Consider the following 56,336-nt stretch of genomic DNA (forward strand, 5'->3'; position numbering starts at 1 on the left):
TCTCAGCCCAATCCTCCACAGACAACATTCCCTTCTGGTCCTCCTGGCTCGACTAAAGCCAGGCCACCGGACCAGGGGGTCAATTTTCAGTTGCCGCGCCGGGGTCAGATTTCACGTGCCGTCGACACCGCACCCGCACCCGGGAGAGACCGAACTTGCGCAGGTGCCCCCGCGGCCTTCCGTCGATGGCGTCGCGATTCCGCAGCCTGACCGGGCTGGCATCCCGCGGGAGCCGTTGTAACGCAGCGACGGCCGCGGCACGTTCATCGGATGTGCCCCGGCGAACGGCATCTTTGAGTTCTGCCCGCCGCTGCGCGTACCGGGCAGCAGTAAGCTGTCGCTGCTCGTTCTTGGCGATCTTGGACTTCTTGACCATCAGCGCTCCTCGCGGAAGTCGACGTGGCGGCGGATGATCGGGTCGTACTTGCGCAGTACCATCCGCTCCGGGTCGTTACGCCGGCTCTTTCGGGTGATGTACGTGTAGCCTGTGCCAGCCGTCGAGCGCAGCTTGACGATCGGCCGAATATCGGTGCGCGCCATCAGAGTTTCTGCCCCTGCTTGCGAAGTCGCGCAATGACCGCCTCGATCCCGTCACGGTCGATGACCTTGATTCCTTTGGCGCTGACCCGAAGCTTGACCCGGCGGCCCTCCGAAGGCAGGTGATACGTCTTCGTCTGGATGTTCGGATTCCAGCGCCGACGGGTGCGGCGGTGTGAGTGCGACACGTTGTTGCCGAACCCCGGCGATCGGCCGGTCACCTGGCAATGAGCGGACATGTTCCTCCTTACCTCGCATACGCTAATGTTAATGATAATCATTTTCAAGAAGGAGGTCGTGTGCGTACTCCAGTGGTAATGGTCTGCGGTCAGGGTGATACCGACGGCGTTCGCGAGGTTCTGGTCCGCACTGCGGGCACCGCGGTGGTCAAACACGCCTACGACGGCCACGTGGTGGTGCGCACCGTGCGCATAGGAGCCTCGACGTCGGAATGGCCGCTGGAATTGGTCCGCGGTTGCGTCACGTGCACCGTCCGCGAAGACCTCCTCGTCCTACTTCGTCGGCTCCATCGTCGCAGCGACGTGAATCGTATTGTGGTGCAACTGATACCGTGGTTGGAGCCGGAACCGGTGTGCTGGGCGATCGACAACGTCCGTGTACGCGTCGGCCCCGGTTACATCGACGGCCCGGCAGCGCGCGACGTACGCGTCGACGCGGTCGTTACGACTGTCGACGCCGCCGTCTGGCTGAGCCAAGCCATCGGCGACGACGACCTCGAGGACGGACGCACAGTTGCCCAGGTGGTCGTCGGCCAAGCCGAATTCGCCGACGTGTTAGTGCTCACCGAACCGCATTCACAGACCCTGAAAGTGCTGCGCCGGTTGGCACCGCGGGCCCGATTGACAGTTGGGGCCGAGCGCGTCGAGATGGCACTGGCGAACCTCGAATCTGACAGCCGCCGCGGACGCAGCGACAGCCCGCACGATCCATTGCTCGCAGGCCAACCGTCGCTCGATGCCGACGGTGACGTCGGGCTTTTGTTGTTCTCCGCACGCAGGCCCTTCCATCCTCAGCGACTGCACAATGCGCTGGACCTGCTGCTCGACGGTGTGGTGCGCACCCGGGGCCGGCTGTGGCTGGCCAACCGATTCGACGACATCATGTGGCTCGAATCGGCGGGCGGCGGAATGCGTTTCGAGTATGCCGGACGCTGGCTTGCCGCGTTGAGCCCCCGCGAACTGGCATATGCCGATCCACATCGCTGCGCGCTTGCCGCAGCTGACTGGCACGACCGGTTTGGTGATCGCCACGTGTCGATCACCGTGCTGGTGTGCGGAGCGGAACCCGAAGACGTCGTCGACGCACTGCGTGGTGCGCTGCTGACCGACGACGAGTGGTCGAACCCGCACGACTGGCGGAGCTACCCGGACCCCTTCGGCGACTGGCACGAAGATCCGTGCGACGACATGGCCGAGCACATCGGCGAGTTGCGCACACGGCAAGAAGGTGAGGACCGATGAGAGAAGGCATCCATCCCGACTACCACCCGGTGTCGAATGGCACGACGGACGCGTGTACCCGCTCGGCCGGTCAGGTGGAGAAGTTCCGTCGCCGGTACGGGAGTGCCCACACCTAGAGTTGGCGCATGCGCCTCAAGCTGGGCCGGCCGGACCTGAGCGACTACGCGGGCTACCGCGACGCGCCACCGGCCACCGCGGATTCACCGCTGTCGGTGACCTGGGCCGGGGTCACCACGCTGCTGATCGACGACGGCGAGTCGGCGCTGATGACCGACGGGTTCTTCACCCGGCCAGGTCTCGCCGCGGTCGGACTGCGGCGGCTGGCCCCGTCGGCGCCGCGCATCGACGGCTGCCTGGCCCGCCTGGGCGTCGAACGGCTCGAGGCGGTGCTGCCGGTGCACACGCACTACGACCACGTCATGGACAGCGCCGTGGTGGCCGAGCGGACCGGCGCCAAACTGGTCGGCGGCCGCTCGGCGGCCCAGGTGGGGCTCGGGCACCGGCTGCCCGAGGACCGCGTTGTCGTGGCCACTCCCGGACGGGCGATCGAACTGGGCCGCTACGAGGTCACGCTGATCGAGGGGCACCACTGCCCGCCCGACCGGTTCCCCGGCGTCATCACCGCACCCGTGGTGCCGCCGGTCAAAGTGTCGGCGTACCGGTGCGGTGAGGCGTGGTCGACGGTGGTGCACCACCGGCCGTCGGGGCGGCGGCTGTTGATCGTCGGCAGCGCAGGCTTCATGCCCGGTGCGCTGGCCGGCCAGAACGCCGATGTCGTGTACCTGGGCGTCGGGCAACTCGGCCTGCAACCCGAGAGCTATCTCGTCGACTACTGGGCCGAGACCGTCCGCACCGTCGGTGCCCGCCGCGTGGTGCTCGTGCACTGGGACGACTTCTTCCGTCCGCTGCACGCACCGCTGCGCGCGCTGCCGTACGCCGCCGACGATCTCGACGTCTCGATGCGGGTGCTGACGCGATTGGCCGACGCCGACGGGGTCACGATGCACCTGCCGGTGCTCTGGCAACGCGACGACCCGTGGCGCTGACCCTGGCGCTGGCCGCGCTGGCGGTCGTGCTGGTGTTCGCGGTCGTGCGGCCGCACCGGTGGCCCGAAGCGGTGGTCGCGATGCCCGCGGCCGCGCTGCTGATCGGCGCCGACGTCGTCTCGGTCGACGAGGCGCTCGCCGAGGTCGGCCGGCTGCTGCCGGTGGTGGGCTTCCTGGCCGCGGTGCTGGTGCTCGCCCGGCTGTGCGCGGACGAAGGTGTGTTCCGGGCCGCCGGCGAGGTGATGGCCCGCACCGCCCGCGGCAGCCAGAACCGCTTGCTGGCAACGATTTTCGGGATAGCCGCGGCGACGACGGCGATCTTGAGCCTGGATGCGACCGTGGTGCTGCTGACCCCGGTGGTGCTGGCGATGGCGCGGCTGCTGCAGGTGCCCGCCGCCCCGCACGCGTATGCGACGGCCCATCTGGCCAACAGTGCCTCGCTGCTGTTTCCGGTGTCGAACCTGACCAACCTGCTGGCCTTCACCACCGCGGGGCTGTCGTTCCTGCATTTCACCGCGCTGATGTCGCTGCCGTGGCTGGCGGCCATCGCGGTCGAATTCATCGTGCTGCGTTGGGTTTTCCGCCGCGATCTGGCTGCCGCCCCGGTGGTCGAGTCCCGCGCCGAGGTACACACACCGGTGTTCGCGCTGGTGGTGCTCGGCGCGACGCTGGCCGGGTTCGTCATCGCCTCCATGCTCGGCCACTCCCCGGCGTGGGCGGCACTCGGCGGTGTGATCGTGCTGGGCGCGACGTCGTTGGCGCGCCGCCGCAGCACGGTCAGGCATCTGGTCGGCGCCGCCGACATCCCGTTCCTGGTATTCGTGCTGTGCCTGGGCGTGGTGGTGGACGCGGTCATGGTCAACGGCCTCGGCGACGCGATGCAACCGGTGTTGCCGACCGGCGACACGTTGCCCGCACTGCTCGGGATCGCCGCCGTCGCAGCGGTGTTGTCGAACCTGGTCAACAACCTGCCCGCGGTGCTGGTGCTGCTGCCGTTGGTCGCCGCGACCGGGCCCGCCGCGGTGCTGGCCGTGCTGATCGGGGTGAACATCGGCCCGAACCTGACCTACGTCGGGTCGCTGGCCAACCTGCTGTGGCGCGGTGTCGTCCGGCGCGACATGGCCGCGGGGCCCGCGGAGTTCACCCGCATCGGGTTGTGCACCGTGCCCGCCACGCTGGTGCTGTCGGTGGCGGGCCTGTGGGTCACCCTGCAGTTGTTCGGCACCTCATGACGCCGAGCAGACGCAAAGTGACCTGAAAACCCATGAAAGTAGGACACTTTGCGACTGCTCGCGGGGCTGAGTTAGCGGGTGCGGCGCTGGCGCGCGACCTCGGCGAGCACCACACCGGCGGCCACCGACGCATTGAGCGACTCCGTCGGCCCGGCCATCGGGATCGACACCACGGCATCGCACGTCTCACGCACCAGCCGCGACAGCCCCTTACCCTCCGAGCCGACCACCACGACGATCGGGCCGGACCCGTCGAGTTCGTCGACCGTGGTGTCACCGTCGGCGTCCAGACCGACGATCTGCAGACCCGCGTCGGCCCAACTCTTCAGTGCGCGCGTCAGATTCGGGGCCCGGGCGACCGGAACCCGCGCGGCCGCGCCTGCGCTGGTCCGCCAGGCGACCGCGGTCACCGACGCCGAACGGCGCTGCGGGATCAGCACGCCGTGCCCGCCGAACGCCGCGACCGATCGTACGATCGCGCCGAGATTTCGCGGATCGGAGATGTTGTCGAGCGCGACCAGCAGCGCGGGCGACCCGTCGGCGGTGACCGCCGAGAGCAGGTCGTCCGGGTGCGCGTAGGAGTACGGCGGGATCTGCAGCGCCAGGCCCTGGTGCAGACCGTTGGCGGAGAGCCGGTCCAGATCATGGCGCTGCACCTCGAGGATCGAGATGCCCGCATCGGCGGCCAGTTGCACCGATTCGGTGAGCCGCTCGTCGGCCTCGGTGCCCAACACGACGTACAGCGCGGTCGCGGGCACCTTCGCGCGCAGACACTCCAGCACCGGGTTGCGGCCGAGCACGATCTCGGTGTCGTCGGTCTTCTTGCCGCTCTGCCGTCGCGCCTGCGCCTTGTTCGCCCGCTTGGCCGCCGGATGGTTCGGGCGCAGATGGGCCGGCGGTGTCGCGCCGCGACCCTCCAGGCCGCGCCTGCGCACCCCGCCCGACCCGACCGTCGGCCCCTTCTTCGTCCCCGGCTTGCGGACCGCGCCGCGGCGCTTGGAGTTGCCCGCCATCATCTGCCTCCGCCGTCGAGCAATGTCCACTGCGGCCCGTCGGCAGTGTCGGTGACCTCGATGCCTGCGGCTTTGAGACGGTCGCGGATCGCGTCCGCCTCCGCCCAGTCCCGCCGCGCGCGGGCGTCTTCGCGTCGCTTGACCTCCGCGCGTACCAGCACGTCGACCGCGGCCAGGGCCGCCGACGTCTCGTCCTTGGACTCCCACCGCTCGTCGAGCGGGTCGGCGCCCAGGATGCCCATCATCGCGCGGATGGACCTCGCCTGGGTGAGCGCCGCCTCGTGGTCACCGGCGTCGAGTGCGCGGTTGCCCTCGGCGCGCGCGGCGTGCACCTCGGCCAGCGCGATCGGCACCGACAGGTCGTCGTCGAGCGCGGCGGCGAACTTCGGGGTCCACTCCCCGGGCTCCACCGCGCCGACGCGGTTGCGCACCCGGTGCAGGAAGTCCTCGATCCCCGAGTACGCCCTGGCCGCGTCGGCCAGCGCCGTCTCGGAGAACTCGAGCATCGAGCGGTAGTGCGCGCTGCCCAGGTAGTAGCGCAGTTCGGCGGCTCGAACGCGTTGCAGCACAGCGGGAATCGCCAGAACGTTACCCAGCGACTTGCTCATCTTCTCGCCGCCCATCGTCACCCAGCCGTTGTGCAGCCAGTACCGGGCGAACGGATCGCCCGCGGCCTCGGCCTGGGCGATCTCGTTCTCGTGGTGCGGGAAGATCAGGTCCATGCCGCCGGCGTGAATGTCGAACTCGGGCCCCAGGTAGCTCTCGCACATCGCCACGCATTCGGTGTGCCAGCCGGGGCGGCCGCGGCCCCACGGCGTCGGCCACGACGGCTCACCGGGTTTGGCGCCCTTCCACAGCGTGAAGTCGCGCTGGTCGCGTTTACCGGTCGCGACGCCCTCGCCCTGGTGCACGTCGTCGATCTTGTGGCCCGACAGCTTGCCGTATCCGGGTTCGGGGAGCAGGCTGGCCACGCTGAAGTACACGTCCCCGTCGCCGGTGTAGGCGTGACCGCGCTCGATCAGCCGCTCGATCAGCTCGACCATCTGGGTGATGTGCCCGGTGGCCCGCGGCTCCGCGGACGGCGGCATCACCCCGAGCGCGTCGTAGGCGGCCGAGAACGCGCGCTCGTAAGTCGCGGCCCACTCCCACCACGGCCGGCCCGCGTCGGCGGCCTTGTTGAGGATCTTGTCGTCGATGTCGGTGACGTTGCGGATGAACGCGACGTCGAAGCCTTTGGCCAGCAGCCAACGCCGCAACACGTCGAACGCGACGCCGCTGCGTACGTGGCCGATGTGGGGCAGTCCCTGGACCGTGGCGCCGCACAGATAGATCGACACGTGACCGGGGCGCACCGGCACGAAGTCACGGACGGCGCCCGTCATCGTGTCGTAAAGCCGCAGATCGGTCACGGGCGGCCAGCTTACCGGCCTAATCGCCCTCCACCACCAACGCGGTCGCGATCGCGGCCAGGCCCTCACCGCGGCCGGTCAGACCGAGACCGTCGGTGGTGGTCGCACTCACCGACACCGGCGCGTGCAGCAGCTCCGTGAGCACCGCCTGGGCCTCCGCGCGTCGCGGTCCGACCTTGGGGCGGTTGCCGATCACCTGGACCGCGGCGTTGACCACCCGGAAACCGCGTTCGGTGAGCAGATCGTGGACGTGGCGCAACATGGTCGCGCCGCCGGCGTCGCGCCACTGCGGGCGGCCGGTGCCGAAGACCTCGCCGAGGTCACCCAGCCCGGCCGCCGAGAGCAGCGCATCGCAGAGGGCGTGTGCGGCCACGTCGCCATCGGAGTGGCCGGCACAGCCGTCGGCATCGTCGAACAGCAGGCACAGCAACCAACACGGTCGCCCGGCCTGAATGGGATGTACGTCGGTGCCGAGCCCGACTCGCGGCAGGCTCGTCATCTCCGTCAGGAAGCGGCGGCGAGTGCCTCGTCGAGGATGGTCGCGGCCTTCTCGTCATCGGTGTTCTCGGCCAGCGCCAGCTCGCCCACCAGGATCTGCCGCGCCTTGGCCAGCATCCGCTTCTCGCCGGCGGACAGGCCGCGCTCCTGGTCCCGTCGCCACAGGTCACGAACGACCTCGGCGACCTTGTTCACGTCACCGGAAGCGAGCTTCTCGAGATTGGCCTTGTACCGCCGCGACCAGTTGGTCGGCTCCTCGGTATGGGGGGCGCGGAGCACCTGGAAAACCTTGTCCAGGCCCTCCTGTCCGACCACGTCGCGCACCCCGACATACTCCGCGTTCTCGGCGGGCACTCGAACCGTGAGGTCCCCCTGGGCGACCTTCAAGACGAGGTATTCCTTCTGCTCGCCTTTGATGGTTCGGGTTTCGATTGCCTCGATCAACGCAGCACCGTGGTGGGGATATACAACGGTGTCTCCGACCTTGAAAATCATCAGTTTCGAGCCCCTTTCACGACTCCATGTTACCACGGGACGCAGTCGGGGGTGAACCAACTGCGCAGGTCAGGGGCACCACGACCGTTTGCGGGGGGTTGACACACCGGCGGATCCATGCATCGCGGAGGCCCTGGCGAGGTAGCTGTCCTGCGGTGTTGATCATCACTTTCGGGTGCCGCTGTGATAGCTGCCGGGCCCCAGCGGGCGCTTGCGCCGACCTCAGCTACCGCGACCCGGACGCACCTACTACTCTGCATAGTCGAACACCGCGACCGCACCGGTCGCCGCGACGGTCGAGCAGGAGGCACGAGTGGTCCGCTTCAAACTGGTCGCCGGTGGGCTGGCCGCCGCAATCGCGCTCAGCGGGTGCAGCGCCGGACAGGTCTCGCAGACCGCCACCCAGGAGCCCGCGGTCAACGGCACGAGCGCCAACCTCGGCCCCATCGCGCTGCGCAACGTGCATCTGCAGGCTGAGCAGGTCACCGACTTCATCCAGCCCGGCACCGAGGTCGAACTGATCTTCCAGGCCTCCAACGACTCACCCGACACCGGCGACAAGCTGCTCGAGATCACCTCGGACGTCGGCACCGTGACGCTGACCGGGGAAACCACGCTGGCCCCCAGCGGTGCGCTCACCGTCGGCGCCCCGGACGGACAGATCACCCCGCTGGAGAGCGTGGAGGCAGCCGAGGCGGCCGAGGCCAAAGTCGAGCTGACCAAGCCGATCACCAACGGGCTGACCTACGACTTCACGTTCACGTTCGAGAAGGCCGGCGACGCCGTGGTGGCGGTGCCGATCTCGGCGGGTGAGACGCCCCGGCGCGAAGACCCCGCATCGGCCGGCGGACACGGCGGCGGGCACGGCGGCGGGCACTAGCCCAGCCGCGACACGGCCGCTGGTGGCCGGTTTCTGTCGGAGCCAACCGATACCGTCACTTCGTGGCTAAAGGTGGCACCAAAACGCATTCGCAGTACCGCTGTTCGGAATGCCATCACGTCACGCTCAAGTGGGTCGGGCGCTGCCCGGAGTGCGGCACCTGGGGCACGGTCGACGAGGTAGCCGTGCTTTCGGCGGTGGCCGGTTCCGCGTCGCGGCGCACGGTCGCCCCGGCGTCGCCCGCGGTGCCGATCAGTTCCATCGACCCCGGTCGCACCCGGCACTTCCCGACCGCTGTCGCCGAACTGGACCGCGTGCTCGGCGGCGGGCTGGTGCCGGGCTCGGTGACCCTGCTGGCCGGCGATCCCGGGGTCGGCAAGTCGACGCTGCTGCTGGAGGTGGCCCACCGCTGGGCGTGCGCCGGTAAACGCGCGCTGTATCTGTCCGGCGAGGAGTCCGCGGGTCAGATCCGGATGCGCGCCGAACGCACCGGGTGTACGCACGACGACGTCTATCTGGCCGCCGAGTCGGATCTGTCCACCGCGCTCGGGCATATCGACGCGGTGCAGCCGGGTCTGGTGGTGGTCGACTCGGTGCAGACGATGTCGACCACCGAGGCCGACGGCGTCACCGGCGGCGTCACCCAGGTGCGGGCGGTCACCACCGCGCTGACCATGGCGGCGAAGACCTCCGGCGTCGCGATGATCCTCGTCGGCCACGTCACCAAAGACGGCGCCATCGCCGGGCCGCGGTCACTGGAGCATCTCGTCGACGTGGTGCTGCACTTCGAAGGCGACCGCACCTCGTCGCTGCGCATGGTCCGCGGTGTCAAGAACCGGTTCGGCGCCGCCGACGAGGTGGGCTGCTTCCTGTTGCACGACAACGGGATCGAAGGAGTCGCCGACCCCTCAGGCCTGTTCCGCGACCAGCGGCCCAAGCCGGTGCCGGGCACGGCGATCACCGTCACGCTCGACGGTAAGCGGCCGCTGATCGGCGAGGTGCAGGCACTGATCGGGGCGACGGCGAACGGCACCCCGCGGCGGGCGGTCAGCGGAATCGACTCGTCGCGCGCGGCGATGATCACCGCCGTCCTGGACCGGCACGCCGGGCTGGCCGTGTCGTCACGCGACGTATATCTGTCGACGGTCGGCGGCATGCGGATGACCGACCCGTCCACCGATCTGGCGGTCGCCGTAGCGATCGCGTCCTCGGTGATGGACCTGCCGGTGCCCGCCGCGACAGTGGCCATCGGCGAGGTCGGCCTGGCCGGAGATCTGCGCCGGGTGACGGGCATGGACCGGCGGCTCGCCGAGGCGGCGCGGCTGGGATTCACCAGCGCGGTGATCCCACCCGGGGTCAGCTCGGTACCTGCCGGTCTGCGGGCGATCACCGCCGACAACATCTCCTCGGCGTTGCGGGTGCTGCGCAACATCAGCAAAGATCAGCTGCAGTAGACCGCTGACAGGAGGGGGCGCGATGGCCGTGAAGGGCGCCAGATCCGGCCGTACCGTCGTGCCGCTGGCCCGGCCCACGATGCGCGAGACCATCGCCCGGCTGGCGCCGGGGACCGCCCTGCGCGACGGTCTGGAACGCATCCTGCGGGGCCGCACCGGCGCGCTGATCGTGATCGGGTACGACGAGAGCGTCGAGACGATCTGCGACGGCGGATTCTCCCTCGACGTCCGCTACGCGCCGACCCGGCTGCGGGAGCTGTCCAAGATGGACGGCGCGGTGGTGCTGTCCAGCGACGGCAACCACATCCTGCGGGCCAACGTGCAGCTGGTGCCCGACCCGTCGATCCCGACCGAGGAGTCCGGCACCCGGCACCGCTCGGCGGAGCGCGCGGCGATCCAGACCGGCTATCCGGTGATCTCGGTGAGCCATTCGATGAGCATCGTGACCGTCTACGTCGCCGGGGAGCGGCACGTGGTGCCGGACTCGGCGACCATCCTGTCGCGGGCCAACCAGACCATCGACACCCTGGAGCGCTACAAGACCCGCCTCGACGAGGTCAGCAGGCAGCTGTCCACCGCCGAGATCGAGGACTTCGTCACGCTGCGCGACGTGATGACCGTCGTCCAGCGCCTCGAAATGGTGCGCCGCATCAGCCTCGAGATCGATTCGGACGTCGTCGAACTCGGCACCGACGGCCGTCAGCTCAAACTTCAGCTCGAGGAACTCGTCGGCGACAACGACACCGCCCGCGAGCTGATCGTGCGCGACTACCACGCCAACCCGGATCCCCCGTCGGCCGCGCAGGTCAGCGCCACACTGGAGGAACTCGACGGCCTCTCGGACAACGAGCTGCTCGACTTCACTACGCTGGCAAGGGTTTTCGGGTATCCGTCCACCATCGAGGCGCAGGACTCGGCAATGAGCTCGCGGGGATACCGCGCGATGGCGGGGATCCCGCGGCTGCAGTTCGCCCACGTGGATCTGCTGGTGCGCAACTTCGGTTCGCTGCAGGGGCTGCTCGCGGCCAGCGCCGGCGATCTGCAGTCGGTCGACGGCATCGGCTCGATGTGGGCGCGCCACATCCGGGAGGGACTCTCACAGCTGGCCGAGTCGACGATCGCCGACCGGCTGGCCTGACGTCAGCCCGCCGGTGGCGGCGGAGCGCCGTCCACGGGCGGCGGCGTCTGCGGGTTCTCGGCGAGGATGAACGGCACCGCCGCAGACCTCAGGTTGCCCAACTGCACGACCAGGTTGTACGTGCCGGGACCGATCGGCGGGCGCGGCAGCGGGCACCCCGGCGCCGAGCCCATACCGGTCCAGGTCACCTCGGTGGTCACCTGCTCGCCGGGCTGGAACAGTTTGACCAGCGTCTCGTTCGACGGCGCGCAGTCGAGGTTCGACCACAGCCGGGCGTTCTCCAACGAGTACACGTAGGCGGCCAGCACCGCGGCGCCGACGTCACGCTTGCACGCGACCAGACCGATGTTGGTGACGACCATCGTGAACTTGGGCTGCTCGCCGACCACGTACTGCGGCTGGTTCGTGATGCCCTTGACCGCCAGCGTCGAGTCCGGGCAGTCGTCACCCTCGTTGAGCACCGGCGGCGGGATGACTGCCGCCGACGGGGTCGGGGTCGGCGGCGGGGCGTCCTGCGCCGGCGGCATCACCGGGGTTTTCACCTCGGGGTTCTCCCCCGGCAGCGGGGTCGGCGCGGCCTCCGCGGATTCCGACGATTCGGCGTTGGTGTTCTGCGCGTCGCCCGAGCCGGTGTTCTTCACGACCACCAGCACAATCGCCGCGACCACGGCGATCACGAGGACCGCGATGCCCAGCGCTAAAGCCCTACGACGCCAGTAGATCTGCGTCGGCAGCGGGCCATGCGGTTCCAGGTCGAGCACAAGTTCACGATAAGCCCAGGTCACGCCATATCGGGCCAGGCGGCCCGGCGTGTCGTGCTCAGCCTTCGCCGATGTCGCCCAGGTGGTCGCGCAGCACCACCCGGCCGTCGGACAGCTGGTAGGTGACGCCGACGATCGCGAGATCACCCGAAGCGACCCGCTCGGCGACCGTGGTGGAGCGCGCCAGCAGCTGGGTTCCGGTCTCGGTGACGTGCCTGGCCTCGAACTCGTCGACCCGGCTCAACCCGTCCCTGCGGCCGAGCAGGATCGACGGCATCACCCGTTCGACGATGTCGCGCACGTAGCCGCCGGGCACCACGCCGTCGTCGAGCGCCGCCAGCGTGGCCTTGACCGCGCCGCAGCTGTCGTGGCCCAGCACCACGATCAGCGGCACGTCGAGCACCGCGACCGCGTACTCCACCGAGCCCAGCACGGCCGAGTCGATGACGTGGCCGGCGGTGCGCACCACGAACATGTCGCCAAGGCCCTGATCGAAGATCAGCTCGGCGGCCACCCGGCTGTCGCCGCAGCCGAACACCACCGCGGTCGGCTTCTGGGAGGCCGTCAGGCTGGCTCGGTGCTCGACGCCTTGGCTCGGGTGCACAGGCTTGCCGGCAACGAAGCGCTCGTTACCCTCCTTGAGTGCTTTCCATGCGGTCACTGGGCTGGTGTTGGGCATGACCGACATTGTGCCTCAGCTGGTCGACTGGTATGACCGCGAGCAGCGCAATCTGCCCTGGCGGCGCCCCGGCGTGAGTCCCTGGCAGGTGCTGGTCAGCGAATTCATGCTCCAGCAGACGCCGGTGGCGCGTGTCGAGCCGGTGTGGCTGGCGTGGGTGGCGCGCTGGCCGACCCCGTCGGCGACGGCCGCCGCCAGCGCCGCCGACGTGCTGCGCGCCTGGGGAAAGCTGGGGTATCCGCGCCGCGCCAAGCGGCTGCACGAGTGTGCGACGGTGATCGCCACCCGATACGACGACGTGGTGCCGTCCGACGTCGAGACCCTGCTGAGCCTGCCCGGGGTCGGGGCGTACACCGCCAGGGCGGTCGCGTGCTTCGCCTACCGCAGGCGGGTGCCCGTCGTCGACACCAACGTGCGGCGCGTGGTCGCGCGGGTGGTGCACGGCCGTGCCGACGCCGCGCCGTCGTCGTCGCCGCGCGACCTGGCCGACGTCGAGGAACTGCTGCCGGACGAGGCGCTGGCGCCCAAGTTCTCGATCGCGCTGATGGAACTGGGTGCGACGGTGTGCACGGCCCGCACGCCGCGGTGCGAGCTGTGCCCGTTGAGCGTCTGCGCGTGGCGCTCGCGCGGCTTCCCCGCCTCGACCGGGCCGGCCCGCCGCGTGCAGCGCTACGCGGGCACCGACCGCCAGGTGCGGGGACGGCTGCTGGATGTGTTGCGCGGCAACGATTCCCCGGTCACCCGCGCCGAACTCGACGTGGTGTGGTTGTCGGACCCGGCCCAGCGCGACCGGGCGCTGGATTCGCTGCTGACCGACGGCCTCGTCGAGCAGACCGCCGACGGCCGCTTCGCGCTGGCCGGCGAGGGCGACTAGGCCGGCATCATCTCGGTAGTGTCCGGCCCGGTTGCGCCGCAGGCGAACCGGCGCCGGTAGTCGGACGGTGTCACGCCGATGATCCGGCGGAAGTGGTGGCGCAGCAGTGTCGCGGTGCCGAACCCGCTGCGCTCGGCGATGCGGTCCACGTCGAGGTCGGTCTCCTCGAGCAGGGTGCGGGCGTAGAGCACCCGCTGATCGGTCACCCACTGCATCGGCGTGCGCCCGGTCTCCTCGACGAAGCGGCGGGCGAAGGTGCGGGCCGACATGTGCGCCCTGGCCGCCAGGGTGGCGACGGTGTGCGGCTTGTCGAGGTTGCCCAGGATCCAATCGAGATGCGGCGCAAAGCGTTCCGAACATCGGACCGGGATCGGCTGGTCGATGTACTGGCGCTGGCCGCCGTCGCGTTGCGGCGGAACCACCATGCGGCGGGCGATCTTGTTGGTCACTTCGCTGCCGAGTTCGCGCCGGACCAGATGCAGGCACGCGTCGATACCGGCCGCGGTGCCCGCGCTGGTGATCAGGTTGCCGTCGTCGACGAACAGCACGTTGCGGTCCACCTTGGCGGTCGGATACATCCGGGCCAGGTCGTCGGCGTGCATCCAGTGTGTGGTGCACGGCCGACCGTCGAGCAGGCCGGCGGCGCCGGCGACGAACGCGCCCGAGCACACCGTGAGGATGATCGACCCGGAGTCCGCGGCCGCCCGCACCGCGGCCAGTGCCTCCGGCAGGTAATCGGATCCGCCGATCGCGGGGATGGCCACCAGGTCGGCGCCCGCCAGGTCGTCGAGGCCGTGGTCGGGGGTCAGCGTCGCGCCCACCGACGTGCGCAGCGGCCGGCCCGGTTCGGGTCCGCACACCTTGAAGTCGAAGTTCGGCACCCCGTCGGCCGACCGGTCGATGCCGAAGACCTCGCAGATCACGCCGAACTCGAAAATCGCCAGCCCGTCGAGCACCAGCGTCGATACGCTCTTCAATGCCATGGCAGCATCTTATGCCAACGTGGCTTTCCTGCCACTGTTGGCGGGATCTTTGCTTACCAATGATTACTGCCATGACTACTGCACTGATCTTTCTCGCGATCGCGTCCCCGTTCGCGCTGACCGCGGGGCTGGCCTGGGCCGCCCACCGGTCGGGCTCGCTGCGGCTGCGCATCGACCAGTTCCGGATGGCCGCGCCTATGGCGGGCCGGGTGTTCGAGGACGACCGCGACATTGCGCGGGTCGCGCACGACCTCGAGGCCATCCGCACCCGGTTCGAACGCCACCCGGTCTGGCCGTCGTCAGGCGTGCTCGGGGAGCGTCGCTAGAAACTCCTCGACCGCCTGCCGGTAGACCTGTGGCGCGTCGTCGTGGATGAGATGACCCGCGCCGGGCACGTGCACATACGTCGTCCGGTGCCCGGTCGCGTGCATCTCGCGCATCTGCCCGGGCGGGGTCACCGAGTTGCCGGCTTCCAGCAGCAGCGACGGCACCCGCACGTCCTGCCATTCGCGCCAGTAGTCGCGGGTGCCCCATTCCGCGGCGATCTCGATCCACTTCTGCGGCCGGCCGTGCAGCCGCCAGCCGGTCGCCGTGCGGTCGAACGCCTCCAGGAAGTACTGGCCCGCGACCGGTCCGAACTCGTCGTAAACCTGTTGGGCCGAGCCGAATTCGACGGGCAGCGCGTGCACCCAGGGCTCCCACGGGCCGGTGGTGCGGCCGCGGAAGTCCGGGGCCATGTCCTCGACCACCAGCGCGGCCACCAGCTCCGGCCGCGACGCCGCCAGACACCACGAGTGCAGCGCGCCCATCGAATGCCCGATCAGCACGGCGGGCTCCCCGAGCGACGCGACCGCCTCGCCGAGTTCGTCGACGAACCGCCCGGTCCCGATCGGTTGCGGGTCGTCGACGTCGCGGCCGCGGTGCCAGGGCGCGTCGTAGGTGTAGACCCGGCCCAGCGCGCTCAGCCACGGCAGCTGCCGCGACCACGTGCTGCCGCGTCCCATCAGCCCGTGCACCAGAACCAGCGGCCGGCCGGCGCCGCCGCGCCCGGTCAGGTGCGATCGCATGCGAACATCATGCCGATCCGGGGTTCGGTAGCCTGATCCGCATGTCTGTGGTGAAGATCAACGCAATCGAGGTCCCGCCCGACGCCGGCCCGGAGCTGGAGAAACGGTTCGCCAACCGGGCGCATGCCGTCGACAACCAGCCCGGATTCCTCGGCTTCCAGCTGCTGCGCCCCGTCAAGGGTGAGAACCGCTACTTCGTGGTGACGCAGTGGGAGTCCGAAGAGGCGTTCCAGGCGTGGGCGACGGGCCCGGCCATCGAGGCTCACAAGGGTCAGGCGGCCAACCCGGTGGCCACCGGCGCGTCGCTGCTCGAGTTCGAGGTAGTTCTCGACGTTGCAGGCGCCAGTCGCTGAGCGCAGGCGCAACGCTCGGCGCGCGATCGGTTTGACGGTCGTGGCCGCGCTGGTCACGCTGACCGGCTGCGGCGCCGAGACCGCGCGCCCCGCCGACGCCGCCTACGGGGTGCCGATCGAGATCAACACACCGCAGGGACTGCGCGCCAAGCAGACGCTGGACATGCTCAACTCCGACTGGCCGATCGGCCCGGTCGGGGTGGGCACGCTGGCGGCGCCCGACGAGGTCGACGCGGTCACCGCGAAGCTCGACCGGATCTGGTGGGACCGCCCGTTCGCGGTCACCGATGTGCAGATCGGTGCGGCCCAGGCCACGGTTGCGGTGCGCAACAGCTACGGCGTCGACCAGGAGATCGAGTTGCACACCGACGACGGCGGCATGGTCGACGAACTCGATGTCAAGCTGCTGCCGCCGAAGATCGAGAAGTGGTCCGACATCGACGCCGAGATCACGAAATCCGGTGCGCGGTACTCGTATCAGTTCTCCAAGGTTTCGCCGGACAACACGCGCTGCGACGTCGTCGCCGGCACCAACACCGACCTGTCGCTGCCGCTGGCGTCGATCTTCAAGCTCTACGTCCTGCTCGCGGTCGCCGACGCGGTGAAGGCGGGCACGGTGAAGTGGACCGATCCGCTGACCATCACCAAGGAGGCCAAAGCCGTCGGCTCGGCCGGTCTCGAGGAATTGCCGCCGGGGTCCGAAGTACCGGTGAGAACCGCTGCGCAACAGATGATCTCGGCCAGCGACAACATGGCGACCGATCTGCTGATCAAGCGGTTGGGGCCCGGCGCGGTGGAACGCGCACTCGTCGCCGCCGGCCATCACGACCCGGCCAGCATGACGCCGTTCCCGACGATGCACGAGCTGTTCTCGGTCGGCTGGGGCCAGCCGGATCTGCGTGAGCAGTGGCGAAGGGCGGTCGAGCAGGGCAGCCAGCAGGTGCGTGCCCAACTGCTCAAGCAGACCAATGCCCGCCCCTACGAACCGGATCCGAAGCGCACCCACACGCCGGCCTCGAACTACGGCGCCGAGTGGTACGGCAGCGCCGCCGACATCTGCCGCGTGCACCTCGCGCTGCAGCGGGCGGCGGTCGGCGAGGCCGCGCCGGTGCGCGAGATCCTTTCGGCCATACCGGGAATCGATGTGGACCGGTCGAAGTGGTACTACATCGGCGCCAAGGGCGGAAACCTGCCCGGCGACCTGACGTTCAGCTGGTACGCCGTCGACCACACCGGTCAGGCCTGGGTGGTGAGCTTCCAGCTCAACTGGCCGAGCTACCGCAGCCCGACGGCGGCGGGGTGGCTGCTGTCGATCGTGCATCAGGCCTTCGACCTGGTGCCGGTCTGATCAGCGATTGGATCTGACGGTCCACGCGTGCCCGCGGAAGTGCATCACCGTGCGGCTCACCGGCGCAATGTCCATGCGCCAGAACGACTTCGCCGGCGCGTCCAGCACGATGAGAATCGCCGCGCGGATCACGGCCGGGTGGGTGACCGCGACCAGCCTGCCGTGCCGGGCGGACACCGAGTCCAGCCATTCGCGGACCCGCCCGATCAGGTCGACCACCGCTTCACCGCCGTGCGGCGCCCTGGTCGGATCGGTCAACCAGACCGCCAGGTCGGCGGGCAGCACACCGCCCAGCACGTCGCCGCGCCACCGGCCGCAGTCCAGGTCGGCCAGCCGGGTGTCGACCTCGGCCGCCAATCCGAGCAGTTCGGCGGTCTGGCGGGTCCGTTTCTCCGGCCCGCAGTACGCCGCGTCCACGGTCCCGAGCTCGACGGACGCGTCGGCCTGCCGGTGGCCGACCGGGTTGAGTGGCTCGTCGGTGGGGAAGCGTCCGGCCGACATCGCGTCGGTCATCGCATGTGACACGAGTGTCAGCCGGACGACCTCACTCACGCAGGCAGACTCTCCCGCCGGCGCTCGAGCAGCTTGGCCGCCATCGCGCCGAAGGCCAACGCAATCGTCGTGTAGATGACGACCTGGGTGCCCAGCGAGTAGAGCCGGAACTCGTAGAGCACGTCGGCCGGGAAGCCCTCGTAGACGATGGTTCCGGCGTCGTCGACCAGCGGGCCCGGGGTTTCCTGGATGCCGGGCAGCACCAGCATCAGCACCGCGACGGCCACGAGGTAGGCGCCCGCCGCGGCCAGCGTGGCGTTCCACGTCCCGAGCTTGCGCACCAGTTGCCTGCCCAGGTACACCGCGCCGACCAGCAGTGCGGCCGACAGCACGACCATCAGCAGGTACAGCAGCGTGCGCTGACGGATGGTCTCGTCCAGGCTCAGCGCCGGCGGGCTCGCGGGGTACTTGAGCGTTGGCACGATGTACAGGCTGATCAGCATTCCGGCCGCGATGTACACCGACAGCAGCCGCGCCGAGATGTTACCCACCCGGCCGTAGGCCACCGCGAACACGACCGCGAAGATCGCCGCGATCGCGAGGCTGAAGAGCAGCACACCGAGTCCCATGCCGATGTTCATCTGCACGGCGCGGTCGAAGCCGCCGCCGTGGTCGTGGCCGTGTCCGTGGGCGGCGTCGGCGTGGGCCGTCATCGCCTCATGCGCGGCGCCGACACCCTCCTCGTATCCGATCGCGAGGTCGATCTGCGGTTCGACGAAGATCCGGGCGAAGACGAAAGCCAGCACGCCGGCCAAGGCGCCGGCCAGCAGGCCGCGCCAGATGATCTGCTTTTCCATGTTCGGTTATCTCCTGCCGGTCGCTCAGTGGCAGGGGAAGCCGAGGAGGTGGCGGGCGTCGTGCACGAACTCGTGGATCGTGGTGTTGTCGGCGCCGAACACCGACGTCGCGCCCTGGTCGATCCCGATGAAGTACAGCACCAGCAGCGCCAGAAAAGCGGTGCCGGACAACCAGACAGCGGCTCCGGTCGCCGAGACGTCCAACGCGGGGGCAACGCTCTTGCGAGCTCCGGGAGAGGTCATGTCCAATCCTTTCGGGGTTCAGCGCCCCTTTTTCAGATACCTGCGGCGGACGTCGGGTCTGACTATCACAGTGGCGCGACCGTTCTGGAGTCTCACCAGATTCCGCCGCCCGCCGATAACATCGCACATCCTAACCAGCCGGTCCAGCGGAACGGCAGGTACATGGCAAAAAGCGGGCGGCCACCCCTTTCGGGGGACCGCCCGCTCTTGTCGCTCGGTTTACTCGGCGCTCGCGGCTCCGGCGGCTCCGGCCTGAGCCAGGTCCGGCTCCTCGACCTTGGCCGGCTTCTTGGTGCCCTTGAACGTGAAGACGGCGTCCTCACCGGCGCTCTCGCCGTCCCAGCCTTCGACGTCGACCGTGATGAGCTGGCCGGGCCCGATCTCGTCGAACAGGATCTTCTCCGACAGCTGGTCCTCGATCTCACGCTGGATGGTGCGCCGCAGCGGCCGCGCACCGAGCACGGGATCGAACCCGCGCTTGGCCAGCAGCGCCTTGGCCTGATCGGTCAGCTCGATGGCCATGTCCTTGGCCTTGAGCTGCGTGGCGACCCGGCTGACCATCAGGTCCACCATCTGGATGATCTCGTCGCGAGTCAGCTGGTGGAACACGATGATGTCGTCGATGCGGTTGAGGAACTCCGGCCGGAAGTGCTTCTTGAGCTCGTCGTTGACCTTCTGCTTCATCCGCTCGTAGTTGTTCTCGCCGCCACCCTGGGTGAAGCCGAGCCCGACGGCCTTGCTGATGTCGGAGGTGCCGAGGTTCGAGGTGAAGATCAGCACGGTGTTCTTGAAGTCGACCGTGCGACCCTGACCGTCGGTCAGGCGGCCGTCCTCGAGCACCTGCAGGAGGCTGTTGTAGATCTCCTGGTGTGCCTTCTCGATCTCGTCGAACAGCACCACGCTGAACGGCTTGCGGCGCACCTTCTCGGTGAGCTGACCGCCCTCCTCGTAGCCGACGTAACCCGGAGGGGCACCGAACAGCCGCGAGGCGGTGAAGCGGTCGTGGAACTCGCCCATGTCGATCTGGATGAGCGCGTCGTCCTCGCCGAACAGGAAGTTGGCCAGCGCCTTGGACAGCTCGGTCTTACCGACACCGGACGGGCCGGCGAAGATGAACGAGCCGGACGGGCGCTTGGGGTCCTTCAGACCGGCGCGGGTGCGGCGGATCGCCTTGGAGACGGCCTTGACGGCGTCCTCCTGGCCGATGATCCGCTTGTGCAGCTCCTCCTCCATGCGCAGCAGCCGAGTGGTCTCCTCCTCGGTCAGCTTGAACACGGGGATGCCGGTCCAGTTGCCGAGCACCTCGGCGATCTGCTCGTCGTCAACCTCGGCCACGACGTCGAGATCGCCTGAGCGCCACTGCTTCTCACGCTCGGCACGCTGCGCGACGAGCTGCTTCTCCTTGTCGCGCAGGCTCGCGGCCTTCTCGAAGTCCTGCGCGTCGATCGCGGACTCCTTCTCCCGGCGCGCGTCGGCGATCTTCTCGTCGAACTCGCGCAGGTCCGGCGGAGCGGTCATCCGGCGGATGCGCATCCGGGCGCCGGCCTCGTCGATCAGGTCGATCGCCTTGTCCGGCAGGAACCGGTCGTTGATGTAGCGGTCGGCCAGCGTGGCGGCCGCGGCGATGGCGCCGTCGGTGATCGAGACGCGGTGGTGCGCCTCGTAACGGTCGCGCAGACCCTTGAGGATCTCGATGGTGTGCGCGACGGTCGGCTCACCGACCTGCACCGGCTGGAAGCGGCGCTCCAGCGCGGCGTCCTTCTCGATGTACTTGCGGTACTCGTCGAGCGTGGTGGCGCCGATGGTCTGCAGCTCGCCGCGGGCCAGCTTCGGCTTCAGGATGCTCGCGGCGTCGATCGCGCCCTCGGCGGCACCCGCACCGACCAGCGTGTGCAGCTCGTCGATGAACAGGATGATGTCGCCGCGGGTGTTGATCTCCTTGAGCACCTTCTTCAGGCGTTCCTCGAAGTCACCGCGGTAGCGGCTGCCCGCGACCAGCGAGCCGAGGTCCAGCGTGTAGAGCTGCTTGTCCTTCAGCGTCTCGGGCACGTCGCCGTGCACGATGGCCTGCGCGAGGCCTTCGACGACGGCGGTCTTGCCGACGCCGGGCTCGCCGATCAGCACCGGGTTGTTCTTGGTGCGACGGCTCAGCACCTGCATGACCCGTTCGATTTCCTTCTCACGGCCGATGACGGGGTCGAGCTTGCCCTCCATCGCGGCGGCGGTCAGGTTGCGGCCGAACTGGTCGAGCACCAGCGAGGTGGACGGGTTGCCCGCCTCGCCGCCGCGGCCGCCGGTACCGGCCTCCGCGGTCTCCTTGCCCTGGTATCCGCTCAGCAGCTGGATGACCTGCTGGCGCACCCGGGTGAGCTCGGCGCCGAGCTTGACCAGCACCTGCGCCGCGACACCTTCACCCTCGCGGATGAGGCCGAGCAGGATGTGCTCGGTGCCGATGTAGTTGTGGCCCAGCTGCAGCGCTTCGCGCAGCGACAGCTCCAGCACCTTCTTGGCACGCGGCGTGAACGGGATGTGGCCCGACGGCGCCTGCTGGCCCTGGCCGATGATCTCCTCGACCTGGCTGCGCACGCCTTCCAGCGAGATGCCCAGCGACTCCAGCGACTTGGCGGCTACGCCTTCGCCCTCGTGAATAAGTCCCAACAGGATGTGCTCGGTGCCGATGTAGTTGTGGTTGAGCATCCGGGCCTCTTCCTGGGCCAGGACGACGACCCTGCGGGCACGGTCGGTGAATCTCTCAAACATCGGTGGTTACCTGCTCTCCATCAATAGGTCGGCGCCACGCGCGTCCCGATGTGTCCGAGCTACGCATTGCACCTGCCGTCCACTCTAATGGGCGGCGGTCCCCGGTGCCCCGCCTGCCGGTCCGCTCTGAGCGGACAAGCCGAGACACCGATCCCGCGTCGGGGTGAATACCCGACGCATATGCATTAGCAACGCAGCTGACGCGGATTTCGTTTCCCGGGTCGGCGCCGGCGGGTTCGCGGCTAGCGAACACCGCCCGACAGCCAACGAATTGATTGCCGAGCGAAATGGCGGATCTACGTCGCGGCGTGGAAAGCGTCGATCACATCGGCCGGAATGCGCCCGCGGGTGGACACATTGTGGCCGTTGCGGCGCGCCCATTCGCGGATCGCGGCGCTCTGCTCGCGGTCGATCGCCGCCCGGCCGCGGCCCGAACCGGCCGAGCGGCCACGTCGACGGCCACCGACCCGGCGGCCGGCCTCGACCCACTGTTTCAAATCATTACGCAACTTCGCCGCATTCTTCGACGAAAGGTCAATCTCGTAGCTGACACCGTCCAGCCCGAATTCAACCGTCTCGTCAGCCGCCCCTTCGCCGTCGAAATCATCGACCAACGTAACGGTCACTTTCTTAGCCATTGACCCACACGCCCTTCTGCACGGCACTTGATCCGCAATAAATCTCGAACCCCCGCGACCAATGTGCCATATATGCGGACGCTATTCAACAAGATCGATGTCGGGCAGTTCAGTTGCCGTGGCGCCGAACAATCGGGAACAAAACCGTCTCCCTAATCGACAGGCCCGTCAGGGCCATCAACAACCTGTCGATACCCATTCCGGTACCTGTCGACGGCGGCATCGCGTACTCGAGGGCCGCCAGGAAATCCTCGTCGAGCACCATTGCCTCGTCGTCGCCGGCGGCCGCCGCTCTGGCCTGCGCCTCGAAACGTTCCCGCTGTATTACCGGGTCGATCAGCTCGGAGTAGCCGGTCGCCAGCTCGAAACGGCGGATGTAAAGGTCCCATTTCTCGGTGACCCCGGCGATACTGCGGTGTTCGCGGGTCAAAGGTGTTGTCTCGACCGGGAAATCACGCACGAAAGTGGGGGCCCAAAGCTTATCGCCGACCGTGTGCTCCCACAGTTCCTCGACCAATTTCCCGTGCCCGTAGCCGCGGTCGCGGGGAATCTCGACGCCGAGTCGTTCCGCAATTGCCCACAACTTGTCAGCGGAAGTTTCCGGTGTGATCTCTTCGCCCAGCGCCTCGGAAAGTGACGGATACATTTCCACCGACTGCCATTCGCCGTCGAGATCGTAGACAGTGCCATCGGCCAGTGGCACTTGCCTGGTTCCGATCGCCTCGTCGGCAACCTCTTGAATAAGCTCACGCGTCACAACGGCGGAATCGTCGTACGTGCCGTACGCCTGATATGTCTCCAACATCGCAAATTCCGGCGAATGTGTGGAATCGGCACCTTCGTTTCGGAACACGCGATTCAACTCGAAGACACGCTCGAATCCACCGACCAGCGCGCGCTTGAGGAACAGTTCCGGTGCGATGCGCAGGTACAGGTCGGTGTCGAGCGCATTCGAATGCGTCACAAAAGGACGCGCCGCCGCACCGCCGGCGATGGTTTGCAGCATCGGCGTTTCGATTTCCAGGAACCCGCGCCGCTCCAGCGCCGAGCGCACCGCCCGCACCACCGCCACACGCTGGCGGGCGATGGTCCTGGCCTCGGGTCGCACGATGAGGTCGACGTAGCGCTGCCGCACCCGCGCCTCCTCGCTCATCTCCTTGTGCGCGACGGGTAGCGGCCGCAACGCCTTGGAGATGATCTGCCAGGAATCGGCAAGCACGGAAAGTTCGCCACGACGGGAACTGATCACCTCACCGTGAACGAACACGATGTCACCGAGGTCGACGTCGGCCTTCCACGCGTCCAGCGATTCCTGCCCGACCTTGTTGAAGCTGAGCATCGCCTGCAGTTGGGTGCCGTCGCCTTCCTGCAGGGTCGCAAAGCACAGCTTGCCGGAGTTGCGCGCGAACATCACCCGCCCGGCCACCCCGACGACGGTGCCGGTCTCGGTGTCGGCGGGCAGGTCCGGGTAGCTCTCGCGGATCTGCGCCAGCGAGTGCGTGCGCGCGACCTCGACCGGGTACGGGTGCCGCCCCTCGGCCAGCAGCCGCTCGCGTTTGGCCTGACGGATCCGGTACTGCTCCGGAATGTCGGGCTCGGAGTCCGCGGCGGCGGCGGTCTGGCGTTCATCAGGTTCGGTCACGTCGTGCCAGCTTAAATGAACTCATGGCGGGCCCCATCAACGCAGCGGCGGTGGCCGCGCTCGACGACGTACCGCTGGACTGGAGATTCAAGGGTCTGCCTGCGGGGTGGTGGGGCAGCACCGCCGCCCAGCTGCGTGCCCGGCGGCCGGATCTGTTCGGCGAGGGCGCGGTCGGCCCGGTGTGCGTATTGGACGCCAGGGCGCTGGAGCACAACCTCGCGGCGATGGCGACGTGGTGTGCCGCCTGCGGTGTCGAGCTCGCCCCGCACGGTAAGACCCACATGGCGCCGCAGCTGCTGGCCCGCCAGTTCGAGGCGGGCGCCACCGCGGTCACCGTCGCCACCATCAGCCAAGTGCGGGTGTGGCGGGCGTTCGGGGTCCGCGACGTGATCCTGGCCAATGAACTGGTCGATGACGCCGGATTGCGTTGGCTCGCAGGTGAACTGAACACCGACCCGGATTTCGGGCTGATCTGCTGGGCGGATTCGGTGGCGGGGGTGGCCGCGATGACGGCAGCGCTCGAGTCCGCCGACCGCGCGGTCGACGTGTGCGTCGAGGTCGGTATGCCCGAGGGGCGCACCGGCTGCCGCGATCGGCGCGACGTCGACGAGGTGGCGCGGGCGGTGGTGGCATCCCCGCGGCTGCGCCTGGTCGGGGTGGCCGGTTACGAGGCGGCGCTGGGCCACGACGTCAACCCCGCCGGGCTCGCGCGGGTGCGGTCGTATCTGGCCGAGATGCGGGCCGCGGTGCTGCGGCTGGGCCCACTGTTCGAGACCGACCGCGTGATCGCGACCGCGGGCGGCAGCACCTACTTCGACGAAGTGGCCGACGCGCTGACCGACTGGCCCGCCGGATTGCCGGTGCGCACCGTGCTGCGCAGCGGGTGCTATCTCACCCACGACGACGGGCTGTACCGGCGCACGTCACCGCTGCGCGAGGCGTTGCGCCCGGCGCTGAGCGTGTGGGCGCAGGTGATGTCGCGGCCGCAACCCGACCTGGCGCTGCTGACGATGGGCCGCCGCGACGTGTCGTTCGACCAGGACATGCCGGTGCCACGCGCGCTGCCCGCGGCCCGGGTGACCAAGCTCAACGACCAGCACGCCTACCTGAGGCTCGGCGGGCAGAGTGTGGGGGTCGGCGACTGGGTGCAGTTCGGGATCTCGCATCCGTGCACGGTTTTCGACAAGTGGCCGATGATCCCGATGCTCGACCACGACGGCCGCGTCGTCGAGTTGATCCGGACGTTCTTCTAGACCGAGATGCCCTTCTTGACGCGGCCGCGTTGGCTGTCGCGGTTGCGGTCGAACACCAGCCGCAGCCCGTCGAGCGTCAGGTGCCGGTCGTAGTCGGCGACGGTGTGCACATCGGGCAGCACCAGCGGCGCGGTGTGCCCGGTGGCCACGACGACGGCGTTGTCGCCGTCGAATCCGTCGACGTCCTCGCGGATCCGGTTCACCAGGCCGTCCACCAGCCCGGCGAACCCGAACACCGCGCCGGACTGCATGCATTCGACGGTGTTCTTGCCGACCACCGAACGCGGCCTGGTGAGCTCGACGCGACGCAGCCCCGCCGACCGCGCGGCCGCGGCGTCGGAGGACACCTGGACGCCGGGAGCGATTGCGCCGCCGAGGAATTCACCCTTGGCCGAGACCACGTCCACGCAGATCGACGAGCCGAAGTCGACGACGATCGCCGCGCGACCGTACTTGTGGTACGCGGCGAGGCAGTTGACGATCCGGTCCGCGCCGACCTCCTTGGGGTTGTCGACCAGCAACGGGATGCCGGTCCGCACCCCCGGCTCGATCAGCACGTGCGGCACCGACGGCCAGTACTGCTCGAGCATGACGCGGACCTCGTGCAGCACCGAGGGCACCGTCGACAGCCCGGCCGCGCCGGTCAGCCGTTCGGAGTCGTCGCCGATCAGCCCGTCGATGGTCAACGCCAGCTCGTCGGCAGTGACCTCGGGTTCGGTGCGGATACGCCAGTGCTGCACCACTTTCGCGTGATCTCCGGTACCCGAGATCAACCCGACGATGGTGTGGGTGTTGCGGACGTCGATCGCCAGAAGCATGGTGGCCGCCTATCGCGGCGACATGAGCTCGGCGGCGTCCGCGGGCACGAATGCGGGGTCGTGGCCGAGGTCCACCTGACGGTTGTCGGCGTCGACGAACACGATCCGCGGCTGGTACTCACGCGCCTCGGCGTCTTCCATCGTGCCGTAGGCGATCAGGATCACCAGATCGCCGGGATGGATGAGATGCGCTGCGGCGCCGTTGATCCCGATCACCCCGCTGCCGCGTTCACCGGTGATCGCGTAGGTGACCAGGCGCGCGCCGTTGTCGATGTCGACGATCGTCACCTGCTCACCTTCGAGCAGGTCGGCAGCGTCCATCAGGTCGGCGTCGATGGTCACCGAGCCGACGTAGTGCAGGTCGGCCTGCGTCACCGTGGCCCGGTGGATCTTGGACTTCAGCATCGTTCGTAACATCAGTTCCTCCAGGGCAGTTCGTGTTCGTCGAAGGGGACCTCCGGACCGGGCCCGGACGGCACCCCGATGTCGATGGCGATGTTGTCGAGCAGTCGGGTGCGGCCCAACCGGCCGGCGATCAGCATGCGGGCCGCGCCTACCGTGGGCGCCGGTCCGAGCATCGGGTCGCGGATCTCCAGGTAGTCCAGTTCGATCGTCGGCACCGCCTCGAGGACCGCTCGCGCCGCGTCCAGCGCCGCCGCGACGCCCTCCCCCGCCGCGTACATTCCGGCCAGCAGTGCGGCCGACAGCGCTCCGGCGTTCTCGCGCTGCTCGTCGGTGAGGTACCGGTTGCGCGACGACATCGCCAGCCCGTCGGCTTCGCGCACGATCGGCACACCGGCGATCTGCACGTCGAGGTTCAGGTCGGCGACCATCTGCCGGATCAACGCCAGCTGCTGGTAGTCCTTTTCGCCGAAGAACGCGCGGTCCGGGCGCACGATGTTCAGCAGTTTGAGTACGACGGTCAGCACACCGGCGAAATGCGTTGGGCGGACCGCGCCTTCGAGTTCGGTGCCCAGCGCACCGGGCTGCACCGCGGTGCGGGTCCCGTCGGGGTACATGTCGGCGGCGGTGGGTGTGAACGCGATGTCGACGCCTTCGGCGCGCAGCGCGGCCAGGTCGTCCTCGAGGGTGCGGGGGTAGGCGTCGAGGTCTTCGTTCGCGCCGAACTGCAGCGGGTTGACGAAGATCGACACCACCACGACCGCGCCGGGCACCCGTCTGGCCGCGCGGATCAACGTCAGGTGGCCTTCGTGCAGGGCACCCATCGTGGGCACCAGCATCACGCGCCGGCCCGTGGCACGCAGCGCCTTGGTGACCGCCGAGACGTCGGCCGGCCGCGAGTACACGTTCAGCTCACCGGCGGTGAACTGCGGTGCACGTGTGGTTGTCATCGTTGTTCTCCTGGGCCGGTCAGTGCCGCGAATACCTCGGCGGGAGCGTGCGCCCGTTGAGCCGTGCGCAGCGAGTTCGCCCGATACGCTTGCGCCGATTCGGGGTTCACCTCTGTCAGGGCGGCCAGATGGGCCAGCACCGCGGCGGCGTCACCGCGGGCGACCGGGCCGGTCAGCGCCGCCTGCCCGCGTTGCAGCGCGTTCTCCAGCGAGGCGCGGGCCAGCGGTGCGACGACGCGTTCGGCGATGCCGCCGGGAGCGTCACCGACGATCTCCTGGCCCAGCAGTTCCTGACCCCACAGCGCCGCGCGCAGCGCCTCGACGGCGTCGAGCAGCACGGTCACCAGGTGGTTGCTCGCGTGGGCCAGCGCGGCGTGATACAGCGTGCGGGCGTCCTCGCGGACCCGGAACGGTTCACCGCCGATCTCGAGCACCAGCGACTGGCCGATCGCGTAGCCGACCTCGTCGGCCGCGGTGATCCCGAAGCAGGTGTCGGCCAGCCGGTCGATGTCCTCGTCGGAGCCGGTGAACGTCATCGCCGGGTGGATCGCCAGCGGGACGCAGCCCTGCTCGGTCAGCGGAGCGAGGATGCCGACGCCGTTGGCCCCGGAGGTGTGCACGACGATGGTGCCGGGCCGGACCGCGTTGGTGGCGGCCAGTCCGGTGACCAGTTCGGGGAGCACCGCGTCGGGAACGGCGAGCAGCAGCAATTCGGCGCGGCCGGCGACCTCGTCGACCGGCAGCACGGCGGTGTCGGGAAGCCGGCGCTGCGCCCGGTCGCGCGAGGCCCGCGAGACAGCGCTGCACGCGATCACGACATGTTCGGCGCGTTCCAGCGCGACGCCCAGCGCGGACCCGACCCGACCTGCGGAAACGACACCCACCGAGAGCCGCGCAGGGCGGAATCCGTCGGGCGTCGACATGCGAAGTGACCTCGCTGAAGTCAATGGTTTCTACGTTCCGGTCCCGCGGTGCGGGTACCGGACGGCCGCTGAAAGCCTAACTCACTCTTCGCGGCGCCTTCGACGCCCGCCCGGTGTCGGGTTTGCCTGCAACCGCGCGAGCAGCTCGGCGACCGACTGACCGCCGGTGTCGGTGTCGTCGGCGCTGCGGCGCCGGGGACGCTCGGGCGGCGGTTCGGGAGCCGCCTCGGGCGCCGGGGCGGAATGGCGTCCGCGGCGCGGTTCGGCGGGTGGTTCCGGGGGTGGCCCGTCGTCGCCGGGTTCGGGCGCGCGTCGCCGTCCGACGTATTCCTCGGCCGCGGCCGGACGCACCCAGTTGCTGCCGGGGGTGCCGGGCGGCAGCCACTGTCCTTCCGCCGGTGCGGGTTGCCAGTCCGAGGCCGCCGGTTCCGGCTGTGGTGGCGGAGGCGGCGGCGGTGGCGGGGGCGGAGTCCATGCCGGTGCGACCGGTTCGGGACGGGCGACCGGTTCGGGCGGGGGCGGCGGCTGCGCCGGCGGGGGCGGTGGTGGTGGTGGTGGTGGAGGAGGCGGGGGTGGTGGTGGAGCAGGTGACGACCACGGCGAGGGGCCTTCGGCTGCGTGCCTGCGCGCTTCGCGCTCGACGTCGGCGGCGCGTCGGTGCGCACCGCCGCCCGCGCCCACCGATGTCCAGTCCTGTTCGGGCGGTTGAGGTTCGGCGGGGACGTCGATGATGGGGCTTTCCTCGGTGTGCAGGTCGACGTCCGGGGTGAAGTGGTCGGCCCGGAAGTCGGGCTCCGGCGGGTAGTCGTCGATGCGGCTGCTGGTCACGCGGCCCGTCGTCTCCGAATCGCCGGCCCAGTCGCGGTAGGCCCGCACCGTGGTGCGTTCGGTCTCGAGCGCCGGTCGGTGCGACAGGTCGGCGTCGAACAGGATCTCCAGGTTGGCCCGCAACGCCGCCAGCTCCGCGCGCAGCGCGGCCGCCTCGTCGGCGGCCTGCGCGCGTACCTCTCCGGCCAGCTCGCGGCGCAGCTGGCTCTCCAGCGACAACTCGTATTCGCGCCGCGCGGCGATCTCGCGGTCCAGCTGCAGGTCGTAGACGAGTTTGAGGTCGCGGACCTTGGCCGCGTCCACGTCGCTCTGCCGTCGGTAGATGACCGAGACGAACGCGCCGACGACCGCCGCCCACAGCGCGAGGATGACCGCGAGCTTGAGCAACTCGACCCGATCGGTGAACACCAGCGCGCAGCTGGCCGCGATTGCGAGCACCAGCAACGCGGTCAGCAGCATCCATCCCGGCCGGCGGCCGCTGCGCCGGGACCGGGCGCTGCGACTCGGATCGGTCATGGGGGCGACTGTACCTAACACAGGTCATTCCGCGTGTCGACCTCATCGGCGATTCGACCGGCGGACCTGGAGAATCGGCTAATCCGTTGCCCCGTCGGCATTCTCCGGCGGCTCGTCGGGCGATTTGCAGCAATGTTGCAACCACAGCGCCGCGACGACGAGGGCCAGCGCGCAGGCCGCGGCAACGACCGTGCCCGCGGTGTCGTCGGCCGCGACACGCATCGTCGAGCGGCGCGGCAACAGGTAGACCAGAACGCCGACCCACCAGCCGAGCACCGGCGCGCCCACCCACGCCGACGCCTTGGCGATCACCACCGACCGCGCGACGGCCAGCGGGTGCACGCGGCCCGACCCGACCCCGATCTCGCCGTCGTTGATCTTGTTGCGGATGTAGAACCCCCAGGCGGCTTCGGCGGCGGCGACCGCCAGCAGCGAGACGCCCGTCCACAGCGTGATCGGCGGGAACCAGCGGTAGAGCAGGAGCAGCGCCAGGTAGCCGGCGACGGCGGTGGTCACCGCGGCGACCGCCAGGTCGCGTTTGCGGGTCGGTCCCATCAGCGCAGCACCAGGTCGGTGCGCCGGACACCGTTGCGTTCGGCCGCATCCAGCGCGGCGATCAGGTCGTCGACCCGGCGCACCCGGCCGTCGACGGACAGCACGGCGTCGGGTTCCACCGCCAGCCAGGGCACCAGCACGAACGCGCGCTCGTGTGCGCGCGGGTGCGGCAGCGTGAGGGTCTCGTCGTGCGAGATCACCTCGCGGCCGTCGGCGCGGCAGGCGACGATATCGACGTCGAGCGTGCGCGGGCCCCACCGCCGGGCGCGCACCCGCTCGGCGGCCTGTTCGAATTCGTGTGCGCGGCGCAGCCATCCGGGGGCGTCGAGCGCGTCGTCCTCGGCGACGACGACGGCGTTGAGGAACGGTCCCTGCTCGACCCCGCCCCACGGCGCGGTCTCGTACACCGGCGACACCTCGCGCACCGCGTCGCCGAGCCCGTCGACCACCGAACGCAGCATCGCCAACCGGTCCCCGAGGTTGGAGCCGATGGACAGCACCGCGCGGGTCATGCGCCCTCACCGCGGGACCGCCGGGCGACCACCGCGACGTCGGCGAACGTCAGCGGGATCGGCGCCGACGGTTTGTGCACGACGACCTCGACCTCGTCGACCCGCTCGTCGGACATCACGCCGTCGGCGATCTCGGCGGCCACGGTCTCGATCAGGTCGCGCGGCGGTCCGGCGACGATGTCGGCGGCGCGCTGGGCCAACTGGCCGTAGTCCAAAGTGTGTGTCAGGTCGTCGGTGCGCGCGGCCTGCCGCAGGTCGGTCCACACCGTGATGTCGATGACGAAGTCCTGCCCGTCGCGGCGTTCGTGCTCGTAGACCCCGTGGTGGCCACGCACCCGCAGTCCGCGCAGTTCGATCCGGTCGCTCATGTTCAACTCCCCCGCCCGGCCGTCCACGCCTCGGCCACTTTGATCGCGTCGACAGAGGCGCGCACGTCGTGCACCCGCACACCCCACGCGCCGTGCAGTGCGGCCAGCGCGGAGATCACCGCGGTCGCGGTCTCGCGGCCGTCCGGTGGTCGCGGCGCGCCGTCGGCGCCGGCCAGCAGGGTGCCCAGGAACCGCTTGCGCGACGCCCCGACCAGAACCGGGATCCCGGTGCCGACGAACGCGTCGAGCGCGTGCAGCAGCGCCCAGTTGTGCTCACCGGTCTTGGCGAAGCCCAGGCCGGGATCGATCACCAGGTTGGCCTGGTCGACTCCGGCGGCCACCGCGGTGTCGACCGCGGCGAGCAGTTCGGCGCGCACCTCGGCGACGACGTCGCCGTAGTCGGGCACCCGGTGCGGCTGCTGCGCGTCGAGCCTGCGCCAATGCATCAGTACCCAGGGCACCTTCGCGTCGGCGAGCAACGGTGCCATCTGAGGATCGGCGCGTCCGCCGGACACGTCGTTGACGATGTGCGCACCGTTTTCCAGCGCGGCGCGCGCCACCTCGGCGTGCATGGTGTCGATGCTGACGACGACGCCCGCGGCGGCGAGCTCCCGGACGACCGGCAACACCCGCGACTTCTCGACCTGCGGGTCGATCCGGGTGGCGCCGGGCCGGGTGGATTCGCCGCCCACGTCGACGATCGCCGCACCGTCGGCGACCAGTTCCAGACCGTGCTCGACGGCGCGGTCACGGTCGAGGAACAACCCCCCGTCGGAGAAGGAGTCGTCGGTGACGTTCACGACTCCCATGACTCGCACCTGCGTTCGCGACGGGACCATGGGGTTCAGGTGTTCACTTCCGCAGGATGAGATCCAGCGCCTCGGCTCGGGATGCCTTGTCGGTCTTGAACTGTCCGCGCACGGCCGAGGTGGTGGTGATGGCGCCCTGCTTGCGGATCCCGCGCATCGCCATGCAGAGGTGCTCGGCCTCGATGACGACGATCGCCCCACGCGGGTTGAGTTTGCGCATCATCGCGTCGGCGATCTGACCGGTCAGCCGTTCCTGCACCTGCGGCCGCTTGGCGTACAGGTCGACCAGGCGGGCGATCTTGGACAGGCCGGTGACCCGCCCGTCCACCCCCGGGATGTAGCCGACGTGCGCGAAACCGTGGAACGACACCAGGTGGTGCTCGCAGGTCGAGTACATCGGGATCTGCTTGACCAGGACCAGTTCGTCGTGCTGCTCGTCGAAGGTGGTGTCCAGCACCGAATCCGGATCGGTGTAGAGCCCGGCGAACAATTCCTTGTACGCCCGCGCCACCCGGGCGGGCGTGGCTTCCAGCCCGTGCCGGTCGGGGTCCTCACCGACCGCGATCAGCAGTTCGCGGACCGCGGCCTCGGCGCGCGGCTGGTCGAACTTCGCCGGGTTGAAATGAACCTGGTCGTTGACAGCGGTGTGCTGCGTCAATGGAGCCCCTCCTGTTGCACCTGCCGGCCGGTCAGTGCCGGTTGTTGTCCTGACCCTGATCCTCGTTGGGATTGTGCTGGCCACCCTGCGGTGAACCCTGCTGCGGGTAGGGCTGATACGGCGGGTACGGCTGGGGCTGTTGCCATCCCTGCGGTGGTGGATACCAGTAGCCGTGCGGCTGCTGGGCCGGCTGCTGCTGGTGATGCGGCTGCTGCTGCTGGGGCGGCTGCTGAGGCGGCCAACCCGGCGCGTGCCAGCCCGCGGGCGCGCCGTAGTCCGGCTGGGTCGGGGCGGGTGCGGCGGCGCCGTTGCCGTTGGCGCCGTTCTGCCGGCCCTCGGCCCCCCTGGTGGCCTCGGCGGCCTTGCTGGCCGCGGCGATCGCGGCCTTGAACGCCGGCTCGGGCGCGGGTTTCGGCCACTCCTCGCCACGTTCGATGGCCAGCTCGCCGGGCGTCTTGATCGGCGGCTTGTCCGACGGCACGCGGCCGCCGAAGTCGTCGAACATGGTCAGCCGCGGGCGCTTCTTCACCTCACCGAAGATCGCTTCGAGTTCGGCGCGGTGCAGCGTCTCCTTCTCCAGCAGTTCGCCGGCGAGCACGTCGAGCACGTCGCGGTACTCGGTGAGGATCTCCCACGCCTCGGTGTGCGCGGCCTCGATCAGCTTGCGGATCTCGTCGTCGATGATCTGCGCGACCTCGTGCGAGTAGTCCGGTGAGGTGCCCATCGTGCGGCCCAGGAACGGGTCGCCGTGCTCGGTGCCGTAGCGCACCGCGCCCAGCTTGGAGCTCATGCCGTACTCGGTGACCATCGCGCGGGCGATCTTGGTGGCCTGCTCGATGTCGGACACCGCGCCGGTGGTGGGCTCGCGGAACACCAGTTCCTCGGCGGCCCGGCCGCCCATCGCGAACACCAGCCGGGCGATCATCTCCGAGCGGGTCATCAGACCCTTGTCGTCCTCGGGCACCGCGACCGCGTGGCCGCCGGTGCGTCCGCGGGCCAGGATCGTCACCTTGTAGATCGGCTCGATGTCGGGCATCGCCCACGCCGCCAGCGTGTGACCGCCTCCGTGGTAGGCGGTGATCTTCTTCTCCTGCTCGCTGATGATGCGGCTCTTGCGGCGCGGCCCACCGACGACGCGGTCGACGGCCTCCTCGAGCGCGAGGCCGGTGATGATCGTGCCGTTCTCGCGGGCGGTCAGCAGCGCAGCCTCGTTGATCACGTTGGCCAGGTCCGCGCCGGACATGCCGACCGTGCGCTTGGCCAGCCCGTCGAGGTCGGCGTCGTCGGCGATCGGCTTGCCCGCCGAATGCACCTTCAGCACGGCGCGGCGGCCGGCGAGGTCGGGACTGGTGACCGGGATCTGCCGGTCGAACCGGCCCGGCCGCAGCAGCGCGGGGTCCAGGATGTCGGGGCGGTTGGTCGCCGCGATCAGGATGACGCCCTGGCGGTCGCCGAAGCCGTCCATCTCGACGAGCAGCTGGTTCAGCGTCTGCTCGCGTTCGTCGTGGCCGCCGCCCATACCGGCGCCGCGCTGGCGGCCGACCGCGTCGATCTCGTCGACGAAGATGATGCTGGGGCTGTTCTGTTTGGCCTGCTCGAACATGTCGCGCACCCGAGAGGCGCCGACGCCGACGAACATCTCGACGAAGTCCGAGCCGGAGATCGTGAAGAACGGCACCCCGGCCTCACCGGCCACCGCGCGGGCCAGCAGCGTCTTGCCCGTGCCGGGCGGTCCGTAGAGCAGCACACCCTTGGGGATCTTCGCGCCCAGCGCCTGGTAGCGGCTCGGGTTCTGCAGGAAGTCCTTGATCTCGTAGAGCTCTTCGACCGCCTCGTCCGCACCTGCGACGTCGGCGAAGGTGGTCTTGGGCATGTCCTTGGTGAGCTGCTTGGCCTTGGACTTGCCGAAGCCGAAGCCCATCCGGCCGCCGGTCTGCATGCGGGAGAACATCACGAACAGGGCGACCAGCAGCAGCAGCGGCAGCAGGTAGATCAGCAGCGAGCCGAGCATGCTGCCCTGGTTGACGACGGTGTTGGTGGCCGCGCCCTTGGCCTGCAGGGCGTCGAACAGCGTCGCACCGTACCCGGTCGGGTACTTGGTGATGATCTTGTCGCTGTCCTCGGTCTCGCCGTTGCCGTTCTTCAGATCCAGCCGCAGCTGTTGTTCCCGGTCGTCGATCTGCGCGCTCTTGACGTTGTCGCTGTTGATCTGCGCGACAGCGACCGTGGTGTCCACAGGTTTGTATCCGCGCGTGTCGTCACTGAAGTAGTAGAACGACCAACCCAGCAGCAGCACGACCGCGATCACGGTCAGCGTGCGGATCACATTTTTCCGATTCATCAACTATCCGTCGTCGTCCGGCCGCGCCCGGCCGTGCAGTTCTGATGTGCGTAGTTCTGATGTGCGCAGCTCAATAGTTCAGGCTACCGCTAGACCAACGAACCGAGGTTCCCGACGGTGCTCACCCCGGGCGGTCATGATGGGGGCGTGACCGCGACCGAGCGCTTCGTCGAGACCAACGGTGTGCGGCTGCGGGTGCTGGAGGCGGGCCGCCGCGGCGCACCGCTGGTGGTCCTCGCCCACGGCTTCCCCGAACTGGCGTTCTCGTGGCGCCATCAGATCCCGGCGCTGGCCGAGGCGGGCTTTCATGTGCTGGCCCCCGATCAGCGCGGCTACGGCCGCTCGTCGGCTCCCGAGGCGGTCGAGGCTTACGACGTGGTCGCGCTGTGCGGTGACGTGGTCGGCCTGCTCGACGACGTCGGTGCGGAGAAGGCCGTGATCGTCGGACACGACTTCGGCGGGGTGGTGGCGTGGGCGGCGCCGCTGCTGCACCCGGACCGGTTCGCCGGCGTGATCGGGGTGAGCGCACCGCCGGTGCCGCGGTCGCGGGTGCCGACGACGCAGGCGTTCCGGCGCATCTTCGGCGAGAAGTTCTTCTATGTCCTCTACTACCAGCAGGTGGGCCCGGCCGACGCCGAGCTCAACCGTGACCCGGCGACCAGTATGCGCAAGCTGTTCGCCTCGACCGCCGAGAGCAGCGGCGGGCTGGTGGCCGAGCAGATGACCCGGCCGGGCCCGGAGGGGTTTCTGGCCCGGCTGCCCGACCCCGGCGGTCTGCCCGAGTGGATCAGCGACGACGAGTTCGACGTCTATGTCACCGAATTCACCCGCACCGGGTTCACACCCGCGCTGAACTGGTACCGCTGCTTCGACCGCAACTGGGAACTGACCGCCCCGGAACGCCTACCCGCGGCCACCATCGCCGTGCCTGCCATGTTCGTCGGCGGCAGCGAGGACCCGACGCTGGCCTACACGCCGCGCCACCGCGCCCGCGAGATCGTCGTCGGCGAATACCGCGAAGTGTTGATCGACGGTGCCGGACACTGGGTTCCGCAGGAACGGCCCGCCGAGGTGAACGCCGCGCTGGTCGAGTTCCTGACGCGATCGCAATGGTGAACGTCTTGATCCGCGCGGCGGCGGTAGGGTGCCAGCCATGCCTTTCGCAGCGCGGGTCAAGACGCCCACCCGAGTCCTAGCCGCCGCGGCGCTGGGTCTGATCGCTGTCCTGGCGGGTTGCGACGCGTCGCCCAGCCCGATCGTCTCCGGCAGCGACACCGAGGTCCGCCAGGTCACCGTCGTGGGATCCGGCGAGGTGCAGGGCACCCCGGACACTCTGACGATCACCGCGGCGATGGAGGTCACCGGGCCCGACGCGGCCGCCGCGCTGAACCAGACCAGCCAGTTGCAGCGCGGTGTGATCGACGGCCTGGTCGACGATGCCGGCATCGACCGCAAGGACATCAACACCTCGCAGGTCAGCGTGCAACCGCAGTACGCCGGTCCCGGCGGTGGGCCCAACATCGCCGGCTACCAGGCGTCGAACACCATCGACATCAAGGTCCGCGAGCTCAACAACGCGGCGCGGGTGTTCGACATCATTGCCGGCACCGGCGGAAACGCGACCCGGATCAACAACGTCACCCTCGGCATCGAGGACGACTCGCAGCTGGTCCGCGAGGCCCGCGCGCGGGCGTTCAACGACGCCAAGAGCCGCGCCGAGCAGTACGCGCTGCTGGCCGAACTCGATCTCGGCAAGGTCATCTCGATCTCGGAGGTGCCGTCGTCGTCGCCGCCCACCCCGTACCCGGGCGCCCGCGGCGGCGCGGCCGAGATGGCGTCGGTGCCGATCGAACCCGGTCAGCAGACCGTCGGGTTCAACGTGACGGTGGTCTACGAGCTGACCTGACCCGCCGAGCAGACGCAAAATGCCCCATTTGCGCGGGTTTTCCGGGCACTTCGCGCCTGCTCGCGCGCGGACTCAACCCGCCGGCGCGATGTCGACCGGGATCCCGTTGAGCACCGCGGTACCCGACAGCGGGTCCAGCACGCCGCCGTCGTTGAGCTGGTTGACGTTCACTCCGGGCTGACCGGCCGCCAGCCGCTGCCCGGTGCCGTCGCGGTCGTGCCCCCAGCCGTGCGGCAGCGACACCACACCGCGGCGCATGCCCGGCGCCAGCTCGATCGGCGCCAACAGTTCCCCGCCGGGACCCTTGACGACGGCGGTGTCGGTCAGCCCGAGATCCGCCGCGTCGTCGGGATGGATCTGCAGCGTGCACCGGTTCGACCCGCCGGCCAACGCGGGCAGGTTGTGCATCCAGCTGTTGTTGGAGCGCAGATGTCGCCTGCCGATCAGCACGAACCCGTCGCTGCGCGCGCCCAGCGCATCCCGCAGCCGGGCGGCGTCGTCGATCAGCTGGTGCGGCGCGAGTTCGACTCGGCCCGTTGGGGTTCGCAGCACCTCGGCCAGCCGCGGCCGCAGCGGCCCGAGGTCGACGCCGTGTGGCGCGTCCTTGAGCTTGGCCAGCGTGAGACCGTCGGGCCGGGTGCCGAACGCGTCGCCGTAGGCGCCGAGCCGCAGCATCATGTCGAGGCGCCGCTCGTAGCCGGGACCGGCGGTCAGCATCGCGACCAGTTCGTCGACAGCGCGGCCGGCGACCGGTGACTGCGGGTCGGCGGTCTCCTTGGCCAGCGTCGCCGCGATCACCTGCTCGTCGACCAGCGCCGGATCACCCTCTACCCCAACGCCGTAGAACACCAGCGCGATCCGCGACAGGATCTCGGCCTCGTCCGGGCGGCCGTCGAGCGGCAACGCGGGCGGCGAATAGCGGGCGTTGTTGCGCACCGCGAGCGCGTTGAGCGCCAGGTCGAAGTGCGCGCTGCGCGACGGCGGAGGCGGCGGCAGGATGACGTCGGCGTGCCGGGTCGTCTCGTTGAGGTAGGGGTCGACGCTGAGCATGAACTCGACGCCGGCGAGCGCCTTGTCGAGGCGGTCGCCGTCGGGCGCCGACAGCACGGGGTTGCCCGCGATCGTGATGACCGCCTTGATCTGACCGTCGCCGGGGGTGTCGATCTCCTCGGCGAACGCCGCGGCCGGAAACTCCGAGAGCGCTTCGGGATACCCCGACACCCGGCTGCGCCAGCGCCCGATCGCGAAGCCGCGGCCCGGTTTCGGCGGTCGCGGTGCAGGCGCGATCGGCGAGAGCGGGAACATCGCGCCGCCCGGCCGGTCCAGGTTGCCGGTGAGGATGTTCACGACGTCGACCAGCCAGCTGCCCAGCGTGCCGAACTCGACCGTGGAGGTGCCGATCCGGCCGTAGACCGCCGCCGACGGCGCCGCGGCGATCTCGCGGGCCAGCGTGCGGATGTCCTCGGCCGGCAGCCCGCAGTGGTCGGCGACCACGTCGGGGGAGAAGTCCGCTGCGAGTGCCGCGACCTCTTCGACGCCGTTGACGTGGCCCGCGAGGTGTTTGAGGTCCACGAGGTCCTCGTCGAACAGCACATGCACGACGGCCAGCAGCAGCGCCGCGTCGGTGCCGGGCCGCGGCGCGAGATGCCGGTCGGCCAGCGCGGCGGTGCGGGTGCGCGCAGGGTCGATGACGACCAGCCGGCCGCCGCGTTTGCGCAGCGCGCGCAGCTTGCCGGGGAAGTCCGCCGCGGTCGCCAGGCTGCCGTTGGACACCAGCGGGTTCGCGCCGATGACGACGAGGTAATCGGTGCGGTCGAGGTCGGGCACCGTGAACGCGACCGGGCTGCCGAACATCAGGCCCAGCGCGACGTGCTTGGGCATCTGGTCGAGCGTGCTCGCCGAGTACACCTGTCGGGTGCCCACCGCCTTGACCAACACCGGCGTGTACAGCCCGCCGGCGACGGTGTGTGCGTTCGGGTTGCCCAGGTAGAGCCCGACCGAGGCGCCGCCGTGCTCGGTGATCACCCGCTGGAGCCCCTCGGCGGCCGCGGCGAACGCCTCGTCCCAGCCGACCTCGGTCAGCACCCCGTCGCGGCGCACCAGCGGCGCGCTCAGCCGGTCGGGGTCGTTGTCAAGTTCGGCGAAGCTCGCGCCCTTGGGGCAGATGAAGCCGTGGCTGAACACGTCGTCCAGATCGCCGCGCGCCCCGGTCACCCGGCCGTCGTCGATGGTCAGGGTCAACCCGCAGGTCGCCTCGCAGAACGGGCAGATGCGCAGCGCGGTGTCGCTCATGCCCTCATCTTTACGCCGTTCAGTGCTGCTCGTACACCTTGGGATCGAGAGTGCCGATGTAGTTCAGGTCGCGGTAGCGCTCGGCGTAGTCGAGGCCGTAGCCGACGACGAACTCGTTCGGGATGTCGAACCCGACGTGGGCGATCTCGACGTCGGCGCGCACGGCGTCGGGTTTGCGCAGCAGCGCGCACACCCGCAGCGACCGCGGATGACGGGTGGCCAGGTTGCGCAGCAGCCACGACAGGGTCAGGCCCGAGTCGACGATGTCCTCGACGATCAGCACGTCGCGGCCGTTGATGTCGCGGTCGAGGTCCTTGAGGATGCGCACCACCCCCGACGACGATGTCGAGGATCCGTACGAGCTGACCGCCATGAACTCCAGCTGGGTGGGCAGCGGGATCGCCCGGGCCAGGTCGGTGACGAAGAACACCGCTCCCTTGAGCACGGTCACCAGCAGCAGATCCTGGCCGCCTGCGGCGACGGTGTCGCGGTACTCGTCGCCGATGCGGGCGCCGAGTTCGGCGATCTTCGCCTGAATCTCGTCGGAGGACAACAAAACCGACTTGATGTCGCCGGAGTACAGCTCGGCGGGTTGCTCAGGCACGAGCACAGTTTTCCATGTTGCCGACCGGCTCGGTGTGCAGGGTCAGCATGCCGTCGCGGCGACCGGCGAACAGCCGCTGTCCCCGCAGCGCCGACGGCACCGCGACCCCGCCCTGACCGCGCCACGCCACCACCAGCGCGTCGACGCCGCGGATCTGCTTGTCGGTCAGCCCGGTGGCCCCGCCGCCGATCAACCAGACGCGAATCACCCTGCGCCGCACTGCTTCTGGAAGTTCACCGAGCCGGTCGGCGTCCAGCGCGCCGCCGACCCGCAGCGCCCCCAGCGACCGGTCGGCCAGGTCGTCGAGGGTGTCGGTGTCGACGCGCAGCGCGGCCGCGGTCCTGGCCAGCGCCTCGGCGACGCCGCCCCCGAGGACGTCCTCGAGCAGCGGCAGAACCTCGTTGCGCAGCCGCACCCGGGTGAACCGGCGATCGCTGTTGTGCGGGTCCTGCCACGGCGTGAGTTCGAGTTCGGCGCACGCCGCGCGGGTGTCCGCCCGTCGCACCGCCAGCAGCGGCCGGCACCACGGCGGATCGTACGGGCACATCCCGGCGATCGAGCGGGGGCCCGAGCCGCGGCCCAGTCCGAGCAGGACCGTCTCGGCCTGGTCGTCGAGCGTGTGCCCGAGCAGGACGGGGGCGCCCGCTCGCGCGTCGTCCAGCGCCGCATACCGGGCGCGGCGGGCCGCCGCCTCGGGCCCACCGGAACTGCCGACGTCGACCCGAAGTACCTGTGCATCAACACAACCCAGATTCAGCGCCTGCTCACGTGCGGCGGCGGCCACCGACGCCGAGCCGGGCTGCAGTTGGTGGTCGACGATCAGGGCGGTCGTCGGCCGCAGCGCCGCCGCCGCGGCGGTCAGCGCCAGCGAGTCGGCCCCGCCGGACAGTGCCACACACCAGCGTTCGGCGCCGAGGTCGGCGGCGAAGGTCGTGACCGCGGCCCGCACCGCGGCTAGAGCACCCGGTCGATCCATCGTTGCGGTTCGTCGATTTCGGTTGGCAGCGGCAATGTTTCGGGCCCGGTCCAGATGGTGTTGAACTGCGCCATCCCGACCTTGGCGACGACGGCGTCGACGAACGCCTTGCCGCGGGTGTACTGGCTGAGTTTGGCGTCGAAACCCAGCAGCGCGCGCACCACCCGCTGCAGCGGGGGTTGTTTGCGTTGGCGACGTTCGTCGAACCGCCTGCGGATGGTGGCCACCGACGGCACGACCGCGGGCCCGACGGCGTCCATGACATGGTCGGCGTGGCCTTCGAGCAGCGTGCCCAGCACCAGCAACTGGTCCAGCGCCTCCTGCTGCGGCGGAGACTGCACGGCCCGCAGCAGCCCGACCATCCCGCCCGAATTCGGTTCGCTCGCAGCGTCATCGGGGTCGCGGCGGCGGCGTACGAAGTCGGCGAGCCGCGAAACCACCTGGGCGATGTCGTCGCTGCTCTCCTCGGTGAGCACGCCGAGTGCACGCGACATGTGTTCGGCCAGCCACGGGTTGGCCCGGAACTGCACCCGGTGGGTGACCTCGTGCAGGCACACCCAGAGCCGGAAGTCGTACGGCTGCACCCGCAATTGCCGCTCGACCGCGATCACGTTGGGGTACACCAGCAATAACTGCCCGCCGGGCTCCTGCCCGCCGGCGAACGGGTCGTACTGTCCCAGGATCCCCGACGACACGAACGCGAGCACCGCACCGGTCTGCGCGCCCGTGATGCGTCCGCTGATCGACCCGGGCTTGGCGTCGTCGTCACCGCCGCCCGTCATCACCCGCATCGAACGGGTGGCCGCCCGAACCCACTGCTGCCGGTCCACGATTCGCGCCTCGGGGATCTCGCCGCCCTCGTTGAGCCCGGTGACCTCGCGCACCGGCAACTCCGCCGACCGCGACGCCTCGGCCAACTGGTCAATGACCTGGTTGCGGGTGTAACCGGTGGTCGCGGGCCCGGGCCGGGCCAGCTTGGCGCCGATCGTGGCCGCGAAGTCCCAGTCCACCGCGCGACCCACCGACAGCGAATCCCGGCTCATGCGCTGCACCCGCACGAGCGCAGCACCGCGGCCAGGTTGTCCAGCGCGATCCGCCCGGTCGGGCCCGCGTTGTTGGAGATCAGCGCGAACGTCAACACCCGTCCGTCCTCGTCGGTGACAATGCCCGACAGCGAATTGGTGCCCGTCAGCGAGCCGGTCTTTGCGCGCAGAAACCCTGCCGAATCCTTGTGCGCCCCTTCGAGATAACGGTTCGACAGCGTGCCGCTGCCGCCGGCCACCGGCAGCAGGTCGACCAGCGGACGCAGCGCCGGATGCTCGTCACCGGCCGCGGCTTGGGCCACCTCGTCGAGTGTCTTCGCGGTGAGCCGGTCGTCGACCGACAGCCCACTGGAGTCCAGCAGCCGGGCCCCGGTGGTATCGATGCCGGCGTCGGAGAGCGCGCTCAGCGTCGCGCGCGCGGCGCCGTCGAAGCTCTGCGGCCGGTTCGCCTGCGCGGCGACCTCACGGCCGATCGCTTCTGCCATCACGTTGTCCGAGGCGTACATCATGTCGCGCAGCCGCGAGATCAGCGGCGGCGACTCGACAGCGGCGATCTCCTCACCGTTGGCCGCGCCCGGCAGCACGGTCACCGTCGCCGGGTCGACCTTCAACGCCACCGCCAACGCCCGCCCGGCGTCGAGCGCCGGCGTGTGCGAACGCACCGAGTCGTAGCTCACCGGCTGGGTGCGGCCGCCGTCGAGCATCACCGACTCCATCGGCGCGATGTCGCCGTAGTCGATGTCGAGCGGGTCCCAGCCCGGCGCCAGTGTCGGCCCGCTGTAGGTGCTGACGTCGACCACCACCCGGGTGACCTCCATACCGCTGCCGCGGACCTGCTCGGCCAGATCGCTGATGCGGGCCGCGTCGCGGTACCAGGTGTCCTCACCCGGCGGTGCCGCCGACAGCGTCGGATCTCCGCCGCCTTTGAGCACCACCACCCCGCGCTGGCTGCCGCGCAGCACGCGGGTGGTCAGCCGCGCGTCGCGGTCCAGCGTCAGCAGCGCCGCCGCGGCGGTCAGCGACTTGTTGGTCGACGCCGGCTGCATCGGCACGTCGGCGCGCTGCGCCCACAACTCGGTCCCGGTGAGCGCGTCGGTGATCCGGCCGCCGAGGTCACCGAGGTTCGGGTCGGCCAACGCGGGAGCCAGCGCCGCGGCCAGCCGCGCGGTGACCGGTTTGGGCGCCGATTCCGACACCGGGACGACGCCCGGGTTCGCGGTCGCCGCGGCCGGCGCAGGCTTGACGGCCGCCGCCTCGGTCGACTCGCGGGTGGTCAGCACGGCCGCCACCGCGACCACCACCGCCACCAGCAGCAAAACCGCCACCCCGACCACCACATGCGTGGATCGCCGCCACTGCGTGGGCCGCATAACTCTCCTGTGCACTAGACCGCCCCCGTACAGCAGCGTATCGCTCGTTTACAGTTGACCCTCGTCGTCGACGAGACGATCCCCAGACCAGCACAGGGCAAGGAGCCACTGCGGTGCAGTTTGACGTTGTCATCGAGATCCCCAAGGGGTCGCGCAACAAGTACGAGGTGGACCACGAGAGCGGCCGCGTGAAGCTGGACCGCTACCTGTACACGTCAATGGCCTACCCGACCGACTACGGCTTCTTCGAGGACACCCTCGGCGAAGACGGCGACCCGCTCGACGCGTTGGTACTGCTGCCCGAGTCGGTGTTCCCGGGCTGCATCGTCGAGGTCCGTCCGGTCGCGATGTTCCGGATGACCGACGAGGCCGGCGGCGACGACAAGGTGCTGTGCGTGCCCGCCGACGACCCGCGCTGGGAGCACATCCAGGACCTCGGCGACGTGCCGGAGTACGAACTCGAGGCGATCAAGCACTTCTTTGTGCACTACAAGGACCTCGAGCCGGGCAAGTACGTCAAGGCCGCCGACTGGGTCGGCCGCAAGGAGGCCGAAGCCGAGGTCGAGGCGTCGGTCGAGCGGTTCAACAAGTCCGGTCACTGACCGGCCGGCGAACTCCCGCTTTATTTTTCTTCGCCGTAACACGGCGTAACCCGCGTGTTCTCTGCGCCTTTGATCATGTCTTCTGTGTTGATGCATCAGGGGATCGGCCTCGAGGCGTTCAACGCAATGCCGATGCGCAGAGCGGTGCACGCGGTCTACGAGTGCTGTTGCAGCGTGCCGTTGGCGGCCGACGTGGCCCGCGGCCGACCGTATTCCGACCACGAAGCGCTGTTCCGGGCTGCCGACGAGTCGCTGTTCGGTCTCGGTGAGGAGTCGATCGACACCATCCTGCAGGCCTACCCCGACGTCGGCCGACGGCCCGGCAGCGAGAAGTCGGCCGCCGAGCAGTGTGCGATCTGGTGCGACCGGCCCGAGATGATGGAACGCCTGGCCCTGGCGTCCAAGCAGTACCTCGACCATTTCGGGTTCGGCTTCGTCATGTTCATCAACGGCTACGACGCCGAACAGGTGCTCGCCACGATGACCGACCGCCTGCACAACGACGTCGACACCGAGCGCAAGATCGTGCGCAACGAACTGGCCCGGATCAACCGCACCCGGCTGGAACGCATGCTCGGCCCCGAGGGCGGCTACGACAACTGGTGAGCCGCTCCACCACCGCGGTCTACGAGGCCCTGGGCTGAGCCCGCGCCGCCAGCCTGTCCAGCACATCGCGCCCAACCGCGCGGACATCCTGCCGCGGTGACGCCGGCAGAAGGGTGACGCCGTCGGCCACGTCGGCGAGTTCGATGTCGGAGATCAGCCCCGCCAGCCCGTCGACCGTGCCGCCGTAGCGCACGCCGTCAACCGGATCGAGGGCGTCGCGCACCGACCGGAAGTCGGCGGCCACCGCCACCGTGACGTCGAGGATCACGGCGACGTCGTCGGCTGTCTCCCGGATCCGGGCGCGCACGCGGCGGGCCTGCTGCAGATCGGTCGCGGACACCCGGACGGGCGGGCGGCCGCCGTCGGTCAGTTCACTCCAGCCGTCGGGGGTGTCGGTGACGAATACACGCACCGGTCGACCGTAGAAGCGGGCACCCAGCCGAGTCGACGGTTGCGATCAGCGCGAATCCAACGTGCCGTCGGCGGCCTTCTTCACGTCGTGCACGCGGGTCTTGTACAGGCTGGCGATGGTGGTGATCGCCAGCGTGACGATGATGACACCCAGCGACAACAGCGTCGGGATCTCCGGTACCGGCACGTGGTTGCCGCCGTTGATGAACGGCACCTCGTTCTCGTGCAGCGCGTGCAGCAGCAGCTTGACCCCGATGAAGGCCAGGATGAACGCCAGGCCCTGCGACAGGTACACCAGCCGCTTGAGCAGATCGCCGAGCAGGAAGTACAGCTGACGCAGCCCCATCAGCGCGAACACGTTGGCGGTGAACACCAGGTACGGCTCCTGGGTCAGGCCGTAGATCGCCGGGATGGAGTCCAGCGCGAAGATCAGATCGGTGGTGCCCAGCGCGACGATGACGAGGAACATCGGCGTCATCAGCCGCTTGCCGTTCTCCTTGACCCACAGCTTCAGACCGTCCCACTTGTCGGTCATGCTCAGGTGGTTGCGGGCGAACCGGACCACGATGTTGTCGCCGTCGTCTTCGTGGTCGGTGTCACGGGCCAGGCTGATCGCGGTGTAGATCAGGAACGCGGCGAAGATGTAGAACACCCAGGAGAACTGGTTGATCGCCACCGCGCCGAGCGCGATGAAGATGCCGCGGAAGATCAACGCCAGGATGATGCCGACCAGCAGCGCCTGCTGCTGGTACTTCCTGGGCACATTGAAGCTGGCCATGATGATCAGGAAGACGAACAGGTTGTCGACCGACAGGCTGTACTCGGTCAGCCAGCCGGCGAAGAACTCCAGTCCGTACTGGCTGCCGTGGAAGAACCAGGTCCACAACCCGAACGCGATGGCCAGGCTGACGTAGATCCCCAGCGCGGTGCCGGTCTCCTTCTTCGACGGTTCGTGCGGCCGGCGGCCGATCACCACGACGTCGAACAGCAGGATCGCGATCGTCACGCTGAGCGTGATGATCCACTCGAGTTGGGAAACGTTCACTTATCCTCCGGTCGTCAAAAGCGCCGGAGGTCTCTTCCACCGCACGTCGCCGTGTCGGCCCGCAGCACCGGTCGTCCGATGACGGCCGACGTGATGACGACGCCGCGGCGAAGGAATACTCCCCTCCGCCGACGATTCTGCCAGCCGAGCACGGAATGACCGAAATCGGCGGCGCCGAAACCCGGCCCGACATGCCGCCCATCCCGCGGTCGGGGGTGGCGCTGAGTAACTTTGTAGCCGTGACTGGGGATTTTCGCTCGAGCGAGGCGCCGTCGACCACGTCGCCGCTGCTGCCTCAGTACCTGCTGTCGGCGTTCGCGCCCGCGCCGCGCACGCTGATCGACATCCTCTACGAGACCGCCGAGCGCTACCCCGAGGCGCCCGCCATCGACGACGGCACCGTCCAGCTCACCTACGCCGAACTGATCGCCGACATCGAGGACAGCGTGGCGTGGCTGGCGGCGCGCGGCATCGGCCGGGGCGACCGCATCGGCATCCGGATGCCGTCGGGCAGTTATGCGCTGTACGTGGCGATCCTGGCGGTGCTGGCCACCGGCGCCGCCTATGTCCCCGTGGACGCCGACGATCCGCCGGAGCGCGCGGACCTGGTGTTCGGCGAGGCCGACGTGGTCGGGGTCATCACCGAGGCCGGGCTGGTCCGCGGTCCGGGTTCGTCCCGCGGCTGGCGCGCGACGTCGCCGCTGGGCCGCGACGACGCGTGGATCATCTTCACCTCCGGCTCGACCGGCACGCCGAAGGGCGTCGCGGTCACGCACCGCAACGCCGCCGCCTTCGTCGACGCCGAGGCGCGAATGTTCCTGCAGGACAACCCGCTCGGGCCCGGTGACCGGGTGCTGGCCGGGTTGTCGGTGGCGTTCGACGCGTCGTGCGAGGAGATGTGGCTGGCCTGGCGGCACGGCGCCTGCCTGGTGCCCGCGCCGCGCTCGCTGGTGCGCAGCGGGATGGACCTGGGGCCGTGGCTGATCGCCCGCGACATCACGGTGGTCTCGACGGTGCCGACGCTGGCGGCGCTGTGGCCGGCCGAGGCGCTCGAGGCGGTGCGGCTGCTGATCTTCGGCGGCGAGGCGTGCCCGCCCGAACTGGTCGAACGGCTCGCCTCCGGGCCGGACGGAGACGGCCGCGAGGTGTGGAACACCTACGGGCCGACCGAGGCCACGGTGGTCGCGTGTCTGGCCAAACTGGGCGGCGCCGGGCCGGTGAGCATCGGGTTGCCGCTCGACGGCTGGGATCTGGCGGTCGTCGACGAGCGCGGCGAGCCGGTCAGCCCGGGCCAGGTCGGCGAACTCGTCATCGGCGGTGTCGGGTTGGCGCGCTACCTCGACCCGGACAAGGACGCCGAGAAGTACGCGCCGATGCCGACGCTGGGCTGGTCGCGGGCGTACCGCAGCGGGGATCTCGTGCGCCTCGAGCACGACGGGCTGTACTTCATGGGCCGCGCCGACGATCAGGTCAAGGTGGGTGGGCGGCGCATCGAGCTCGGCGAGGTCGACGCCGCGCTGGTCAACCTGCCCGGCGTCAGCGGCGGTGCGGCCGCGGTCCGGCGCACCGCGAGCGGCACTCCCCTGCTGGTCGGCTACGTCGCCAGCGCCGACCCGGCGTTCGACCTCGCCGGGGCGCGCGCCGCGCTGGCCGAGACGCTGCCCGCCGCGCTGGTGCCGCGCCTCGTGCTCGTCGACGAACTCCCCACCCGCACCTCGGGCAAGGTCGACCGCAACGCGTTGCCGTGGCCGGTGGACGACGGCTCGGTCGCCGACGGCCCCGAGCTTGCCGGCACGACGGGGTGGGTGGCCGGGCTGTGGCGCGACGTGCTGGGAGCTCCGGTCGACGGGCCCGAGGCCGACTTCTTCGCGCTCGGCGGCGGATCGCTGTCGGCGGCGCAACTGGTCGCCGCGCTGCGGCAGCGCTACCCGCAGGTGACCGTCGGCGACCTGTACGACCATCCGCGGCTGGGCTCGCTGGCCGGCTACCTCGACGAACTCGAGGCGCCGCCGCAGGTTCAGACCCGGGTGGTCAAGCCGACGCCGCGGCTGACGCAGCTCGCGCAGGTTGCGCTGTCGGTGCCGCTGGCCACGCTGACCGGTCTGCAGTGGGTGGTGTGGCTGGCGCTGCTCAACAACCTCGCCGCCCCCTTCGTGTCGTGGGCGGCGCCGCTGAACTGGTGGTGGGTGGCGGTCGGTCTGCTGCTGTTCGTCACGCCGCTGGGCCGGATGGGCATCGCCGCGCTGTGCGCGCGGATGCTGCTCGGCTCGCTGCAGCCCGGCACCTACCGGCGCGGCGGCGCGGTGCATCTTCGGGTGTGGCTCGCCGAACGGCTGGCCGAGGCCAGCGGCGCGGAAAACCTCGCGGGCGCACCGTGGTTGGTGTACTACGCCCGCGCTCTTGGCAACCGGGTCGGCAAGGGTGTCGACCTGCACTCCACACCGCCGGTGACCGGGATGCTCAAGCTCGGGCACCGCAGTTCGGTCGAACCCGAAGTCGATCTGTCGGGGCACTGGGTCGACGGCGACCTGTTCCACGTCGGCACCATCACCATCGGCAACGACGCCACCGTCGGCGCGCGCACCACACTGCTTCCCGGCGCGGTGGTCGGCAAGAACGCCGACGTCGCACCGGGTTCCGGGGTGGTCGGCAAGGTCAAGAACGGTCAGTACTGGAAGGGTTCGCCCGCCGTGAAGTCCGGCAAGGCGCGTCACCCGTGGCCCGATCACCGGCCGGCGCGGGCCCCGCTGTGGGTGGCCGTCTACGGCGTCACCAGCGTCCTGCTGTCCGGATTGCCGCTGCTGGCCATCGGCGCCGGACTGGCCGTCATCGGGTACGGCGTGCGGGACGCCGAATCACTGACCGACGCGATCCTGCCCGCCGCGCTGTGGACACCGGCCGCCACGCTGGTGGCCGCGCTGGTCTACGCGGTGCTGACGGTGCTGGGCGTGCGGGTGCTGGCGGTGCGGTTGCGCGAGGGTTACCACCCGGTGCGCAGCCGGACCGGCTGGCAGATCTGGGCCACCGAACGGCTGATGGACGCCGCGCGCAACTACCTGTTCCCGATCTACGCCAGCCTGCTCACGCCGGTGTGGCTGCGGGTGCTAGGCGCGAAAGTCGGCGCCGGAACCGAGATCTCGACGGCGCTGCTGACGCCGAAGTTCACCGTCGTCGAGGACGGCGCGTTCCTGGCCGACGACACCATGGTGGGCTCCTACGAGCTGGGCGGCGGCTGGATCCACATCGCCAAGGCGACGATCGGCAAGCGCGCGTTCCTCGGCAACTCCGGGATCACCCAGCCGGGCCGCCGGGTGCCCGACGACGGTCTGGTCGCGGTGCTGTCGGCGGCCCCGCACAAGGCCAAAGCCGGCTCGTCGTGGCTGGGCAGCCCGCCGGTTCGGTTGCGCCGCAAACCGACCGCGGCCGACGCGCTGCGCACGTTCCACCCGTCGAGGCGGCTCAAGCTGCTGCGCGGGATGGTCGAGACATGCCGGATCATCCCGCTGATCGTGACGTTCGCGATCGGGGTGGCGGTGCTGCTGGGTCTGCAGTGGCTGGCGCTGACCGTCGGCTGGGGGTGGACGGCCGTCGCGGCGGGGCTGGTGCTGCTGGCCGCGGGCGCCGTCGCCGGGTTCGTCGCGGTGATCGCGAAATGGATTGTGGTGGGCCGGATCAGGGCCGTCGAGCATCCGCTGTGGTCTCCGTTCGTGTGGCGCAACGAGGTGTCGGACACGTTCGTCGAGACGGTGGCCGCGCCGTGGTTCGCCCGCGCCGCCAGCGGCACACCGGTGATGAACCTGTGGCTGCGCGCGCTCGGCGCCAAGATCGGCCGCGGGGTGTGGTGCGAAACGTACTGGCTGCCGGAGGCCGACCTGGTCGAACTCGGCGACGGCGCGACCGTCAACCGTGGCTGCGTCGTACAGACCCACCTGTTCCACGACCGCATCATGCGAGTCGATTCGGTTGTGCTGGAACCGGGTTCGACGCTCGGCACGCACTGCGTCGCGCTACCCGCGGCGCGGATCGGTCAGGGCGCGACCATCGGGCCCGCGTCGCTGGTGATGCGGGGCGACGAAGTGCCCGCCTCGACGCGGTGGCAGGGCAACCCGATCGCGCCGTGGCAGTCCCCGCGCAAGAAGCGACGCGCCCGAACGACACCTTCGACCCGAGAAACGGCCGCGTGACAAGAACCAAGAAGAAGTCCACCCCGGTCATCGACCCCTACCTGCCCACCAGCGGGAACTTCGGCTACCGGGTGTCACGCTACGAACTCGACCTGGCCTACAAGGTGGCGATCAACCGCCTCGCGGGCACCGCCACCATCACCGCGACCACGCTGGCGTCGCTGCGCACCTTCACCCTCGACCTGTCGCCGGCCCTCTCGGTGTCGAAGGTCGCCGTCAACGGCGCGCGCCCGCAGTTCCGCACCGCGTCGGGCAAGCTGCACATCACGTTGCGCGACGCGCTGCCCGCCGGCGCGGCGATGACGATCGTCGTACGCTACGGTGGCAGCCCCCGCCCGATCCGAACCCTCTGGGGCGACGTCGGTTTCGAGGAGCTCACCGAGGGTGCGCTGGTGGCCGGCCAACCCAACGGCGCGCAGTCGTGGTTCCCCTGCGACGACCACCCCGCCGCCAAGGCCAGCTTCCGCATCCAGGTGGCCGCCGAGAGCCCGTACCGGGTGATCGCCAACGGGGAACTGGTGTCGCGCCGGGACCGCGCCGGAATGACCACCTGGATCTACGACCTGCCCGAACCGACGTCGACATATCTGGTGACCCTGCAGATCGGGATGTACGGCAGGCACCGGATCGCCAAGAACGGCGTCGCGATCCACGCGGTGCTGCCGGACCACCTGCGCGACACGTTCGAATACGACTTCGCCCGGCAACCGCAGATGATGAAGCTGTTCGTCAAGCTGTTCGGCGACTACCCGCTGGACGAGGGCTACACCGTCGTCGTCACCGACGACGACCTCGAGATTCCGCTTGAGGCGCAGGGCATCTCGATCTTCGGAGCCAACCACTGCGACGGTGAACGCGGCGCCGAACGGCTGATCGCGCACGAACTCGCCCACCAGTGGTTCGGCAATTCGGTAACCGCGCAACGCTGGCGGCACATCTGGCTGCACGAGGGGTTCGCCTGCTACGCCGAATGGTTGTGGTCGGAGAACTCCGGCGGACGCAGCGCCGAGGCGTGGGCGCAGCACTACTACCGTCGGCTCGCGCAGTCCCCGCAGGATCTGGTACTGGCCGACCCGGGTCCGGGCGACATGTTCGACGACCGGGTGTACAAACGCGGCGCGTTGACCCTGCACGTGCTGCGCAGGCACATCGGGGATGAGAACTTCTTTGCGCTGCTGCGGGATTGGACGCGGCGCTACCGGCACAGCACGGTGGTGACCGACGACTTCACCGGGTTGGCATCACACTACTGCGACGACTCGCTTCGCCCGCTGTGGGCGCAGTGGCTGTACTCGACCGCGCTGCCCGAGTTGGACGCCTCGCCGTGACCGATGCGGGCGCGCCGCTGGGGGCGGCCGGTCCGTCGACGGCCGGGCCCGTCACCCGCGGCAGCGTCGTGCGGGTCGGATCGGCCACCGCGGTGTCGGCGCTGTGCGGATACGCGGTGCTCTACCTGGCGGCCCGCGATCTCGAACCCGCCGGTTTCTCGGTGTTCGCGGTGTTCTGGGGGGCGTTCGGGCTGGTGACCGGCGCGGCGTTCGGGCTGCTGCAGGAATCCACCCGCGAGGTGCGGTCGATGACCTACGTCGACATCGCGGTCGGTCCGCGCACCCACCCGCTGCGGGTGGCGGCACTGGTCGGGGTGGCGGCGGCCGCGGTGATCGCGGTGAGCGCGCCGCTGTGGTCGGGCCGGGTGTTCGTCGAATCGCGGTGGTTGTCGGTGACGCTGCTGGCCGTCGGGCTGGCCGCGTTCTGCCTGCACGCCGCCCTGCTGGGTGTGCTGGCGGGGCTGGACCGGTGGTCGGCCTACGGGGCGTTGATGGTGACCGACGCGGGCCTGCGGGTGGTGGTGGCCGTCGCGACGTTCGTGGTCGGGTGGGGCCTGGTCGGCTATCTGTGGGCGACGGTCGCCGGGGCGGTCGCGTGGTTGATCCTGCTCGCCACGTCGCCGGCCGCCCGGCAGGCCGCGGCGTTGTTGACGCCGGGTGGCACCGCGACATTTCTGCGCGGGGCCTCGCACTCGATCGCCGCGGCCGGCGCCAGCGCGATCCTGGTGATGGGTTTCCCGGTGCTACTCAAGGCCACCGCCGGTGACCTGGGCGCCGCCGGCGGGGTGGTCATCCTGGCGGTGACGTTGACGCGGGCGCCGCTGCTGGTGCCGCTGACCGCGATGCAGGGCAACCTGATCGCGCACTTCGTCGACCAGCGCGCCCACCGGATGCGGGCACTGGTCGTGCCCGTCGCCGTGGTGACCGGGGTGGGCGCGCTCGGCGTCATCGCCGCGTGGGCGATCGGACCGTGGTTGCTGCGCAGCGCATTCGGCGCCGACTACCACGCCGACGGTGCGCTGCTGGCCTGGCTGACCGGCGCGGCGGTGGCGATCGCGCTGCTGACGTTGACCGGCGCGGCGGCCGTGGCCGCGGCGCTGCACCGGGCGTACTCGCTGGGCTGGGTGTCGGCCACGGTCGCGTCGACGCTGCTGCTGCTGCTGCTGCCGCTGGACCTGGCCACCCGCACCGTCGTCGCGCTGCTCTGCGGGCCGGTGGTGGGCATCGTCGTGCACCTGTGCGCGCTCGCCGGCAGACGCGCGCTCAGAACATGAGGTACGCCGATCCGTATGCTGGCCCCGTCCGGCGGCGAGGGGATGTGACATGACGTGGCTGGTGACCGGCGGTGCCGGATACATCGGCTCGCACGTGGTGCGGGCGCTGACGGCCGCCGACATGCCGGTGGTCGTCATCGACGACCTGTCCACCGGGCTGGCGCGGTTCGTGCCCGACTCGGTGCCGCTGGTGCGGGGCAGCCTGCTCGACGCCCGGTTGGTCGCCGAGACGCTGACCGAGCACCGGGTCTCGGGCGTCATCCACGTCGCAGGCTTCAAGTACGCCGGCGTCTCGGTGCAGCGGCCGCTGCACACCTACGAGCAGAACGTCTCGGCGATGGTGACGCTGCTTCAGGCGATGGAGGCGGCAGGCGCGGACAAGCTGGTGTTCTCCTCGAGTGCGGCGACCTACGGCACCCCCGACGTCGACCTGGTCACCGAGCAGACACCGACCGCGCCCGAATCCCCTTACGGCGTGAGCAAATTGATCGGCGAGTGGATGATCCGCGACGCGGCCCGGGCGTCGGGACTGCGCCACACCAGCCTGCGCTACTTCAACGTGGTGGGCTCGGGTTCGGCGGAATTGTTCGACGTCAGCCCGCACAACCTGTTCCCGGTCGTGTTCGACATGCTGTGCCGCGGCGAGACGCCCCGGATCAACGGCGCCGACTACGCCACCCCGGACGGCACCTGCGTGCGGGACTACGTGCACGTCGCGGACCTGGCGCTGGCGCATGTGGCCGCCGCGCGGCGGCTGGACGCCGGCGAGTCGCTCGAACCCGTGTACAACCTCGGCAGCGGCAGCGGCACCTCGGTGCGCGAGATCATGACGACGATCCGCGACGTCACCGGCTTCGACTTCGAACCCCACATCGGTCCGCGCCGGCCCGGTGACCCCGCGCGCATCGTCGCGGCCGGACACCTGGCCGCCCGCGACCTCGACTGGAAGATGCGGCACACGCTGGAGGACATGGTCCGCTCAGCGTGGGCGGCGCGCCGGCAAGCGGGAGACGCGTATCCGCGGTAACTCCTGGGTCGCCCGCACCGCCGCCGCACTGATCGTCGTGCAGTTGGTGGTGCGCGCCGTGCTGGCGTTCGGCGGCTACTTCTACTGGGACGACCTGATCCTGATCGGCCGGGCCGGCACCCAGAACCTGCTGTCGCCGGCCTACCTGTTCGACGACCACGACGGCCACGTCATGCCCGCGGCGTTCCTGGTCGCCGGCGCGATCACGCGGTTGGCGCCGCTGCAGTGGGCCGGCCCGGCGATCAGCCTGCTGGTGCTGCAGGCGTTGGCGTCGCTGGCGCTGCTGCGCGCCCTGCACGTCATCCTGGGGTGGCGACCAGTGCTGTTGGTGCCGTTGACGTTCGCGCTGTTCACCCCGCTGGCGGTGCCCGGGTTCGCGTGGTGGGCGGCGGCGCTGAACTCACTGCCGATGCTGGCCGCGCTGGCGTGGGTGTGCGGTGATGCGATCCTGCTGCAGCGCACCGGGAACCGGCGCTACGCGGTGACGGGTCTGCTGGTGTACGTGGGCGGGCTGTTGTTCTTCGAGAAGGCCGCTGTGATCCCGTTCGTCGCGTTCGCGGTCACGGCGCTGCTGGCGTACGTGACGGGTACGGCGCCACTGGCGACCGTGTGGCGCAGAGGTATTCGGCTGTGGGTGCCTGCCCTGGCGGTGACGGCGGCGTGGGTCGCGGTGTATCTGGCGGTCGTCGACCAGAAGCGGTGGAGCTTCGATCTGTCGATGACGACCGAGCTGCTGGCGCGGTCGATCAGCCACGGCATCGTCCCGGGGCTGGTCGGCGGCCCGTGGGAGTGGCAGCGGTGGGCGCCGGCATCGCCGTGGGGCACGCCGCCGGTCGCGGCGATGGTGCTGGGCTGGGTTGCGCTGGCGGCGATGGTCGCGGTGACGGTGCTGCGCAAGCAGCGGATCGCGGCGGTGTGGATGGTGGCGGTCGGGTATGCGCTGGCGTGCCAGATCCCGATCTACCTGATGCGTTCGTCGCAGTTCACCGCGCTCGAACTGGCGCAGACCCTGCGCTACCTGCCGGATCTGGTCGTCGTACTGGCGCTGCTGGCCGCGGTCGGGTTGTGCGCGCCGAACCGGGAGCGGGCGCGGTGGCTCGACGCGTCGCGGGCGCGCACGGCGGTGGTCACCGTCGCGGTTACGGCCTTCGTGGTGAGCAGCCTGTATTCGACGGCGACGTTTTTGACCAGTTGGCGCGACAACCCCGCGCAGCCGTATCTGCAGAACGCGGTCGCCGGGTTGGGTGCGGCCGCGGCGGCATCGGATGCGCCGATGCTCGACCAGGAGGTCGACCCGATGGTGCTGCAGCGGGTGGTGGGCCCGGAGAACCGGATCAGTCACATGTTCGCGCTGGTTCGCGAGCGGCCCGAATTTGACTCGGCGACAACAGATCTGCGAATGCTGGACAGTACCGGTGCGGTGGTGGACGCGAAGGTGACCTGGGTGCGCAGCATCGTGCCGGGGCCGGCGCCGGACTGCGGGTACCTGGTGCAGCCGGAGACGCCGGTGCGGATTCCACTCGACGGTCCGCTGCTGCCCGCGGACTGGACCGCCGAGATCAACTACCTGGCCAACAGCGACGGCTCGCTGACGATGGCGCTGTCGGAGGGCCCTGAGGTGAAGGTGCCGGTGCGGCCGGGCCTGAACCGGGTGTTCGTCCGGCTGCCCGGCGCCGGCGACGCGATCACGGTGGCGGCGAACACCGCCGCGCTGTCGGTGTGCATCGCGGCGGGCCCGGTCGGATTCGTGGCACCGAGGTAGTCAGGCCGCTGCGATAATCGGACGGTGGGTTCGATCGATGCCTTCCTCGCGACCTGGTCCAGCGCACGCCAGACCTACGGCGAGGGCACACCGCAGACCGGCGCCCAGTACGACAACAGCAGCCGGCTGACCGCGCTCGCCTCTGACCTGGAGGGCGCCGCACCGGGCTCGCGGTGGACCGGCAGCGCGGCGGACAATTACGGTGCCGTCAAAACCGAGCACCGACGGGTGATCGGTGCACTGGCTGACCTCGACCGGCGACTCGCCACCGAGGTCGACAACTCGGCGCGATCGGTTGACGCGGGCCGGCGCAATCTCGAGGAACTGCGCACCTGGGTGATCGACGCGGCCAACAGCGTGCCGCCCGGCAAGAACGCCGAGACCCTGCGTATGGCGATCGCGCAGAAGGGTCTTGCGCAGCTGCAGGAGATCGTCCAACAGTCCAACACCGAATCCAACGCCACCGCCCAACGCATTCAGGCGCTGAAGGGCGAGTTCGAGGCGCTCGGCAATCAGAAGTTCGCCAAGGAAGGCGGCGGGGGCGACGTTCTCGACGACAAGGCCGCTGAAGACACGAAGAAGCGGGCCGAAGAGGACGTCGAGCAGGCGCTCAAGGAAGGCGACAAGGACGCGGCGGGTCGCGTGCAGGCCGTGTTGGACACGATCACTCCCGAACAACTCTCCGGAGCCACGCCGCTGTCTGCGGAACAGAGCGCCTATCTGAGCCAGATGCAGCATCAGCAGAAGGACATGAGCGTCGCGGACCTGAAGGCCGCCGAGGACCGACTGGGTGACAACGGGCGGATCATCGGCGACTCGTGGCAGCTGATGACCAACGACGACATCGATTTCCCGAACGCCGAAACCGGTCAGATCGCCCCCGATGAGAAGAAGTTCGAGAACCTGCCGCAGAGCGTGCAGGACGCGATCAAGTCTCCCGGATTGCTGCACGACCGCCAGATGTCGGACATCGCCGCGATCGTCAAAGACGGGGACGCGAAGTTCCAGAACGGCACCGAAATCGATCGCGAGATGATGCGCAAAGCCGACCGCATGATGGATGCCCCGCTGTTCGAGAAGAGTACCGGCCAGC

56 protein-coding genes (1 of these 56 running past the window's edge) are annotated in these 56,336 nt (G+C 69.7%); 21 read left to right on the forward strand and 35 right to left on the reverse strand.

Annotated features, from left to right (window positions below; all coding sequences use genetic code 11):
• Positions 1-79: 79 nt before the first annotated feature.
• Genes rpsN through rpmB form a run of 3 tightly spaced genes read right to left on the reverse strand, consistent with a single transcriptional unit; the run spans position 80 to position 776 of the window.
• Positions 80-376, reverse strand: coding sequence for a 30S ribosomal protein S14 (gene rpsN, locus BHQ18_RS29200; protein WP_084294150.1), 297 nt, complete (start codon positions 374-376; stop codon positions 80-82).
• Positions 376-540: a 50S ribosomal protein L33 gene (gene rpmG, locus BHQ18_RS19230; protein WP_069415256.1), complete on the reverse strand. Its 165-nt coding sequence runs from the start codon at positions 538-540 to the stop codon at positions 376-378. Before rpmG ends, rpsN begins: the two co-directional genes overlap by 1 nt.
• Positions 540-776, reverse strand: a complete 237-nt coding sequence (gene rpmB, locus BHQ18_RS19235; protein ID WP_069415257.1) for a 50S ribosomal protein L28 — start codon at positions 774-776, stop codon at positions 540-542. Before rpmB ends, rpmG begins: the two co-directional genes overlap by 1 nt.
• A 60-nt stretch (positions 777-836) precedes the next feature.
• Between rpmB and mrf the strand changes: the two genes are divergently transcribed.
• From mrf to BHQ18_RS19250, 3 genes are all read left to right on the forward strand, one after another.
• Complete coding sequence (gene mrf, locus BHQ18_RS19240) at positions 837-2,018, forward strand: ribosome hibernation factor-recruiting GTPase MRF (protein WP_069415258.1); 1,182 nt, start codon at positions 837-839, stop codon at positions 2,016-2,018.
• A 125-nt stretch (positions 2,019-2,143) separates the two neighbouring features.
• On the forward strand, positions 2,144-3,064 hold the full coding sequence (locus BHQ18_RS19245; RefSeq protein WP_069415259.1) for an MBL fold metallo-hydrolase: 921 nt from the start codon (positions 2,144-2,146) through the stop codon (positions 3,062-3,064).
• Complete coding sequence (locus BHQ18_RS19250; RefSeq protein ID WP_069415260.1) at positions 3,055-4,296, forward strand: SLC13 family permease; 1,242 nt, start codon at positions 3,055-3,057, stop codon at positions 4,294-4,296. The genes BHQ18_RS19245 and BHQ18_RS19250 overlap by 10 nt, the downstream gene beginning before the upstream one ends.
• Positions 4,297-4,367: 71 nt before the next feature.
• Here the strand turns inward: BHQ18_RS19250 and rlmB are convergent, their stop codons facing one another.
• Genes rlmB through carD form a run of 4 tightly spaced genes read right to left on the reverse strand, consistent with a single transcriptional unit; the run spans position 4,368 to position 7,711 of the window.
• A complete protein-coding gene (gene rlmB, locus BHQ18_RS19255; protein WP_069415261.1) occupies positions 4,368-5,309 on the reverse strand; it encodes a 23S rRNA (guanosine(2251)-2'-O)-methyltransferase RlmB in 942 nt (313 codons plus the stop codon).
• Complete coding sequence (gene cysS, locus BHQ18_RS19260; RefSeq protein ID WP_069415262.1) at positions 5,309-6,718, reverse strand: cysteine--tRNA ligase; 1,410 nt, start codon at positions 6,716-6,718, stop codon at positions 5,309-5,311. The genes rlmB and cysS overlap by 1 nt, the downstream gene beginning before the upstream one ends.
• Positions 6,719-6,737: 19 nt before the next feature.
• Positions 6,738-7,217, reverse strand: a complete 480-nt coding sequence (gene ispF / locus BHQ18_RS19265; RefSeq protein ID WP_069415263.1) for a 2-C-methyl-D-erythritol 2,4-cyclodiphosphate synthase — start codon at positions 7,215-7,217, stop codon at positions 6,738-6,740.
• A 5-nt stretch (positions 7,218-7,222) separates the two neighbouring features.
• Complete coding sequence (gene carD, locus BHQ18_RS19270; RefSeq protein ID WP_003888533.1) at positions 7,223-7,711, reverse strand: RNA polymerase-binding transcription factor CarD; 489 nt, start codon at positions 7,709-7,711, stop codon at positions 7,223-7,225.
• A gap of 313 nt (positions 7,712-8,024) precedes the next feature.
• Between carD and BHQ18_RS19275 the strand changes: the two genes are divergently transcribed.
• The 3 genes from BHQ18_RS19275 to disA all read left to right on the forward strand — a co-directional run bounded on the left by BHQ18_RS19275 (position 8,025) and on the right by disA (position 11,183).
• Complete coding sequence (locus BHQ18_RS19275; RefSeq protein ID WP_069415264.1) at positions 8,025-8,591, forward strand: copper chaperone PCu(A)C domain-containing protein; 567 nt, start codon at positions 8,025-8,027, stop codon at positions 8,589-8,591.
• A 62-nt stretch (positions 8,592-8,653) separates the two neighbouring features.
• Positions 8,654-10,045, forward strand: a complete 1,392-nt coding sequence (gene radA, locus BHQ18_RS19280; protein ID WP_069415265.1) for a DNA repair protein RadA — start codon at positions 8,654-8,656, stop codon at positions 10,043-10,045.
• A 22-nt stretch (positions 10,046-10,067) separates the two neighbouring features.
• Positions 10,068-11,183 (forward strand): DNA integrity scanning diadenylate cyclase DisA, encoded by a 1,116-nt coding sequence (disA, locus tag BHQ18_RS19285; protein WP_069415266.1) that lies wholly within the window; start codon positions 10,068-10,070, stop codon positions 11,181-11,183.
• 2 nt (positions 11,184-11,185) lie between these two features.
• Here the strand turns inward: disA and BHQ18_RS19290 are convergent, their stop codons facing one another.
• On the reverse strand, positions 11,186-11,944 hold the full coding sequence (locus tag BHQ18_RS19290) for a hypothetical protein (protein ID WP_205866141.1): 759 nt from the start codon (positions 11,942-11,944) through the stop codon (positions 11,186-11,188).
• A 58-nt stretch (positions 11,945-12,002) separates the two neighbouring features.
• Complete coding sequence (locus BHQ18_RS19295) at positions 12,003-12,623, reverse strand: carbonic anhydrase (protein WP_069415268.1); 621 nt, start codon at positions 12,621-12,623, stop codon at positions 12,003-12,005.
• Between BHQ18_RS19295 and BHQ18_RS19300 the strand changes: the two genes are divergently transcribed.
• Entirely contained in the window at positions 12,622-13,497 is an 876-nt protein-coding gene (locus BHQ18_RS19300) for an iron-sulfur binding domain-containing protein (RefSeq protein ID WP_069415269.1), read from the forward strand. The genes BHQ18_RS19295 and BHQ18_RS19300 overlap by 2 nt on opposite strands.
• Here BHQ18_RS19300 and BHQ18_RS19305 read toward each other — a convergent pair.
• Complete coding sequence (locus tag BHQ18_RS19305; RefSeq protein ID WP_069415270.1) at positions 13,494-14,480, reverse strand: helix-turn-helix domain-containing protein; 987 nt, start codon at positions 14,478-14,480, stop codon at positions 13,494-13,496. The two genes, BHQ18_RS19300 and BHQ18_RS19305, sit on opposite strands and share 4 nt — an antisense overlap.
• A gap of 71 nt (positions 14,481-14,551) precedes the next feature.
• Here BHQ18_RS19305 and BHQ18_RS19310 point away from each other — a divergent pair, with 71 nt between their 5' ends.
• Positions 14,552-14,806, forward strand: a complete 255-nt coding sequence (locus BHQ18_RS19310; RefSeq protein WP_069415271.1) for a hypothetical protein — start codon at positions 14,552-14,554, stop codon at positions 14,804-14,806.
• Here the strand turns inward: BHQ18_RS19310 and BHQ18_RS19315 are convergent.
• On the reverse strand, positions 14,780-15,547 hold the full coding sequence (locus BHQ18_RS19315; RefSeq protein ID WP_069415272.1) for an alpha/beta fold hydrolase: 768 nt from the start codon (positions 15,545-15,547) through the stop codon (positions 14,780-14,782). The genes BHQ18_RS19310 and BHQ18_RS19315 overlap by 27 nt on opposite strands.
• Positions 15,548-15,588: 41 nt before the next feature.
• On the opposite strand from BHQ18_RS19315, the gene mhuD reads away from it, so the two are divergent.
• Together mhuD and BHQ18_RS19325 are read left to right on the forward strand one after the other, a co-directional pair.
• Complete coding sequence (gene mhuD, locus BHQ18_RS19320) at positions 15,589-15,900, forward strand: mycobilin-forming heme oxygenase MhuD (RefSeq protein ID WP_069415273.1); 312 nt, start codon at positions 15,589-15,591, stop codon at positions 15,898-15,900.
• A complete protein-coding gene (locus BHQ18_RS19325) occupies positions 15,881-17,248 on the forward strand; it encodes a serine hydrolase (protein ID WP_205866142.1) in 1,368 nt (455 codons plus the stop codon). The genes mhuD and BHQ18_RS19325 overlap by 20 nt, the downstream gene beginning before the upstream one ends.
• Here the strand turns inward: BHQ18_RS19325 and BHQ18_RS19330 are convergent, their stop codons facing one another.
• The 6 genes from BHQ18_RS19330 to lysS form a co-directional block, all read right to left on the reverse strand.
• Entirely contained in the window at positions 17,249-17,800 is a 552-nt protein-coding gene (locus BHQ18_RS19330; protein ID WP_069415275.1) for a histidine phosphatase family protein, read from the reverse strand.
• Complete coding sequence (locus BHQ18_RS19335) at positions 17,797-18,597, reverse strand: CbtA family protein (protein ID WP_069415276.1); 801 nt, start codon at positions 18,595-18,597, stop codon at positions 17,797-17,799. Before BHQ18_RS19335 ends, BHQ18_RS19330 begins: the two co-directional genes overlap by 4 nt.
• 24 nt (positions 18,598-18,621) lie before the next feature.
• Positions 18,622-18,840: a CbtB domain-containing protein gene (locus BHQ18_RS19340; protein ID WP_069415277.1), complete on the reverse strand. Its 219-nt coding sequence runs from the start codon at positions 18,838-18,840 to the stop codon at positions 18,622-18,624.
• 219 nt (positions 18,841-19,059) lie between these two features.
• Positions 19,060-21,600 carry an ATP-dependent protease ATP-binding subunit ClpC gene (gene clpC1, locus BHQ18_RS19345; RefSeq protein WP_069415278.1) on the reverse strand — a complete coding sequence of 847 codons (2,541 nt, stop codon included), beginning with the start codon at positions 21,598-21,600 and terminating at the stop codon, positions 19,060-19,062.
• A 296-nt stretch (positions 21,601-21,896) separates the two neighbouring features.
• Positions 21,897-22,238, reverse strand: a complete 342-nt coding sequence (gene lsr2 / locus BHQ18_RS19350; protein ID WP_059101678.1) for a histone-like nucleoid-structuring protein Lsr2 — start codon at positions 22,236-22,238, stop codon at positions 21,897-21,899.
• A gap of 109 nt (positions 22,239-22,347) precedes the next feature.
• Positions 22,348-23,880 carry a lysine--tRNA ligase gene (gene lysS, locus BHQ18_RS19355; protein WP_069415279.1) on the reverse strand — a complete coding sequence of 511 codons (1,533 nt, stop codon included), beginning with the start codon at positions 23,878-23,880 and terminating at the stop codon, positions 22,348-22,350.
• Positions 23,881-23,903: 23 nt separating this feature from the next.
• Here lysS and BHQ18_RS19360 point away from each other — a divergent pair, with 23 nt between their 5' ends.
• Positions 23,904-25,133 (forward strand): alanine racemase, encoded by a 1,230-nt coding sequence (locus tag BHQ18_RS19360; protein WP_069415280.1) that lies wholly within the window; start codon positions 23,904-23,906, stop codon positions 25,131-25,133.
• Here the strand turns inward: BHQ18_RS19360 and BHQ18_RS19365 are convergent.
• The 11 genes from BHQ18_RS19365 to ftsH form a co-directional block, all read right to left on the reverse strand.
• Entirely contained in the window at positions 25,130-25,951 is an 822-nt protein-coding gene (locus BHQ18_RS19365; protein ID WP_069415281.1) for a type III pantothenate kinase, read from the reverse strand. The two genes, BHQ18_RS19360 and BHQ18_RS19365, sit on opposite strands and share 4 nt — an antisense overlap.
• 9 nt (positions 25,952-25,960) lie before the next feature.
• Positions 25,961-26,368, reverse strand: a complete 408-nt coding sequence (panD, locus tag BHQ18_RS19370) for an aspartate 1-decarboxylase (RefSeq protein ID WP_069415282.1) — start codon at positions 26,366-26,368, stop codon at positions 25,961-25,963.
• Positions 26,368-27,303, reverse strand: coding sequence for a pantoate--beta-alanine ligase (gene panC / locus BHQ18_RS19375; RefSeq protein ID WP_069415283.1), 936 nt, complete (start codon positions 27,301-27,303; stop codon positions 26,368-26,370). Before panC ends, panD begins: the two co-directional genes overlap by 1 nt.
• On the reverse strand, positions 27,300-28,226 hold the full coding sequence (locus BHQ18_RS19380; protein WP_069415284.1) for a Rossmann-like and DUF2520 domain-containing protein: 927 nt from the start codon (positions 28,224-28,226) through the stop codon (positions 27,300-27,302). The genes panC and BHQ18_RS19380 overlap by 4 nt, the downstream gene beginning before the upstream one ends.
• Positions 28,227-28,307: 81 nt before the next feature.
• On the reverse strand, positions 28,308-29,570 hold the full coding sequence (locus BHQ18_RS19385; protein ID WP_069415285.1) for a DUF6779 domain-containing protein: 1,263 nt from the start codon (positions 29,568-29,570) through the stop codon (positions 28,308-28,310).
• Positions 29,571-29,648: 78 nt separating this feature from the next.
• Positions 29,649-30,125: a DUF3180 domain-containing protein gene (locus tag BHQ18_RS19390; protein WP_069415286.1), complete on the reverse strand. Its 477-nt coding sequence runs from the start codon at positions 30,123-30,125 to the stop codon at positions 29,649-29,651.
• Complete coding sequence (gene folK, locus BHQ18_RS19395; protein WP_069415287.1) at positions 30,125-30,637, reverse strand: 2-amino-4-hydroxy-6-hydroxymethyldihydropteridine diphosphokinase; 513 nt, start codon at positions 30,635-30,637, stop codon at positions 30,125-30,127. Before folK ends, BHQ18_RS19390 begins: the two co-directional genes overlap by 1 nt.
• A complete protein-coding gene (folB, locus tag BHQ18_RS19400) occupies positions 30,634-31,005 on the reverse strand; it encodes a dihydroneopterin aldolase (RefSeq protein WP_069415379.1) in 372 nt (123 codons plus the stop codon). Before folB ends, folK begins: the two co-directional genes overlap by 4 nt.
• A 2-nt stretch (positions 31,006-31,007) precedes the next feature.
• The gene (gene folP, locus BHQ18_RS19405; RefSeq protein WP_443678411.1) at positions 31,008-31,823 is read right to left on the reverse strand and encodes a dihydropteroate synthase; all 816 of its coding nucleotides are present in this window, start codon (positions 31,821-31,823) and stop codon (positions 31,008-31,010) included.
• Between the two features lie 34 nt (positions 31,824-31,857).
• A complete protein-coding gene (folE, locus tag BHQ18_RS19410) occupies positions 31,858-32,472 on the reverse strand; it encodes a GTP cyclohydrolase I FolE (RefSeq protein WP_069415289.1) in 615 nt (204 codons plus the stop codon).
• 31 nt (positions 32,473-32,503) lie between these two features.
• Positions 32,504-34,813 (reverse strand): ATP-dependent zinc metalloprotease FtsH, encoded by a 2,310-nt coding sequence (gene ftsH, locus BHQ18_RS19415; protein WP_069415290.1) that lies wholly within the window; start codon positions 34,811-34,813, stop codon positions 32,504-32,506.
• A gap of 147 nt (positions 34,814-34,960) precedes the next feature.
• Between ftsH and BHQ18_RS19420 the strand changes: the two genes are divergently transcribed.
• The gene (locus BHQ18_RS19420) at positions 34,961-35,929 is read left to right on the forward strand and encodes an alpha/beta fold hydrolase (RefSeq protein WP_069415291.1); all 969 of its coding nucleotides are present in this window, start codon (positions 34,961-34,963) and stop codon (positions 35,927-35,929) included.
• A 37-nt stretch (positions 35,930-35,966) separates the two neighbouring features.
• The gene (locus tag BHQ18_RS19425; protein ID WP_069415292.1) at positions 35,967-36,719 is read left to right on the forward strand and encodes an SIMPL domain-containing protein; all 753 of its coding nucleotides are present in this window, start codon (positions 35,967-35,969) and stop codon (positions 36,717-36,719) included.
• Positions 36,720-36,791: 72 nt separating this feature from the next.
• Here BHQ18_RS19425 and BHQ18_RS19430 read toward each other — a convergent pair whose 3' ends face one another.
• From BHQ18_RS19430 to dacB, 5 genes are read right to left on the reverse strand one after another with little or no spacing between them, the layout of a single operon-like run.
• Positions 36,792-39,011, reverse strand: coding sequence for a molybdopterin-dependent oxidoreductase (locus tag BHQ18_RS19430; protein WP_069415293.1), 2,220 nt, complete (start codon positions 39,009-39,011; stop codon positions 36,792-36,794).
• A gap of 19 nt (positions 39,012-39,030) precedes the next feature.
• Entirely contained in the window at positions 39,031-39,621 is a 591-nt protein-coding gene (gene hpt, locus BHQ18_RS19435; RefSeq protein ID WP_069415294.1) for a hypoxanthine phosphoribosyltransferase, read from the reverse strand.
• Entirely contained in the window at positions 39,608-40,591 is a 984-nt protein-coding gene (gene tilS, locus BHQ18_RS19440; protein ID WP_069415295.1) for a tRNA lysidine(34) synthetase TilS, read from the reverse strand. The genes hpt and tilS overlap by 14 nt, the downstream gene beginning before the upstream one ends.
• Complete coding sequence (locus BHQ18_RS19445; RefSeq protein ID WP_069415380.1) at positions 40,570-41,634, reverse strand: Rv3626c family coenzyme F420 biosynthesis-associated protein; 1,065 nt, start codon at positions 41,632-41,634, stop codon at positions 40,570-40,572. The genes tilS and BHQ18_RS19445 overlap by 22 nt, the downstream gene beginning before the upstream one ends.
• Positions 41,631-43,004: a D-alanyl-D-alanine carboxypeptidase/D-alanyl-D-alanine endopeptidase gene (gene dacB, locus BHQ18_RS19450; protein WP_069415296.1), complete on the reverse strand. Its 1,374-nt coding sequence runs from the start codon at positions 43,002-43,004 to the stop codon at positions 41,631-41,633. Before dacB ends, BHQ18_RS19445 begins: the two co-directional genes overlap by 4 nt.
• Positions 43,005-43,117: 113 nt before the next feature.
• On the opposite strand from dacB, the gene BHQ18_RS19455 reads away from it, so the two are divergent.
• Together BHQ18_RS19455 and BHQ18_RS19460 are read left to right on the forward strand one after the other, a co-directional pair.
• Complete coding sequence (locus tag BHQ18_RS19455) at positions 43,118-43,606, forward strand: inorganic diphosphatase (RefSeq protein WP_069415297.1); 489 nt, start codon at positions 43,118-43,120, stop codon at positions 43,604-43,606.
• Positions 43,607-43,690: 84 nt separating this feature from the next.
• Positions 43,691-44,212 (forward strand): 2-oxo-4-hydroxy-4-carboxy-5-ureidoimidazoline decarboxylase, encoded by a 522-nt coding sequence (locus BHQ18_RS19460; RefSeq protein ID WP_205866148.1) that lies wholly within the window; start codon positions 43,691-43,693, stop codon positions 44,210-44,212.
• A gap of 19 nt (positions 44,213-44,231) precedes the next feature.
• On the opposite strand, the gene BHQ18_RS19465 is transcribed toward BHQ18_RS19460, so the two are convergent.
• Both BHQ18_RS19465 and BHQ18_RS19470 read right to left on the reverse strand, forming a co-directional pair.
• On the reverse strand, positions 44,232-44,624 hold the full coding sequence (locus tag BHQ18_RS19465) for a hypothetical protein (RefSeq protein WP_069415298.1): 393 nt from the start codon (positions 44,622-44,624) through the stop codon (positions 44,232-44,234).
• A 45-nt stretch (positions 44,625-44,669) separates the two neighbouring features.
• Positions 44,670-45,668, reverse strand: coding sequence for a TerC family protein (locus BHQ18_RS19470; RefSeq protein WP_069415299.1), 999 nt, complete (start codon positions 45,666-45,668; stop codon positions 44,670-44,672).
• A gap of 239 nt (positions 45,669-45,907) precedes the next feature.
• On the opposite strand from BHQ18_RS19470, the gene BHQ18_RS19475 reads away from it, so the two are divergent.
• The 6 genes in view from BHQ18_RS19475 to BHQ18_RS19500 are tightly spaced (at most 49 nt apart) and all read left to right on the forward strand, a layout consistent with a single transcriptional unit that may run on beyond the window.
• Positions 45,908-49,852, forward strand: a complete 3,945-nt coding sequence (locus BHQ18_RS19475; protein ID WP_234794241.1) for a Pls/PosA family non-ribosomal peptide synthetase — start codon at positions 45,908-45,910, stop codon at positions 49,850-49,852.
• On the forward strand, positions 49,849-51,180 hold the full coding sequence (locus BHQ18_RS19480; protein ID WP_069415300.1) for a M1 family metallopeptidase: 1,332 nt from the start codon (positions 49,849-49,851) through the stop codon (positions 51,178-51,180). The genes BHQ18_RS19475 and BHQ18_RS19480 overlap by 4 nt, the downstream gene beginning before the upstream one ends.
• Positions 51,177-52,454: a hypothetical protein gene (locus BHQ18_RS19485; RefSeq protein WP_084294154.1), complete on the forward strand. Its 1,278-nt coding sequence runs from the start codon at positions 51,177-51,179 to the stop codon at positions 52,452-52,454. The genes BHQ18_RS19480 and BHQ18_RS19485 overlap by 4 nt, the downstream gene beginning before the upstream one ends.
• Before the next feature lie 49 nt (positions 52,455-52,503).
• The gene (gene galE, locus BHQ18_RS19490) at positions 52,504-53,481 is read left to right on the forward strand and encodes a UDP-glucose 4-epimerase GalE (protein WP_069415301.1); all 978 of its coding nucleotides are present in this window, start codon (positions 52,504-52,506) and stop codon (positions 53,479-53,481) included.
• A complete protein-coding gene (locus BHQ18_RS19495) occupies positions 53,471-55,243 on the forward strand; it encodes a hypothetical protein (RefSeq protein ID WP_084294168.1) in 1,773 nt (590 codons plus the stop codon). Before galE ends, BHQ18_RS19495 begins: the two co-directional genes overlap by 11 nt.
• Before the next feature lie 24 nt (positions 55,244-55,267).
• A protein-coding gene (locus BHQ18_RS19500; protein WP_069415303.1) for a TPR repeat domain-containing protein crosses the window boundary here: on the forward strand, positions 55,268-56,336 show its 5' portion. Its footprint extends 1,133 nt past the window's final position; only the first 1,069 of its 2,202 coding nucleotides appear in the window; its start codon is at positions 55,268-55,270; its stop codon lies beyond the right edge, outside the window.

The organism is Mycolicibacterium flavescens (assembly GCF_001722335.1).
Classification (GTDB): Bacteria; Actinomycetota; Actinomycetes; order Mycobacteriales; family Mycobacteriaceae; genus Mycobacterium; species Mycobacterium flavescens.

What these genes read in the sequence shown, in the direction of transcription:
- rpsN (WP_084294150.1), bottom strand. Translation starts at nt 376, where the DNA reads ATGGTCAAGAAGTCCAAGATCGCCAAGAACGAGCAGCGACAGCTTACT.
- rpmG (WP_069415256.1), bottom strand. Translation starts at nt 540, where the DNA reads ATGGCGCGCACCGATATTCGGCCGATCGTCAAGCTGCGCTCGACGGCT.
- rpmB (WP_069415257.1), bottom strand. Translation starts at nt 776, where the DNA reads ATGTCCGCTCATTGCCAGGTGACCGGCCGATCGCCGGGGTTCGGCAAC.
- BHQ18_RS19245 (WP_069415259.1), top strand. Translation starts at nt 2,144, where the DNA reads ATGCGCCTCAAGCTGGGCCGGCCGGACCTGAGCGACTACGCGGGCTAC.
- rlmB (WP_069415261.1), bottom strand. Translation starts at nt 5,309, where the DNA reads ATGGCGGGCAACTCCAAGCGCCGCGGCGCGGTCCGCAAGCCGGGGACG.
- ispF (WP_069415263.1), bottom strand. Translation starts at nt 7,217, where the DNA reads ATGACGAGCCTGCCGCGAGTCGGGCTCGGCACCGACGTACATCCCATT.
- carD (WP_003888533.1), bottom strand. Translation starts at nt 7,711, where the DNA reads ATGATTTTCAAGGTCGGAGACACCGTTGTATATCCCCACCACGGTGCT.
- disA (WP_069415266.1), top strand. Translation starts at nt 10,068, where the DNA reads ATGGCCGTGAAGGGCGCCAGATCCGGCCGTACCGTCGTGCCGCTGGCC.
- BHQ18_RS19300 (WP_069415269.1), top strand. Translation starts at nt 12,622, where the DNA reads ATGACCGACATTGTGCCTCAGCTGGTCGACTGGTATGACCGCGAGCAG.
- BHQ18_RS19295 (WP_069415268.1), bottom strand. Translation starts at nt 12,623, where the DNA reads ATGCCCAACACCAGCCCAGTGACCGCATGGAAAGCACTCAAGGAGGGT.
- BHQ18_RS19305 (WP_069415270.1), bottom strand. Translation starts at nt 14,480, where the DNA reads ATGGCATTGAAGAGCGTATCGACGCTGGTGCTCGACGGGCTGGCGATT.
- BHQ18_RS19310 (WP_069415271.1), top strand. Translation starts at nt 14,552, where the DNA reads ATGACTACTGCACTGATCTTTCTCGCGATCGCGTCCCCGTTCGCGCTG.
- BHQ18_RS19315 (WP_069415272.1), bottom strand. Translation starts at nt 15,547, where the DNA reads ATGCGATCGCACCTGACCGGGCGCGGCGGCGCCGGCCGGCCGCTGGTT.
- mhuD (WP_069415273.1), top strand. Translation starts at nt 15,589, where the DNA reads ATGTCTGTGGTGAAGATCAACGCAATCGAGGTCCCGCCCGACGCCGGC.
- BHQ18_RS19335 (WP_069415276.1), bottom strand. Translation starts at nt 18,597, where the DNA reads ATGGAAAAGCAGATCATCTGGCGCGGCCTGCTGGCCGGCGCCTTGGCC.
- BHQ18_RS19340 (WP_069415277.1), bottom strand. Translation starts at nt 18,840, where the DNA reads ATGACCTCTCCCGGAGCTCGCAAGAGCGTTGCCCCCGCGTTGGACGTC.
- clpC1 (WP_069415278.1), bottom strand. Translation starts at nt 21,600, where the DNA reads ATGTTTGAGAGATTCACCGACCGTGCCCGCAGGGTCGTCGTCCTGGCC.
- lsr2 (WP_059101678.1), bottom strand. Translation starts at nt 22,238, where the DNA reads ATGGCTAAGAAAGTGACCGTTACGTTGGTCGATGATTTCGACGGCGAA.
- BHQ18_RS19360 (WP_069415280.1), top strand. Translation starts at nt 23,904, where the DNA reads ATGGCGGGCCCCATCAACGCAGCGGCGGTGGCCGCGCTCGACGACGTA.
- BHQ18_RS19365 (WP_069415281.1), bottom strand. Translation starts at nt 25,951, where the DNA reads ATGCTTCTGGCGATCGACGTCCGCAACACCCACACCATCGTCGGGTTG.
- panD (WP_069415282.1), bottom strand. Translation starts at nt 26,368, where the DNA reads ATGTTACGAACGATGCTGAAGTCCAAGATCCACCGGGCCACGGTGACG.
- panC (WP_069415283.1), bottom strand. Translation starts at nt 27,303, where the DNA reads ATGACAACCACACGTGCACCGCAGTTCACCGCCGGTGAGCTGAACGTG.
- BHQ18_RS19380 (WP_069415284.1), bottom strand. Translation starts at nt 28,226, where the DNA reads ATGTCGACGCCCGACGGATTCCGCCCTGCGCGGCTCTCGGTGGGTGTC.
- BHQ18_RS19385 (WP_069415285.1), bottom strand. Translation starts at nt 29,570, where the DNA reads ATGACCGATCCGAGTCGCAGCGCCCGGTCCCGGCGCAGCGGCCGCCGG.
- BHQ18_RS19390 (WP_069415286.1), bottom strand. Translation starts at nt 30,125, where the DNA reads ATGGGACCGACCCGCAAACGCGACCTGGCGGTCGCCGCGGTGACCACC.
- folK (WP_069415287.1), bottom strand. Translation starts at nt 30,637, where the DNA reads ATGACCCGCGCGGTGCTGTCCATCGGCTCCAACCTCGGGGACCGGTTG.
- folB (WP_069415379.1), bottom strand. Translation starts at nt 31,005, where the DNA reads ATGAGCGACCGGATCGAACTGCGCGGACTGCGGGTGCGTGGCCACCAC.
- ftsH (WP_069415290.1), bottom strand. Translation starts at nt 34,813, where the DNA reads ATGAATCGGAAAAATGTGATCCGCACGCTGACCGTGATCGCGGTCGTG.
- BHQ18_RS19425 (WP_069415292.1), top strand. Translation starts at nt 35,967, where the DNA reads ATGCCTTTCGCAGCGCGGGTCAAGACGCCCACCCGAGTCCTAGCCGCC.
- BHQ18_RS19430 (WP_069415293.1), bottom strand. Translation starts at nt 39,011, where the DNA reads ATGAGCGACACCGCGCTGCGCATCTGCCCGTTCTGCGAGGCGACCTGC.
- tilS (WP_069415295.1), bottom strand. Translation starts at nt 40,591, where the DNA reads ATGGATCGACCGGGTGCTCTAGCCGCGGTGCGGGCCGCGGTCACGACC.
- BHQ18_RS19445 (WP_069415380.1), bottom strand. Translation starts at nt 41,634, where the DNA reads ATGAGCCGGGATTCGCTGTCGGTGGGTCGCGCGGTGGACTGGGACTTC.
- dacB (WP_069415296.1), bottom strand. Translation starts at nt 43,004, where the DNA reads ATGCGGCCCACGCAGTGGCGGCGATCCACGCATGTGGTGGTCGGGGTG.
- galE (WP_069415301.1), top strand. Translation starts at nt 52,504, where the DNA reads ATGACGTGGCTGGTGACCGGCGGTGCCGGATACATCGGCTCGCACGTG.